Raw genomic sequence first — 56,231 nt, 5'->3', positions numbered from 1 at the left:
CGAGCCGGATCGCGGGCGCGTCGTTGGCGCCGTCGCCGGTCATCGCGACAGTGCGGTCCTGGCGCTGCAACGCCTGGATGATCCGTACCTTGTGCGCGGGCGTGCAGCGTGCCACCACGTCGGTGGCCATCAGACGCTCGGCGAGCGCCGCGTCGTCCAGCCGGTCCAGGTCGGTGGCGGTGACCACGCGCTGGCCGCCGTCGTCCGGGCTGATCGCGGCGGCGATCGCCTCGGCGGTGGCCGGGTGGTCGCCAGTGATCATGACGGTGTGCACGCCCGCCGCCCGGATCCGGGCCACCGCCGGCCGCGCGCTCTCCCGCACCCCGTCGGCGAGCGTCAGGAAACCCACGAAGACCAGCCCGTCGACCTGCTCGTCGGTGACCTGCTCGGTGGAGACCGGGCACTCGGCCACAGCGAGGATGCGATGTCCGGCACCGGCCCGACCGGCCAGCATGGCTTGCACCTCCTCGCGTCCGGCCGCGTCCAACGGACGGTCACCCTGGGCGGTGCGCCGGGTCGCGCAGCGCGGCAGCACCGACTCGGGGGCGCCCTTCACGCTCAGCAGCAGCCCGTCGGCGGCCCGCCCGACGAAGGCGCTGTAGCCCCGGGACGGCTCGAACGGCAGTCCGGCCGTGGCGGTCCAGCCCGCCGCACCGGTCCGCTCGTCCACCCCGGCGGCGTCCGCGCCGTGGCGTACCGTGCGGTCGGTCTGCTGCGGCAGCTCGTCCGGGTCGTCAGCGGCCGGGGTGGCCCGCACCGCGGCGGCCAGCGTCGACCGGAGCGGCTCGTCGAGTTCGTCCGGCGCGGCGTACCGGCCGTCGCCCGTACCCACTCCCGCCAGCAGCAACTTCCCCTCGGTGAGCGTGCCGGTCTTGTCGAAGCAGAGCACGTCGACCCGGCCCAGCGCCTCGATGGTCCGGGGGTTGCGGACCAGGGCGCCGTGCTCGGCCAGCCGCCGCGCCGCCGCCAGCTGCGCGGCGCTGACCAGGAACGGCAAACCCTCCGGCACCGACGCCACGGCCAGGTTCGCGGCGGTCGCCGCCGTTTCGGCGAGGGGTACGCCCCGCAGCAGCCCCGCGCCGGCGACAGCGATCGCCGAGGCGGCCGCAAGCGGTACGGCGCTGCTGGTCATCTTGCCGAGCCGTGCCTCCACGCCACTGGCCGGCGGGGCCTGCCGGGCCATGGCGAGGCTCCGCCCGGCCTCGGTCTCCGCTCCGGTGGCCACCACCACGGCGGTGCCGAGCCCGGCGGCCACCGTGGTGCCCTCGAACAGCATCGAGTGCCGCTCGGCGATGGCCGCCGCCACCACCGGTTCCGGGCTTTTCGCCACCGGCAGCGACTCGCCGGTCAGTGACGACTCGTCCGCCTCCAGCCCGTCGCTCGTCAGCACCCGGCAGTCGGCCGGTACGGCGTCCCCCGAACTGACGGTGATCACGTCGCCGCGTACCAGCTCCTCGGCGGGCACCACCCGCTCCGCGCCGTCGCGCAGCACCCGGGCGGTGACCGCCGAGCGGGACAGCAGCTCGGCCAGGGACCGTTCGGTGTTGCGCTGGTGCACGGCGCCGACCAGCGCGGATCCGCCCACCACGCCGCCGACCAGCGCGGCGTCGACGAGCGAGCCGAACGCGGCGGAGAGCGCCGCCCCGGCGGCCAGCACCGGGGTCAGCGGGTTTGACAGTTCGTCGACGAACGAGCGGAGCAGCCCGGCCGGCCCGTGCTCGTCGCCGCCCTCCACGCGCCGGCGTCGGCCCGCCTCCTCCTCGGTCAGCCCGGCCGGACCGGTGTCGAGCTGGTCCAGGACGGTCTGCGCCGGCATGAGGTGCCAGGCGGTGAGCGCGGGCATCGGGGCGCCGGTACGGTCCGGCAGCCGGTGTGCCCGGAACACGCCGTGCGCGAACGCGAGCGCCGCGGCACCGTTCACGGCGGCGAGCGTCCGGCCGGGCAGGCGCCGGCGGTCGGCGGTGAACGCGCCGAGCGCGCCGAGCCCGCTGCCGGCCATGGCGATCCGGATGTTCTGCTCGGTCATCCGGCGGGCCACCCCGGCGGCGTCGACGAGCAGGGTGGGTACCCGCAGGTCGTCGCCGACGAGCAGGTGCGCGCCCCACGGCGGCAGGTCGTCCGGGCCGTGCACGCCGAGCCCGCAGTCGGACGCGGCGAGCGCCGATCGCTCACCGGAGACCACCATCACCATCGCGCCCTCGCGTTGCAGGTCGCGCACCGCGTCGGCGAGCCGGGCCCCACCGGGCACGAGCAGGTCCGCGAAGTCGTACCGGCCGTCGTCCGCGCCGCCGACCACGAGCCGCAGGCCCGCCTGCCGGGCGGCCGACGTCAGCGCGTCCACGCCGGGCGCGGGCTCCGGTTCGACCCGCAGGACGGCGGCGAGCCGGCCGTTCTCGGCCAGCCCGAGCAGCTGTCCGCCTTCGGCGCGCAGCCGGGCGCTGTCCGGGGTGTCCCCGGGATCGTCGGCACCGAGGCGGTCCAGCGGGCCGATCCGCCAGTCGTCGGCGGCGCGTACCGCGTCCGGTTCGGCCGGGTCGAACAACGCGAACGCCCGGGCGGCGACGTGCCCGGTGTCGGCGTCGGCCAGCGGCGCGAGATCGGCCAGGACGCCCCGGTCCGAGCCGAGCACCGCCGCGTCGAGCACCACCGTGTCGATCCGGTCCAGATTCCGCAGCACGGTGCGGTCCATCGCGATCACACCGCGTCGGGCGAGCATCAGGCCGAGCTGTGCGCCGTACCCCTCGCGCCCGGAACCGGGCGCCTTGGGCAGCGAGGACAGCGCCAGCGCGGCGGCGCGCTTCGGCCCCAGCACCGGCAGCGCCGCCGCCCCGGCGACCGCGCCGGCCGGTAGCACCCGGTTGGCGTAGCGCTCGGGCTGCCCGTCCGGCACCGGACAGGGCCGCTCGCCGTCCGGCACCCGGGCGATCGCGTGCTCGGGAGCACCGGTCAGGCGCGGCTCGGCCCGCCGCCATGCGGTCAGTTGAGCGGTGCCCTCGCCCCACTGCACGATCCGATGCGCGCCGTCGAGCACGATCCCGGCCCAGCCGCCGGTGAGGCCCTGCACCACCGCCTCGGCCAGCGGGAACAACACCTCGGCGCGCGGGTCGGCGCGGATGCCCAGTCCGGCCAGCGCGTGCAGCTTCGGGTGCAGGTCGACAGCGCTCAGCAGTCCGGCCACCTCGGCGGGAATCGGGGTCAGCGGCAGCACCCGGGTGGCCGCGGAGATGCCCAGCCCGAGCACGTCGGACAGCAGCGCGCCCAACGTCCGCGCCGTGCGCGGACCGTCCTCGGGCGGCTGCGGGGGATCGACGTCGGGGTCCGGCTCGTACGGGCAGGTCCGCTCGACGCGCGCCACGGTGGCGATCAGGTCGCGCAGCTTCGGCGCCGGCTCCCCGGTCGCGACCACCACCCGGCCGGACGGCGCGTTCACCCGCGCCCAGTCCACCCCCGGCATCGACTCCAGCGCCGCCTCGACCTGGTGGGCGAGCCGGTCCCCGCCGTCCTGGCAGACGCCGTGCACCTCGATGTGGTGGCGGCCGTCCTGGGACGACCACACCCGGCGGCTGGTCAGCCCGGTGAGCCGGGCCAGCCGGGCCGCGGCCGCACCGACGCTGCCCGCCACCTCGCCGACCCGGGCCGGCACGGCGTCAGTGGGCAGGGCCGACCCGACGGTACGCGCGACGCGCGCGGCGGTCTCCGGCACGACAGTAGGTGACAGCAGGAGACCGGCGAACCGTCCCAGCGTCATCTCGCCTCCCGGTCTCGTCCCGGCGGCCCGACTTCCCGGGGCGGCGTCCGTTATGCCACCCCGACGGCAGAAGTTTCCGGCGTCGCCCCCGCCGCTCCCGCCGGACGAGACGCGCGACACAGTTGACCTCAACCGGGGGTGAGGTCCGAGGCTGAACGCCATGACCAGCACCACCGCCGTACCGGCTGATCCACCTGTCGACCTGTGGTCGCCGCGCCTGCGGGCGATGACGGTGGGCAGTGTCGCCCTGGTGTCCCTGCTCGCGTTCGAAGCGCTGGCGGTGGGCACCGCCATGCCGACAGTGGCGCGCAGTCTCGACGGGCTCGGCCTGTACGCGCTGGCGTTCGGCGGTTCGTTCGCCTCCGGCGTGGTGGCGATGGTCGCCTCCGGCATCTGGTGCGACGCGCGCGGGCCGCGCCCGGCTATGTGGCACGGTGTGGTCTGGTTCGTCGCCGGGCTGGTGGTGGCGGGCACCGCGACGACCATGGAGGTGCTGGTCGTCGGGCGGGTGGTGCAGGGCTTCGGCTCTGGACTGGTCTCGGTGGCGCTCTACGTGGTCGTGGGTCAGGCGTACCCGGAGCAGTTGCGCCGGCGGATCTTCGCCGCGTTCGCCGCGGCCTGGGTGGTGCCGTCGCTCGTCGGCCCGGCGCTGGCCGGACTGATCGTGGAACACCTGGGCTGGCGGTGGGTGTTCCTCGCGGTGCCGGCGGTGGCGATCGCGGCGGCGCTGCTGGTCCAGCCAGGGCTGCGGGCACTGACCGCCACCGTGGCGACCCGGCCGCCCGCGGGCGCCCTGGCCCGGATCGGCTGGGCCTGCGGGGCGGGGGCGAGCGCCGCACTGCTGCACTACGGGGGGCAGCAGCGCGGCGCGCTCGCCGCCGGTCTGATCGCCGCGGCGCTGGCCGGGTTGCTGGTCTGCGTACCGCACCTGCTGCCGGCCGGGTTCCTGCGCGCGGCACGGGGACTGCCGACGGTCATCGGCCTGCGCGCGCTGGCCTCGGCGGCGTTCGTCGCTGCCGAGGTGGTGATACCGCTGATGCTGTCCCGGGAACGCGGCTTCTCGCCCACCGGTGCCGGTCTGGTGCTGACCGTCGGGGCGCTGTCCTGGTCGGTGGGCTCGTGGATCCAGGGGCGGATCGGCTCACCCCGCTCGGCGGCGACCCTGCCCCGGGCCGGGCTGGCCTGCATCACGATCGGTACGGCGGGCGTGGCGTCGGCGCTGGTGCCCGGACTGCCGGTGCTGCCGGCCGTGCTCTGCTGGGCGGTGGCCGGGCTGGGCATGGGCCTGCTCTATCCGTCGCTGTCGGTGCTCACCCTGGAGCAGTCCGCCCCGGCCGAGCAGGGCCGCAACAGCTCCGCGCTGCAACTGGGCGACTCGCTCGCCGCCGCCACCGTGCTGGCGCTCACCGGCGCGGTCCTGGCCGCCGGTGCGTCCCCCGGCCCGGCCGGCTTCGCGACCACGCTGGCCGTGGCCGCCGCCTGCGGCCTGCTCGGTCTGCTGCTGGCCGGCCGAGTGGTGCCCAGCCCGGCCACCTGAACCGGTCGGCTCTGCCGTCCGTCACCCATGGTGTCCTTCTCGTGCCGCAGGATCGGTGGGTGCGTGGAGTGGCGTTGCCCGGCCCGACGGCGCGAAGCCGCCGCGACGCGGGCGCAGCCGGCGGGGAACGAACCGCACGGCGGGTGCGGTGTGAGCGGGAGGAATGGCGATGCGGGTACTGGTGACCGGGGCGACCGGGCGGCTCGGACGGGTGGCGGTGCCGCGGCTGCGGGACGAGGGCTTCACGCTGCGGGCGGTCAGCCGCCGGTCGCGTACCGGGGACGGGGTCGACTGGGTGGCCGCGGACCTGGCCACCGGCGCCGGGCTGGCGGAGGCGGTCGCCGGGGTGGACGCCGTGCTGCACCTGGCCTCGTCGCCGAACCGGCGTACGCACGACATCGACGTCCTCGGCACCCGCCGGCTGGCAGTGGCCGCCGGTCACGCCGGAGTTCGTCACCTGGTCTTCGTCTCGATCGTCGGCGTCGACCGGGTGCCGCTCGGCTACTACCGGCACAAGCTCGCGGCCGAGCAGGTGGTGGCCGCCGGACCGGTGCCGTGGAGCGTGTTGCGGGCGACCCAGTTCCCGCAGTTCCTGGAGGGCCTGCTCGGCGGTGCGAGCCGCCTCGGGCCGGTGATCGGGGACCGGGCGGTGCTCGCCCAGCCGGTCGACCCCGCCGAGGTGGCGGACCGGCTCGCGGTCCTGCTGCTCGCCGGGCCGTCGAACCGGGTTGAGGACTTCGGCGGACCGGAGGTGTTGCGCTTCGACGAGGCGGCCCGTGCCTGGCTGGCGGCGCGCCGGGTGCGCCGTCCGCTGCTGCCGATCCGGATCCCCGGCCGGCTCGGGCGCGAGCTGCGCGCTGGCGGTCTCACCACGACCGCCACGCCGACCGGTGCCCGGACCTGGGCCGACCATCTCGCTGACACGTACGGGGGAACCGGCGGAAGATGAGAACGGGTCGGGTCCGCACCGGCCTACGGTGATCGCATGCTGGTCTTCGTCACCACAGTGATCCTCTACGTCTTCGGTTTCGTCTTCCTGTACGGCGTGATCCGGGTCGGCGTCCGGCACGGCATCGAGGACGCCGAGGCGAACCGCCCCGAGGCGCTGCGCCGCCGGCAGCTCACCACCACCGAGGGCCGGGACTTCGCCCAGGAGAACGCGTTCCTCACCAATCCCAACTGAAGGACGAGGGTGGTGGAGGACCTGGCCAGACCGGCCCAGGTCCTCATCCGCATCGATCTTGTTCCACGTGAAACATCAGGCCGCCGCTTCGTGTCGCGTCACCTCGCGCAGCGCGGCGAGCAGCGTCTCCGGCTCCTGCGCGCCGGTGACCGCGTACTTTCCGGCCAGCACGAACGTCGGCACGCTGGAGACACCGAGCTGGTGGGCGGTGCGCAGGTCAGCGGCCACCTCCCGGCGGCCCAGGTTCGACTCCAGGTACTGCCGCGCCTCGGTCTCGTCCAGCCCGGCCTCGCCGGCCAGCGTGACGAGCGCGTCGATCGAGCCGACGTCGACGCCGTCGTGGAAGTGCGCCCGGTAGAGCCGCTCGACCATCTCGGCGGAGCGCCCGTGCTCGGTGGCGAGACGCACCAGCCGGTGCGCGTCGAACGTGTTCGCGGCCACCGCGCGGTCGAACCGCAGATCCAGGCCCGCGCCCGCGGCGACGCCCGTGACGTGCGCGGCCATGCCCTCGGCCTTGTCCCGCCCACCGAACTTGTCGCCGAGCGCCTCCAGCAGCGGCTTCGGCTCGGTGACCGGCGTCGGGTCGAGCTGGAACGGCCGGAACCGGACCGTCACCTCGCCGTCGTACGACTCCAGTGCCTGTTCCAGCCGGCGCTTGCCGATCCAGCACCAGGGGCAGACCACGTCGGCGTAGATCTCGATGTCCATGACCAGCGACAACCCTCCGGTCAGGAGATCTGTTCCCGGACCTGGCGCTTGAGCCGGGCCAGGATGGCGGTGCCGCCGCGTACCCGCAGTGGACTGATCGCCTGCGCCAGGCCCATCCGCTGGTAGAGGTCGTCGGGTACGGCGAGCACCTCCTCGGCGCTCGCCCCGGCCAGCCCGTCGGCGAGGATGCCGGCGAACGCCCGCGTGGTGGGCGCCTCCGGCGGGCAGTCGAAGACGGTGCTCACGGTCTTGTCCGTGTTCACCTCGGCGCGCAGGAAGAACGCGGTCTGGCACTCGGGGACCTGCTCCAGCTCCTCCCGGTTCACACCCTCGGGCAGGGGCGGGATCACGTCCGCGAACTCCAGCAGCATCTCCAGGACGACGTCGCGGGGCGCGGCGGCGAACTCGTCGACGATCTCGGCCAGCTTGGTCGGCATCTCGGGCATGGGTCGAGGCTATCCGCCGTCGGGTCTCGCCACCCGGCGGTGCCGAGCGGGGCCCCGCCGCGCGTGCGGGGCCCGCGCTCACACGTTCGGCGCGGCCTCGCTGATGTCGCTGAGCGCCGACCGGGGGTCGAGCTGCATGGCGAGGTCACCGAGGGAGACGATGCCGACGAGCTTGCGGTCGCTGTCGCACACGAGCACCCGGCGGATGTTGCGCTCGCGCATCAGCGCTGCCGCCTCGTTCGCCGTGCAGTGCTGCTCGATCATCACCACCTCACGGGTGATGATCGAGCCGATGGTGGTGGTGCCGGGGTCGGCGCGTTCGGCCACCGCCCGGACCACGATGTCGCGGTCGGTCAGCATGCCGGCCAGGGTGGCACCGTCGGTGACCACCACGTCGCCGATGTCCGACTCCTTCATCACCCGGGCCGCCTCGTCCAGCGGGGTCTCCGCCGAGAGATAGATCACCTGCCTGGTCATCACGTCACTGACGCGGTACATGAGAGCCTCCGAAAGCTTCGATCGATCCGTCTGCGGTACCCGGTGGCGCTCCCGCTACACCCCGTTGCGGCGCGTCGCGCCCACCTCGTCGCGCAGGCGCTCCACGACGGCCTCCGCCGGCAGTTCGGTGCGCTCGCCGGTGGCCCGGTCACGCAGTTCCACGTACCCGTCGGCCAGGCGGCGGCCGACCACGACGGCGCGCGGGATGCCGATCAGCTCGGCGTCGGTGAACTTCACCCCGGCGGACACGTGGGTGCGGTCGTCGACCAGCACGCGCAGGCCGGCGGCGGCGAGGCGCCCGCCGAGGTCGAGCGCCGCGTCGAGCTGCGGCCCTTTCCCGGCGGCGATCAGGTGTACGTCGCACGGCGCGACAGTGGCCGGCCAGACCAGCCCGCGGTCGTCGTGGTGCTGCTCGGCCACCGCGGCGACCGCCCGGGACACGCCGATGCCGTAGCACCCCATGGTGGGCCGGACCGGCTTGCCCTCGGGGCCGAGCACGTCGACCGCGAACGCGTCGGTGTACCGGCGTCCGAGCTGGAAGATGTGCCCGACCTCGATGCCCCGCCGGATGGTCAGCTCGCCGTCGGCGCAGGCCGGGCAGGGGTCGCCGGGCCGCACCTCGGCGGCCTCGATCGTGCCGTCTGGGACGAAGTCGCGCCCGCACACCACGTCGGTGGCGTGCCGGCCCGGCTCGTTCGCCCCGGTCAGCCACCCGGTGCCGGGCACGACGCGCGGGTCGACCAGGTAGCGGATGCCGTGCTCGGCCAGGACCTGCGGCCCGATGTAGCCGCGGACCAGTTCGGGGTGCGCGTCCCAGTCCTCGAAGACCGCCACTGTGGCCGGGGCGAGCACCGCCTCGACCCGCTTGAGGTCCACCTCGCGGTCGCCCGGCAGGCCGATCACCAGCGGCTCGCCCTGTTCGGCACCGGGCCGGCGGACGGTGAGGACCACGTTCTTCAACGTGTCGGCGGCGGTCCAGCCGGCGCGCCCGCCCAGCTTGCGGGCCTCGGCCAGCTCGACCAGGGCGGTGATGGTGGGTGTCTCCGGGGTGTCGTGCACCTCGGCGGGCGGGTGCGCGTCGGGGTCACCGGCGGTCGGGGCGCGGGTCACCACCGCCTCGGTGTTCGCCGCGTAGTCGCAGGCGGTGCAGCCGACGAACGTGTCCTCGCCGACCGGCGTGGCGGCCAGGAACTCCTCCGACGCGGACCCACCCATGGCGCCGGACATCGCGCGGACGGTGGTGAAGTCCAGCCCGAGCCGGGTGAAGACGCGTTCGTAGGCGGCCCGGTGCCGGTCGTACGCCGCCCGGAGCCCGGCGTCGTCCAGGTCGAACGAGTAGGCGTCCTTCATCAGGAACTCGCGCCCGCGCAGCAGACCGGCGCGGGGACGCGCCTCGTCGCGGAACTTGGTCTGGATCTGGAACAGCGTCACCGGGAAGTCCCGGTACGAGGTGAACAGGTCCTTCACCAGCAGCGCGGCCAGCTCCTCGTGGGTCGGCGCGAGCAGGTGGTCGGCACCCCTGCGGTCGGCGAGCGTGAAGATGTCGTCCCCGTACTCGGTCCACCGCCCGCTGGTCCGGTAGGGCTCGGCCGGGAGCAGCGCCGGGAAGTGCACCTCCTGGTCGCCGATCGCTGTCATCTCGTCCCGGACGATCGCGGTGATCCGGTCCAGCACGAGCTTGCCCAGCGGCAGCCAGGTGTAGCCGCCCGGCGCGGCCCGGCGGACGTATCCGGCGCGCAGCAGCAGCCGGTGGCTCGGCACCTCCGCGTCGGCCGGGTCCTCGCGCAGGGTCCGGAGCAGCAGGGTCGACGTGCGCAGCAGCATTGCCGCAGCGTACGGCGAGCGCTTGTGCCCGTGCGATCCCTTTCCGCCCTCGTGGCGGGTGAGGTTGTCGCAGGGGCGGGGTAGGAATGCGGCATGGGTGAGCGACCACTGTTGAAGCTGACGAGCTTCGTGCTCGACGCGCCGTCCGCACAGGACCTGGCCGCGTTCTACGAGCGGCTGCTCGGCTGGTCCCGCCGCGAGGACGAATCCGACTGGGTGGTGCTGACCCCGCCGGACGGCGGCCACTGGCTGGCGTTCCAGGACGAGCCGGCCTACGTGCGCCCGGTGTGGCCCGCCGGCCCCGGCGACCCGCCGATGATGACCCACCTGGACATCAAGGTCGACGACCTGGAGGCCGCCTCGGCGTACGCGGTGTCGGTGGGTGCGACACTGGCCGACTTCCAGCCGCAGGACGACGTCCGGGTGCACCTCGACCCGGCCGGTCACCCGTTCTGCCTCTACCTGTGACGGGTGACCGGCTCCCGCGCCCGGCTAGCTGACCTTCCTGCGGTAGATCGCGGTCGCGGCGGCGTAGGCGGCCAGGAGCAGGCCGGCGTACCAGGCGAGCGCGATCCAGACGTCGTGGCCGACGGTTGCTGCGCGAAGATCGCGCGGAGAGTGTTCAGGATCGACGTCACCGGCTGGTTGTCGGCGAACCACGCGACATCGCGGGATCGCGCGTCGGCGCGGTCACGTGGGCTTCTCCCCGCTGTCGCCGGCGGCGTCGATCGCCTTGCGGAGGCGCGCGCGCTCCTTGTTCAACCACTGCCTGCCGGAGTACGCGGACACGAACGTCTCGGCGAACTCGACCGGGTCGTCGCCGACGATGGCGCGGACGGGCGTGTTGTCGGCGGCCGCACGCTCCCAGAGGTCGGCGAAGTCGCCGAGCATCGTGACGAGCGTGTTCCCGTCGACGATGCCGCCCTGGTACGTGAGGTACCGCTGGAGGGCCATGGCTGCGCTCCGGTGGGGCTCCGGCAGGGCCTCCATGCGGGCCATGTGCTGCTTGTACTGCTTCTTCTGGTCGAGCGACCCGACGAGCGTCTCGATCCACTTCGCGGCCATGCTCATGCTCCTTCGTTCTGCGGGTTGTCGTTGTCACGAAGGTGGTCGATGCGCTCCGCGAGGACGTCCCACGTCCCCCAGAACTCGGCGAGTTGCTCCCGCCCCTTCGTGTTGATCGAATACACCTTCCGCGGGGGCCCCTTCTCGGAGGGAACCTTCTCCACGTCCACGAACCCGCGCTGCTCGATGCGGACGAGCAGCGCGTAGACGGTGCCTTCCGCGATGTCCGAGAAACCGCGGTCGCGCAGCCAGGTGGTGATCTCGTAGCCGTACGCGGATCGGCGGGCCAGGATCGCCAGGACGATTCCTTCGAGGGTGCCCTTCAGCATCTCGGTCATCTGATTGCCCATGCCCTCGTCTCCTCGCTACCAAGCGACGTTGAGTACCAGTAGAAAGTAACACTAGGTACCGGTACCTAGCAACACTTGATACCGCGGCTCTCGAAGAACCACGTCCTCTACGTTTGGCGGATGACCACCACTCCGTCGGCTCGCGCCGTGAGCCAGTACGCGACGGCCACAGGGAACCTCGCCGCCCGGATGGCGCTCCACTCGTACGGCACCAACCCGCAGGACTGGTTCGCCTGGCTCGGCGAGCGGCTGCCGCTGTCTGGCGACGTGCTGGAGGTGGGCGCCGGCACCGGCGAGCTGTGGCACCGGGTGAGCCATCGGGCCCGCCCCACGCTCACCGACTTCTCGCCCGCCATGTGCGCGCGGCTACGCGAGGTGCCCGGGGCGCAGGTGATGCGCTGCGACGCCGCGTACCTGCCGTTCGGCGACGGCACGGCCGACGCGGTGATCGCCAACAGCATGCTCTACCACCTGGACGACCCGGCCGCCGCGCTGCGCGAGTTCGCCCGGGTGCTGCGCCCCGGCGGGCGGCTCGCGGTCGCCGTGAACGGCAGCGACCATCTCGCCGAACTGAACGCGCTCGGCCCGGTCATCGGGCGCCCCGACCTGGCCGTCCGGTTCCACGACTCGAACGACGTCACCGCCGAGGCGACACCCGCACGGGTCGCCGCCCACTTCGACGACGTGACGGTCGAGCGCTACCCGGACGAACTGGTGGTGCCCGCCGTCGAGCCGATCCTCGCCTACATCGCCAGCATGATCGGGCCGCTCACCGCCGAGCAGGAGGACGCCGCCCGCGTCGCGATCGAAGCCCGCATCGACGCCGAAGGCGCCTTCCGGGTACGCAAGCACACGGTGCTGATCAGCGCGGCGCGCGGCTCCCGCTGAGCCGGACGAAGGCACGCCAGGCGTCGGGCGTGAAGGTGAGCACCGGCCCGCCCGGGTCCTTGCTGTCCCGCACCCCGACCACCCCGGCCAGATTGTCCGCCACCTCGACACAGTCGCCCTGAGTGCCGCTGCGTGTGGACTTCCGCCAGATCGCTCCGGTCAGCTCCACGAGGTCATCACGTCCTTCATCAGCTCGACCGACTGCCGGCGCGGTAGTGCCTCGCTGCGGACACTCTCCCATCTGGACAGCAGGATAGCCACGTCCTCGTCCTTGTCGACCACGACGCCGCCGAGTTGGTTCTCCAGGTGACCGACCCAGCCGCCGTCTGTTCCCCGGGCCAGCGCGAACGGCCCGACCAGGCCGACATGCATGGTGACCGAGGTCGGCACGATGTGGATGTCGACGTGCGGGCGCTCGGCGCACTCGACGAGGTGCGCGATCTGCTCGGCCATGAGCCCGCGATAGCCTTCGTCGGCGCGGCGCAGGACGGACTCCTCGATGACGGCGATGTACTTCGGGCGATCCGGGTCGGAGAGGATCGACTGCCGGTCCAGCCGTACCCCGAGGCGCCGCTCCACCTCGTCATCGGTGATCAGGTCGTCCGTGCGGATCATCGCGCGGGCGTAGTTCTCGGTCTGGAGCAGTCCGGGCACCAGGGTCGGTTGGTAGGTGCGCAACTGCTGCGCCTGGCGTTCGGCTTCGAGCCAGGGGCGGAACCAGCTCGGCTGGCCGTCGCGCTCGGCGAGCTTGAGCAGCGACATCAACAGCCCGCCGGTGCCGAGCACCTCGTCGGCCCGGGCGAGGAAGAACCGGTCGAGCGGCCGGTGGCCCAACTCGACGGCCGACACCTGGGAGCCGGAGAAGTGCACGAGCCTCCCGAACTCCTCCTGGCTCAGCTCGGCCCGTACCCGCAGCCGGCGCAGTTGCGCGCGGATCAGCTCGGCGGTCGGTTCGTTCTCCACACGCCCTCCCCATTCCGCCGCCGCTCTCCCGGCCTCTCCCCGGACCTGCAGCGACGACTTCCGAGCGTAGTGGTGACATCACCAGACTGTCACGCATGAACCTTCCCGTACCGCGGCTCGGGCCGTACCCCGATCGGCCCCGCCCCTACCCGCCGGACCACCCGGCCCACCTGCCGATCCGGCCGCTGTGGCTCTGCCGCGCCTGCGGCGGGCCGTGGCCCTGCGCCCAGGCCCGCCTGCTGCTCAAGGTCGAGTACGCGGACCACCCGGTCGACCTGGCCGTCTACCTGTCCGGGCTCTACCACGAGGCCACCCACGACCTGTTCCGCCTCAACCCGCAGGACGGGCCGACCCCGCGCGAGCTGTTCGAGCGTTTCGTCGGCTGGGGCCCCTACCGGCGGAGCATCACCGATACGATGCCCGCGCCATGACAGCGACCGGGGACTTCGACCTGACGACTGATGAGCTGCGCGAGGTGGCGCGGTACGCGGTCCAGCACGCGGAGGACGTCCTCCCGGTCTACGAGCGGGCGGTTCCCGGTGACCCGCGTCCCCGGGCGGCTGTCGACGCGGCCTGGACATTCGCACGCGGCGCCGCCCGGACGAAGCTCCAGCGGGTCACGTCCCTCGACGCGCACCGCGCCGCCCGGTCCGCTCCCACCGAGGCCGCGCGCCTCGCCGCCCGGGCCGCCGGTGACGCCGCAGCCGCCGCCTACCTGCACCCGATCGCGAAGGCCACCCAGGTCGGCCACATCCTGCGGGCCGCCGCCAACGCCGCCCGCGTCGCCGAACTGGAGGCCGGCGGCGCCGAGACCGTCGGGGACTCGCAGGTGGACCGGTCCCGGCGGCTCGCCACGCCCGTGCTGGTCGACGTGCTCCGCCGCTATCCGCCGCTGACCGGCGGCGGCAGCCGGGTCGCCCGGCTGATGAGCACCCTCGACCACGACCTGCGCCACCGCGAGGGCGCGTCGTGATCCTGCCGAAGATCCGCGACCCCCGGTTCACCACCATCCGCCGGGGCGGCACGCTTACCGACGAGCACCACCGTCTGCTCGCGCTCTGGGCGGCCACCTGCGCCGAGCACGTCCTCGGCCTGTTCGAGGCGGTCCGGCCGGACGATCCGCGTCCGCGCGAGGCGATCGAGCACGCGCGGGCCTGGGTGCGGGGCGAGGTCAGGATGATGCAGGCGCGTGCGGCCGGTGGCCATGCCATGGGGGCGGCCCGGGACCTGCGCGGGGCGGCACGCAACGCCGCGTACGCCGCCGGTCAGGCCGCCGTCGTGGCCCACGTCGCCGCCCACGAACTCGGCGCCGCCGCGTACGCGATCAAGGCGGTACGCGCGGCGGCGCCCGCCGGTCTCGGCGAGGCGGCCGGGCGCGACGAGTGCCGGTGGCAGCGCGACCAGCTCCCGGCGGAGATCCGCGAGCTGGTCCTGGACGACCAGCGCCTGCGCAACGACATCTGCTGGTCGGTCTTCGACTGCTGACAACCGCCCGGTCCGTCGAGAACAGTCACCGGCGGCGGCAACCATGGCGTGGACGGCTGGCGTCTCGGAAGGCGTCACGCTGATGCACCACCTGACCCCAAGGATCGGCTCGTGTGGACCCTCTGCTGACTGAGTTCGACCTGTTCGTCCGGACTCGCACCCCCGCGTTACTGCGCTCCGCCTACCTGCTGACCGGCGACCAGCACCTGGCCGAAGATCTCGTCCAGTCCGCGCTCGCCCGTACCCACCGTGCCTGGAACCGGTTGCACGAGACCGGCAACGCGGAGGCGTACACCCGGAAGATCATGTACCACCTGCAGGTCTCCTGGTGGCGGCGCCGCCGGGTGGCCGAGTCGATGCCGGGCGACGTGCCCGAGCCGCGCGGAGGCGACTCGGGCCCCGACCACGCCCAGCAGACCACCCTCCGGCTGACCCTCCGGGCCGCGCTGGCCCGGCTGTCCGCCAAGCAACGGGCCGTCCTGGTCCTGCGGTTCTTCGAGGACCGCACCGAATGCGAGGCCGCCGAGCTGCTCGGCGTGACCGTTGGCACAGACGTCGAGACATCCGCCACGTCCGGCGTCCAGGGCCAGCGGGACCGGTCCGCGCGGTGACAGACTGTGCGACGCACTTCTACCGGGACGTCTGAGGGGGGCGCCGTGCGCTGGCGCAGCTACGTGGCGGTGGGTGACAGCTTCACCGAGGGCATGGACGACGCATATCCGGACGGCAGCTATCGAGGCTGGGCCGACCTGGTCGCCACCCGCCTCGCCGCCGAGGCCGGGCCCGGCTTCGGGTACGCCAACCTGGCCATCCGGGGCCGGCTGTTCCCGAACGTGGTGGCCGAGCAGGTGCCCGCCGCGCTGGCCATGAAGCCCGACCTGATCAGCTTCGCGGCCGGTGGCAACGACGTGCTGCGCCGCAGCTTCGACCCGGACTCGTTCGTCCCTCGCTTCGACTCGGTCGTGCAGCGGCTGCGGTCCGGCGGCAGCGACCTGGTGTTGTTCCGGTTCGCCGACGTGATGGCCCGGCTGCCCGGCCAGCGGCTCGTGGCCCCCCGCGTCGCGCTGCTCAACCGGGCGGTCGGCGAGGTGGCCGACCGGCACGGGGCGATCCTGGTCGACCTGTACGCCGACGACACCTACCTCAACCCGCTGCTCTGGAGCACCGACCGGCTGCACCTGTCGGCCGCCGGGCACCGCCGGGTCGCCGCCCAGGTGCTCACCGCGCTCGGCGTCGGCTGCGACGAGGATTGGCTGATGGTGCCGGCACACCCGGCGCCCAGCCCGTGGCTCGCCGCGCGCGCCGCCGACCTGCGCTGGGCCGGCCGGCACCTCGCACCGTGGATCAAGCGCCGGCTGACCGGGCGCTCCTCCGGCGACTTCGTCACCGCCAAGCGGCCGGTGCTCGGGCCGGTCGAGCGCGACTGAGCGTGCGTACCGTCCACGCCGCCGACCTGCTGCGGCTGACGCTCGACGACCCACCCCGCGCGGGGCTCGCCGTCGTGGTCGCCGGTGACCGGGTCGAGGCGGTCGTGCCGACGGCCGAGCTGCCCGGCGCGCACCCCGGGGTGCGGGTGCGGCGGTGGGCCGGCACGCTCGGGCCGGCGCTCGTGCACGACGGCCCGCTGCCCCCGGCGCCCACACCCCGCGAACGGGTGCACGCGCTGTTCCGGCTCGGCGTCGCCGCAGTGCTCGACGAGCACGTCACCGACCCCGCGTTGCGGTCCGCCGCGAACCGCAACGAGGTGGCGGTGCTGGCCGCCACCCGGCCGCCCGCGTTGGTGCCCGGCGGGCGCGCCGACCTCGCCGTGTTCGATCCGGACGGCTCGTGCCGGGCCACGGTGGTCGCCGGCCGCCTGGTGCACCGCCGCGCCTGACCGGCACCATGCCCCACTGATCCGGCGTACCTTGGGGATCATGCCTGTGCCGAGCGATCCGCATCCCCACCTCCAGTCGTACGCCGACCCGCAGCGCCTGGTCACCACCGAGTGGCTGGCCGAGCACCTGGGCGACAAAGGGCTCGTGGTGGTCGAGTCCGACGAGGACGTGCTCCTCTACGACACCGGCCACATCCCCGGCGCCGTCAAGGTCGACTGGCACACCGAACTCAACGACCAGATCACCCGCGACTACCTGGACGCCGCGAGCTTCGCCGAGCTGTGCGCGGCCAAGGGCATCGGGCGGGACGACACGGTCGTCTTCTACGGCGACAACTTCAACTGGTGGGCCGCGTACGCCCTCTGGGTCTTCTCCCTCTTCGGTCACGCCGACGTGCGGCTGCTCGACGGCGGCCGGCAGAAGTGGGTCGCCGAGGGGCGGGAGCTGACCCGGGACAGGGTGAACCGGCCCCGCGCCTCGTACCCGGTGCCGGAGCGCAACGACGCGCCGATCCGTGCGTACCGGGAGCAGGTCATGGCGCACGTGGCCGCAGGCCGGCCGCTGGTGGACGTGCGTTCGCCCGGCGAGTACACCGGCGAGATGCTGCACATGCCGGACTACCCGCAGGAGGGCGCGCTGCGCGGCGGGCACATCCCGGGCGCGGTGAGCAAACCGTGGAAGTCCGCCGCGAACGACGACGGCACGTTCAAGTCCGCCGACGAGCTGCGTGCCATCTACGCCGACCAGCTCGGGCTGAGCCCGTCCGACGACGTGGTCGCGTACTGCCGGATCGGCGAGCGGTCCAGCCACACCTGGTTCGTGCTGCACCACCTGCTCGGGTACCCGCAGGTGCGCAACTACGACGGCTCGTGGACCGAGTGGGGCAACCTGGTCCGGGCCCCCGTCGTGAAGGGCGACCAGCCCGGCGGTCTGACCCGCTGAGCGTCCCGGCCGGTCCCGCCGTCACCGCGGCGGGACCGGCCGGTTCCGCTCGTCTCCGCCGGTCCGGCGGCACGGTCAGCGGGCGGCTATCGACAGCCGGCCGGGGACGTCGCTCGCCACCCAGTCGACAGCGCCGGTCTCCGGTCGCCACCGGGCCAGCCCGGCGTCGTAGCGGAGCAGCAGGTCGCCGTCGGCGGTCCAGCCGTACACCTCGCAGCACCCCTTCGCCCGGTCCTCGCGGCCCAGGTCGAGCAGGCGGGTCACCGCCCCGGTACGGGCGTCCAGCACCGCCACGCCCTCGGCGCCGATCGTCGTGCCGGCGGCACCCGCGGTGGTGGTCCACCCCGCCTGGCCGATCCGGTCGCCGCGCTGCCAGCCCCGCCCGTAGACCTCGTTCACCTGGTGACCGGGGGGAAGCTTCCCGGCGGTCACCGGCCGCCGTTCCGGCGCGCCACCGGAGGCGGGGAACCGGCGCACGGCCAGACCGCCGTCCCCGGACCAGCCGCCGACCGTGAACAGGTCGCCGGCAGCCCGGGCCGGGTCCGGCACGACGAGCGTCCACGGGTCGACCGGGAGCTTCCTTGCCGATCCGGTGCGCCGGTCCAGCTCGTACGCGGTGTCGTCGTCCCCGACCAGCAGCCGGTCCCCGGCCCAGACGACGTGTTCCAGGTAACCGGCGAGCGGATAGCGGCGGACCCCGCCGTCGGTCAGGCCGACCACGACGACCTCACCGGTCTGGGCGAACGCGGCCGTGCGGCCGTCCGGGGACAGGCTGCCCGGCTTGAGCGCTGCGGCCTCGTTTCCCTCGGCGTCGCGGGTGGGCGCGAGCGTCACCACGTCGAGTTCCCGGACCATGCCGTCGGCACCCAGCACCCGGACCGGGCCGGCGTCGCCGGTGTCCGGGTCGACGGGCTGGTACAGCGCCAGCGCCCGGCTCACCGGACGGTCGGAGAGGCGGTAGGCGACCCGGTCGCCGAGCCGGCCCAGCGGGTCGCCCGCCTGTCCGAGCCGGTCCGGGGGCCGCTGCACCACAGGCGCGCTCGGTGCCGACGTCACACTCGGTCGGGGTGCGGCCGGGGGCGGGCCGGACCGGTGCAGCAGTGCCGTCGTACCGCCGCCGAGCAGGAACACGGCGACGGCCGCGGCACCGGCGGCCCGGCGGGCGCGGCGGACCCGCCCGGCCCGCTCCCATCCCGTCTCGGCCGGCCGGGTCGGCCGGATCTCCGCGGCGGTTCGGGTCAGCAGCCGGGTCAGCTCGGGCTCGTTCACGGGCTCGCCTCCATCCCGGTCACCAGGTCGTCTCCGGACGCGCCGGGGGCGGGTACGACGTCGCGCAGCCGGCGCAGCGCGTCGTGGCACTGGCTCTTGACGGTGCCGACTGTGACACCGAGCGCCTCGGCGGTGGCGACCTCGGTCAGGTCCTCGAAGTAGCGCAGCACCACGACGGCCCGCTGGCGTGGGGGCAGCCGGTCCAGCGCCGCGCGCACGGTGAGCCGCAGCGCGGCGTCGGTGTCGGTGCCGGGCCGGTCCGGCGGGTACGCGCTGAGCCACTCCCGCCGCCGGCGCCGCCACCAGGAGACCGCGTCGCGGTAGAGGATGGCGCGCACGTACGCGGCCGGGTCGCCGTCGCGCACCGAGGACCAGCGCAGTGCCAGCTTGAGCAGCGCGTCCTGGAGCAGGTCCTCGGCCTGGTGGCGGTTCCCGCAGATCAGGTACGCGGCGCGCAGCAGCCGGTGCTGGTGCGCCTCGACGAAGGCGAGGTAGTCCGCCCGCCCGTCGTCCGCGTTCCGCCCCATCCGGCACCTCCCTCCGTCACCCGCCAGACGCGCGGGACGGGGGCAAAGGTTGGGTCAGGTAGCGCTGAATCGTCGGGCCGGGTGCGCGGCCGGGCTGACCCGGCTCGCCGCCGCACCGCCGGCCGTGCGACCGCTGCGGAATCTGCTGCTCCAGGCGAGGGTCGCGGGTGAGCGTGGCGGCCAGCAGGGCCAGAGCCGGCGTACGCAGGGAGTCCCCCACCTGCGAGCAGACGGCGGCGGACCAGAGCTACCGGTAGTCGCGGCCCGGACGGCGGTGGTAGTCATGCCGGGAGACGGTGCGCCCTGCACCCGGTCGAGGGTCAAGCCGCCGGGGGACAACGGGACGGACACTGTCGGCGCTGACCGGTACGGTGAGCGCCGAAAATCCGAACCGGGAGCGCGATTGGACCGCACCTTCCAGGTGGACCTCCGTGGCGTGGTCGACCTGCTCAGTCATCACCTCTACGGCAGTCCGCGGGTCTACGTGCGCGAGCTGCTCCAGAACGCCGTCGACGCGATCACCGCTCGGCGGTCCGCCGAGCCGGAAGCCCCGGCGCGGGTCCGCGTCGAGCCGCCGGAGCTGACCGGCGACGGGACGCTGCGCGTGCACGACACCGGCATCGGCCTGACCGAGGCGCAGGTGCACGAGCTGCTCGCCACCATCGGCCGCAGCTCCAAGCGCGACGAGCTGGGCTTCTCCCGGCACGAGTTCCTCGGGCAGTTCGGCATCGGCCTGCTCTCCTGCTTCCTGGTCGCGGACGAGATCCGGGTGGTCACCCGGCACGGCGACGAGCCCACAGTGCTCTGGACGGGCTGGTCCGACGGGCGGTACGCGGTGCGGATCGCCGAGCCGGAACAGGCCCGGAACGAGCCCGGCACCACAGTGACGCTGGTGCCCCGGCGCGACGCCGACCAGTGGCTCGGTGTGCCCACCGTCACCGAGCTGGCCCGCCTCTACGGCGGCCTGCTGCCGGTAGACGTCCGGGTCGGTGACACGCCGACCACCTCCGGTCCGCCGCCGTGGCCGACCACGCCCGGTGCGCCCGCCGACCGGGCCGCCCTCCAGCGGTACGCCCAGGAGCTGCTCGGGTTCGTCCCCTTCGACGTGGTGCCGCTGTCGGTGCCCGAGGCGGGCCTGACCGGCGTGGCCTTCATCCTGCCCGCCGCGGTGAACCCGGCCGCCCGGGCCGGGCACCGGGTCTACCTCAAGCGGATGCTGCTCAGCGAGCACGCCGACGGGCTGCTGCCCGAGTGGGCCTTCTTCGCACACTGCGTGGTCGACGCCAGCGAGCTGCGCCCCACCGCCAGCCGGGAGGCGCTCTACGAGGACGCGCTGCTCACCTCCGTCCGGGAGGCGCTCGGCGACCAGATCCGCGGCTGGCTGGTCCGGCTCGCCAAGCACGATCCGCGCCGGCTCGGCGAGTTCCTCCAGGTGCACCACCTCGGGGTCAAGGCGCTCGCCATGCACGACGACGAGATGCTGCGGCTGGTCGACCAGTGGTGGCCGATGGACACCAACGTCGGCACGCTCACGCTCGCCGAGTTCCGGCAGCGGCACGGCGTGCTCCGGTACGCCGCCAGCCTGGACGAGTTCCGCCAGCTCGCCGCCGTGGCCGCCGCACAGGACCTGGCGGTGGTCAACGGCGGCTACACGTACGACACCGAGCTGATCGAGCGACTGCCCGCCGTGGACCGGTCGGTGCTGATCGAACGGCTGGAGCCGAGCGACCTCACCACCCGGTTCGAGATCCTCGACCCGGCGACCGAGCTGGCCCTGCGGCCGTTCCGCACCGCCGCGCAGCGGGCCCTGGAACGGCTCGGCTGCGAGGTCGTGATCCGGGCGTACGACCCGGTCTCGCTGCCGGCGCTCTACCTGGTGTCCCGCTCGGCCGCGTTCCACGACCAGCTCGCCGCCAGCCGGGACAGGGCCGACGAGCTGTGGGGCGGGGTGCTCGACGCGCTCGCCGCCTCCGCCCCGCCGGACCGCCCGCAACTGGTGCTCAACCACCGCAACCCGCTGGTCCGCCGGGTCACCACGCTCGCCGACCCGGAGCTGGTCGGGCTGGCCGTCGAGGCGCTCTACGGGCAGGCCCTGCTGCTCGGGCACCACCCGATCCGGGCGGCCGACGCCGCACTGCTGAACAGTTCCTTCCTCGGCCTGCTCGGCCGGGCCGTACCAGGAGAGACCCGTGACTGACGACGACCTCTGGCGGATGCACCACGAGATCGAATCCATGCCGTACGGCCCGGGGCAGATCGCCGCGCTGGAACAGCTGCTGCGCCGCGCCGACGCGGGCGACGACCGGCACCTCGCCTTCGCCGCCCGGGTCACCGGCACCACCGCGTACGTCTACGGCGGCGAGCCGGCGAAGTCCTTCGTCACGTTCTCCTGGTGCCTGGCCGAGTACGACAAGGATCCGCAGCCCTACCACCAGCGCTACACGCACCAGCTGCTCTGGTTCTTCAAGTACATGGTCAACGCCATGGTGAAGTTCCCGGAGCTGCCGCTGGACCGGACGTACGCGGTGCTCGACGACATGGAACGGCGCTACCGGGAGTCCGGTCACTCGCTCCAGGCCGTCCACAAGCACCGCTACCTGGTGGCCGCGCACGTGGGCGACGAGGAGGCGGCGGAGCAGTGGTACCGCAAGTGGATGACCACCCCCCGCGACGCGTTGTCCGACTGCGCCGGCTGCGACCCGACCACCCAGGTCGCGCACCTGGTGCGGCACGGCCGGCACGAGGAGGCGGTGGCGCTGGCCGAGCCGGTGCTCGCCGGCCGGCTGACCTGCAACGAGCAGCCACAGGGGATCCTCACCGCGCTGCTCACGCCCTACCGTGAGACCGGCCGCACCGACGCGGCGCGGGACGCGCACCGGGAGGCGTACCGGCGGATGCGCGGCAACCTCGCCGACCTGTGGGACATCGGCGAGCACATCGAGTTCTGCACCGTGACCGGCAACGAGGCCCGCGCGCTGGAACTGGTCGAGCGGCACCTGGACTGGCTGGACCGGGCACCCACCCCGGCCGCCGCGATGCACTTCGCGGCCGCCGCCTCGGCGGCGCTGCGCCAGGTGCCGGCCGAGCTGACGGTGCACCGCCGCGCCTCCGGCGAGCGGCCGGCCGCCGACGCGCCGGCCGGTGCGCTCGCCGACGAACTGGCCGGTACGGCGACCGCGCTGGCCGAGCGCTTCGACGCGCGCAACGGCACCACGCACCAGTCCGGGCTGATCGCCCGCAAGCTGTCGGCCGGGCCGGTCGGCGAGCACCTGCCGCTCTCCGCGAGTCTGCGCCGTCCGCCGGTCCCGGCGCCACGGACCGGCGCGGACGCTCCGGTGGCTTCCACGCAGCCGGTCACCGTGCCGGCCGACGCCGGTGCCGACGAACTGCTCGCGCTGGCCGAGGAGTGCTGGCGTACCAACCGCCGGGACGGCCTGGTCGCCGCGTTGCGCGCGTACGACGAGCGGTTCGGCGACGCCGACCTGCCCGCGACCACCCGGGCCTGGCGGCTGGAACTGCGGGCCGGTGAACTGTCCCAGGACGACGACGGCGTGCCGGTGGCGATCGCTGTCAACCGGGAGGCGCTGGCCGCGTGGCGGGAGGTGCCGGACCCGCTGCGCGCCCAGGTGGTGGCCGGGCGGCTCGGTGTGCTGCTCAGCATGGTCGAGGAGAGCGCGGACGAAGGGCTGGCCCTGGCGCGGGAGTCGGCCGGTTACCTGACCGAGCACGGTGGGCCGCGTGACCGGGCGGCAGGCTGGGACCGGCTCGCCCTGGCCCACGTGCACCGCGAGCAGTGGGCGGAGGCGCTCGACGCGCTCGACCGGGCCGAGGCGGAGGCGGGCGCCGATCCGTGGCTGGCGGGCCGGGTCGCGCTGCACCGCACGCACGTGCTGGAGCAGTTGGAGCGGGCCGAGGAGTTCCGGGACGCGGCGGCGCGGTCCCGCCGGCTGGCGGGCGAGCTGGGCGACGCCGAGATGCTCACCGGCGCCTGCCTCGCGTACGCCCGCGCCACAGACGATCCGGCCGACGCGGTGGCCGCGTGCGGGGAGGCGCTGTCGGTCGCTCCGGCCGGCGCCCACCTGCCGCTGCGGGTGACCCGGGGCCGGGCGCTGATGGCCGCCGACCGGTCCGGCGAGGCGGTGGAGGATCTGGCCGAGGCGGTCACCCTCTGCGTCGAGCAGGGGCTGGAGGGCGATGCGCTGCTGCGGTGGGAGCTGGCCGAGGCGTACCGGGCGGCCGGGCGGCTCGCGGAGGCCGCCGAGGTGGCCGAGGAGGCGGTGCTCGGGCTCGACCGGGCGGGCGCGCAGGCCGAGGCGGACCGGTGCCGGCACATGCTGTCCGGCATCTACGCGGGTCTCGGCGAGACGGATCTGGCGCTGACGGTGCTCGACACGTTGGCCGACAACCTGGACGGGCCGGACAATCTCCCCCACCGGGCGCAGGTGCTGGAGGAGTCCGGTGGCCTGCTCTACGACGCCGACCGGGACGCCCTGGCGGCGCAGCGGTTCGCGGCGGCGGCGACCGCCTGGCGGCTGGCCGGCTACCAGGTGGACGAACTGCGGGCCCGGCGGCGGGAGCTGCTCGCCCTGCACTGGTCCGGTGACCTGCCGGCCGCGGTGGCGGCGATCGAGCGGGTGGACGAGGCGGCGGCCGCGCTCCCGGCCGGGGCCGAGGAGCCGCCGGTGGTGACGTACGAGCGGGCGATGGCCGCCGACGCGGTGGCCCGGGTGCTGATCGGGGAGGACCGTCTCACCGCCGCGTTGGACCGGGTGGACGGCGTGCCGGAGCGCCTGCGGTCGATCGAGGCGTTCGGCGAGGCGGCGCAGGTCGAGGTGCTGACCGGCGAGCTGCTGCTGCGCGACGGGCGGCCCGAGCAGGCCGAGGCGCTGTTGCGCCCGGTCCTCGGCGGGCTGCCCTCCGGTTCCCGCCCGGCCACGCAGGCCGCCTGGCTGCTGGCCCGCGCGCTCGACGAGCAGGGCCGGGACGCCGAGGCGGCGAAGGTCCGCGCCGACCACGGCATCGAGGAGAACTGACACGGCGGGCCGGGGCAACCGTTGGGTAACCGCGGCTGCCCCGGCTCGAACACGAGGTCTAGGCTGGTCCGGTGGCGGTGGAACAGCAGGCACGGGGGGCGGCGGGTGCGGCCCGGCGCCGGTCCCGGCGGGACGAGATCCTGGAGATCGCGGTCGGCCTCTTCGCGGCGCGCGGCTACCACGGTGTGTCGATGGACGACATCGGCGCGGCGGCCGGTGTCACCGGTCCGGCGCTCTACCACCACTTCGCGGGTAAGGAGGCGATGCTCGTCGCCGCCCTGATCCCGGTGAGCGAGGGGTTGCTCGCGGGCGGGCGGGAACGGGCCGCGGGTCACCCGGGCGATCCGCGCGGGGCACTGGAGTCGTTGATCGACTTCCACGTCGACTTCGCGCTGGCGAACCCGGCGGTGATCGCGTTGCACCTGCACGAGCTGGACCGCCTCCCGGACGAGCCGCGCCGCCGGATCCGCCGGCTCCAGCGGATGTACGTCGAGGAGTGGGTGACCGTGCTGACCGCGCTGCACGCCGGCCTGCCCGACGGCGCGGCCCGGGTGCTCGCCCACGCGGCGTTCGGCCTGATGAACTCGACGCCGTTCCTGGGCGGCGAGGTGGATCGCCGGCGCCGGGCCGAACTGCTGCGCGGCGCGACCCTCGCGGCCCTGCTCGCGCCCACCGACCCGACCTGACACGCCGCGCGCACCTTAACGCATGTTAAGAAGAGACCCCGGCTTTGCGTCGAGAAGGGGTCACGTCCGTGCAGAAGATGATCGAATCGTTGTTGGTCGCGAATCGGGGGGAGATCGCGCGGCGGATCATCCGTACCGGCAGGCGGCTCGGGATCCGGACGATCGCGGTGCACTCGGAGGCCGACGGCGCGTTACCGTTCGTGACCGAGGCCGACGAGGCGGTCTGCGTCGGCCCGGCGAACCCGGCGCAGAGCTACCGGAACGCCGAAGCGATCCTCGACGCCGCCCGTAGCACCGGTGCGCAGGCGATCCACCCCGGCTACGGCTTCCTGTCCGAGAACGCGGACTTCGCCCGTACCGTCGAAGGGGCCGGCCTGATCTGGGTCGGGCCCGGCGCCGACGCGATCACCGCGATGGGCGACAAGATCAACGCCCGGAACCTGATGGCGGCGGCCGGCGTGCCGGTCGCGCCCGGCACCACCGAACCGGCGAGCGACCTGGACGCGGCGGTCGCGGCCGCCGCGGAGATCGGCTACCCGGTGATGGTCAAGGCCGCCGCGGGCGGCGGCGGCATGGGCATGGGTGTGGCCGCGGACGAAGTTGCGCTGCGCACCGAGTACGACAAGGTCCGCGCGTTCGCCGAGCGGATGTTCGGCGACGGGTCGGTGCTGATCGAGCGGTACTTCCCCCGGGTGCGCCACGTCGAGGTGCAGATCCTCGGCCTGGCCGACGGCCGGGTGGTGGCGCTCGGCGAGCGGGAGTGCTCGGTGCAGCGACGCAACCAGAAGCTGGTCGAGGAGTCGCCGTCCCCGGCGGTCTCGCCCGAGCTGCGCGAGCGTTTCCTGGCCGCAGCGGTGCGCGCGGGCGAGGCGGTGAACTACCGCAACGCCGGCACTGTCGAGTGCCTGCTGGTCCCGCGTCAGCGGGATCTCAAGGGCGACAGCTCCGGCGTCGATGAGTTCTTCTTCCTGGAGATGAACACCCGGCTGCAGGTCGAGCACCCGGTCACCGAGTACGTCTACGGCGTCGACCTGGTCGAGGAGCAGCTGCGGGTGGCAGTCGGTCTGGCACCGACGTTCGACCCGGACGCGCTCACCCCGCGTGGTCACGCCATCGAGCTGCGGATCAACGCCGAGGACCCGAAGCGCTTCCTGCCCGGCCCGGGCGCGATCACCGCCTGGAACGAGCCGTCCGGCGCGGGCGTCCGCGTCGACTCCGGCTACGTCGCCGGCAACACCGTCACGCCGTTCTACGACAGCCTGATGGCCAAGCTGATCCTCACCGGGGACACCCGAGAGGAGGCGGTCCAGCGGGCGCGGGCGGCGGTCGCCCAGTTCGAGATCGCCGGCCCGAAGTGCAACCTGCCGTTCTTCGCCGAGCTGCTGGAGAACCAGGAGTTTCTCTCCGGCGACTACGACACCGGCATCGTCTCCCGGATGCATTGACCTTCGACCCAGTGAGGTGAATGTGATGGCGGAATTTCCGGACTCCGTGAGTATCCGTGAGGTCGGTCCCCGCGACGGCCTCCAGAACGAGGCGCCCATCCCCACCGACGCCAAGGTGCGGCTGCTCGACGCGCTGTCCCGGACCGGGGTGCGGCGCATCGAGGCCGTCTCCTTCGTCCACCCGAAGGCGATCCCGCAGATGGCCGACGCCGACGAGGTGTGGCAGCGGGCGGAGAAGGTCGGCGGGGTGCGCTACTCCGCCCTGGTGCCGAACACGCGTGGCGCGCAGCGGGCGCTGGCGGCCGGCTTCACCGAGATCGAGGTGGTGGTCTCGGCCAGCGACACGCACAACCGCCGCAACGTCAACCGGTCCACCGACGAGTCGCTCGACGACATCGCCGAGCTGATCGACCTGCTGCACGGCGCGGGCGCCACCGCCGAGGTGATCGTGGCGACCAGCTTCGGCTGCCCCTACGAGGGCGACGTGGACCCCCGCCGGGTCGCCGCGATCGTCGACCGCGTCGCCCGTGACGGCGCGGACCGCGTCGCCTTCGGCGACACCACGGGCATGGGTACGCCCCGGCGCGTCCGCGAGCTGGTGACCGTGGTGCGGGACCGGAACGCCCACCTGCCGATGTTGCTGCACTTCCACAACACCAGGGGCACCGCGCTGGCGAACATGCTCACCGCGATGGAGTTGGGCGTCACCGAGTTCGATGCCAGCGTCGGTGGCCTCGGCGGCTGCCCGTACGCCCCGGGTGCCAGCGGCAACCTGGCCACCGAGGAGGCGGTGCACATGCTGCACGACATGGGCATCGACACCGGCATCGACCTGGACGCCCTGATCGGGGCCGCGGAGCTGGCCGAGTCCCTGGTGGGCAAGAAGCTCCCGTCGGGAGTCCTCCGGGCCGGCCCCCGGACCCGCCTGACCCCTCTTCCGTCCTGACCCACGCGGTCTCCCGTTGATCACGGGAGTGGGCGGGTGGGGGTGCGAGTAGCGGGTCGCCGGACGGGCCGGCGGTGGGGTAGCCTAACGATCGTTCAGGTCGGTGTGGTGCAAGGGAGTCGGCGTGACGCTCGACGGTGAGGCTCTGGAGCAGCTACGCAAGCGCGCCCGCGCCGGCGGAGCGGACAAGTACCACGCGGCCAACGCCGCGAAGGGGAAGCTGTTCGCCCGCGAGCGCGTGGCGTACCTGGTCGACGAGGGCTCCTTCGTCGAGGACGGGCTCTACGCCAACGCCATGGCCGACGGGCTGCCCGCCGACGGCGTGGTCACCGGCACCGCGACCATCGACGGCCGCCAGGTCTGCCTGATGGCGAACGACTCCACGGTCAAGGCCGGCAGCTGGGGCGCGCGCACCGTCGAGAAGATCATCCGGATCATCGAGCGGGCGTACGCGAACGGCGTGCCGATGGTCTACCTGGTCGACTCGGCCGGTGCCCGGATCACCGACCAGGTCGACCTGTTCCCGGGCCGCCGCGGCGCCGGCAAGATCTTCTGGAACCAGGTCCGCGCCTCCGGGTCGATCCCGCAGGTCTGCGCGCTGTTCGGGCCGAGCGCGGCGGGCGGGGCGTACATCCCGGCGTTCTGCGACGTGGTCGCCATGGTGGACGGCAACGCCAGCATGTACCTCGGCTCCGACCGGATGGTCGAGATGGTCACCGGCGAGAAGACCACGCTGGAGGCGATGGGCGGCGCGAAGGTGCACTGCGCCGAGTCCGGCGTGGGGCACTTCCTCTGCAAGACCGAGAACGACGCGCTCGACGTGGTGCGGACGTACCTGTCCTACCTGCCGTCGAACTGGAAGCAGGACCCGCCGGCCGCCGAGGCGGTCGCCGCGCCGGCGAAGGCCGACCTGGCCGCGCTGGTGCCGGCCAGCGAGCGGCAGGCGTTCGACATGCGCCGGTACGTCAAGGGCCTGCTCGACGAGGGCAGTTTCTTCGAGATCCAGGCGCTGTGGGCGAAGGAGCTGACCATCGGGTTCGGCCGGCTGGGCGGCGAGGTCGTCGGCGTGGTCGGCAACAACTCGATGTTCAAGGGCGGCGTGCTCTTCGTCGACTCGGCCGACAAGGCGACCCGGTTCGTGCAGCTCTGCGACGCGTTCAACGTGCCGCTGCTGTTCCTCAGCGACGTGCCCGGCTTCATGGTCGGCAGCGCGGTGGAAAGGCAGGGGATCATCAGGCACGGTGCGAAAATGATCACGGCGATCTCCGAGGCGACCGTCCCCAAGATCTGTGTGGTGGTCCGAAAGGCGTACGGCGCGGGTCTGTACGCGATGGCCGGTCCCGGCTTCGAGCCGGACGCCACGATCGCGCTGCCCACCGCGAAGATCGCGGTGATGGGCGCGGAGGCCGCCGTCAACGCGGTCTACGCCAACAAGATCGCCGCCATCTCCGACGAGGCCGAGCGGGCCGCGTTCGTGGCCGCGAAGCGCGATGAGTACGAGCGCGACATCGACGTGGTCCGCCTCGCCAGCGAGCTGGTGGTGGACGCGATCGTCGAGCCGCACGAGCTGCGGGCCGAGCTGGTCCGCCGGTTCGCCGCCGCACGCGGGAAGAACCGGCACTTCTCCCACCGCCGACACGGCGTCACCCCCGTCTGACCCCGGTAAGGAAGGGCCCCCTCTTAACGCCTGGTGCATGTAAAGGGGCCCCTCCTAACGCTTCAGCCGCTCCCGGCGTCACGAGCGCCCGGCGGCCCGCCCTTTCCAGGAGGATCGACATGGACTTCCGGCTCGACGAGGAGCAGCAGGCGCTGCGGGAGAGCGTGCGGGAATTCGCCCGCGAGGTGGTCGCGCCCACCATCGCCGAGCACTACGAGCAGCACACCTTCCCGTACGAGATGGTCCGCCAGATGGGCAAGATGGGCCTGTTCGGCCTGCCCTTCGCGGAGGAGCACGGCGGCATGGGCGGCGACTACTTCGCGCTCTGCCTGGCGCTGGAGGAACTGGCCCGGGTCGACTCCAGCGTGGCGATCACGCTGGAGGCGGCGGTGTCGCTCGGCGCGATGCCGATCTACCGCTTCGGCACCGAGGAGCAGAAGGCGCAGTGGCTGCCGAAGCTGCTCAGCGGTGAGGCGCTGGCCGCTTTCGGGCTCACCGAGCCGGGCACCGGGTCGGACGCGGGCGGCACCCGGACGCGGGCGGTCCTGGACGGCGACGAGTGGGTGATCAACGGCTCGAAGGCGTTCATCACCAACTCCGGCACCGACATCACCGCTCTGGTCACCGTCACCGCCGTCACCGGCACGCGCCCGGACGGCGGCAAGGAGCTGTCCACGATCATCGTGCCGTCGGGTACGCCCGGCTTCACCGTCGCGCCCGGCTACTCGAAGGTCGGCTGGACCGCGTCGGACACCCACGAGCTGACGTTCGACGACTGCCGGGTGCCGGCGGCCAACCTGCTCGGCGAGCGCGGCCGGGGCTTCGCCCAGTTCCTGCGCATCCTGGACGAGGGCCGGATCGCCATCGCGGCGCTCGCCGTCGGCCTGGCCCAGGGCTGCGTGGACGAGTCGATCAAGTACGCCAAGGAGCGCCAGGCGTTCGGCCAGCCGATCGGCAACTACCAGGCCATCCAGTTCAAGATCGCGGACATGGAGATGAAGGCGCACACGGCCCGGCTGGCCTACTACGACGCGGCCGCCCGGATGCTCGCCGGTGAGCCGTTCAAGCGCCAGGCGGCCATCGCCAAGCTGCACGCCTCCACCGTCGCCGTGGACAACGCCCGCGAGGCGACGCAGATCCACGGCGGGTACGGCTTCATGAACGAGTACCCGGTGGCCCGCTTCTGGCGCGACTCGAAGATCCTGGAGATCGGCGAGGGCACCAGCGAGGTGCAGCGCATGATCATCGCGCGCGACCTCGGCATGTGAGGACACCCCGAACCACGCCCCTGTCGGATTTCGGCGGTGGACGGTCGGGTGGTTGACGATGAGCTGCGGAGCGTCGGAGTCCATCCGTAATCTTCGTGCCCATGACTCCGGATCATGACCGTGCGCGGGGCCCCGGCGGTCGTACCGGTCTGTCCGACCTGCTACGCGGGCACCGGCTCGCCGTCGGCCTGACCCAGGCGGAGCTGGCGGGCCGGGCCGGCGTGGGCGTACGGACGGTCCGCGATCTGGAACGGGGACGGGCCACCCGGCCCCAACGCACCACGGTCGACCTGCTGGCCGACGCGCTCGGCCTGAGCGGTGACGAGCGGCGGGAGTTCGTCGACACCGCCCGGCCCGCGGCACCCCGCCTTCCCGCCGCCCATGACGATCCGCCGGTGGCGCTGCCGCAGCCCGTACCGCTGGTCGGCCGCGAACGGGATGTGGCGGAGGTGTCCGGCCTGCTCGACGCGTACCCGGTGGTGAGCCTGGTGGGGCTCGCCGGGGTGGGCAAGACCGCGCTGGCGGTGACCGTCGCGCACGCGGTGACGGCCCACCACCCGGCGGGCGTCGCCGGGGTGCTCGTGGGCGAGGGCTCCGACCCCGCGGACGTGCTCGCCGCGTCGGCGTCGATGTTCGGCGTGCACCGGCTGGCCGACCTGACCTGCCGGATCGGCGACCGGCGGGCGCTGCTGCTCGTCGACGCCGTCGACCGGGCACCGGACGCGGTGGCCGAGGCGCTCCGCGTCCTGACCGTCGCCGTACCGACGCTGCGGGTGCTGGTGACCGGCCGCCGCCCGGTCGGCCTGGCCGGCGAGCTGGTCCGGCCGGTCGCGCCGCTGGACGTACCGCCGGCCGGCGCCGAGCCCGCCGACCGGACCGACCTGGACCGCTGGCCGGCGGCGGCGCTGTTCGCCGCCCGGTTCGCCCAGGCCCGCCGGGAACCACCGGCCCCGGCCCAGTTGCCGGCGCTCGCCGCGCTCGTGCGCCGGCTCGGCGGACTGCCGCTCGCCATCGAGCTGATGGCCGCACGGGGGCGCATCCTCGACGTCACCGAGCTGCTCGACCGCTACGGCGACCGCGTCCTGGACCTGACCGGCGTGCGCCCCGGTTGGGAGCCCGCCGACCCGTCCACCGGCACGGTGACGCTACGCGACGCGGTGGCGACCAGCTATCACCTGCTCGCCACCGCCGACCGGGCGGCGCTGCGGCGGCTGTCCGCGTTCCGTAACCGCTGGTCGGTCGAGTTGGCCGAGGAACTGCTCGCCGACGGCGGCCGGCGGTGGGACGCCGCGCCGATGCTGGACCGGCTGCGCGAACTGGGCCTGCTCAGCGTCCGGGGAACCGGCCCGTTCCGGTTCCGTCTGCTGGACGCGGTCCGTGACTTCGCCGCCGAGCAGGCCGACGCCGACGGCGAGGCCGACCGGATCCGGATGCGGCACGCCACGGTGATCGCCGGTCTGGTCCGTCGCACCGCGCCGGGGCTGGTGGGCGCACAGATGTCCGGCGCGGTGCACGTGCTCGACGAGGCGACGAGCGACATCACCGCTGCGCTGGCGTACGCCGCCGAGCACGCACCGGAGACCGCGCTGCTGCTCGCCGCCTCGCTGCCCCGATGGTGGCGGCTGCGCGGGCGGGACGTGTCCGGCCGGCGCCGGCTGCGGCGGCTGCTCGCCGATCCGCGTACCGCGGGTGCCCGGCCCACGCTGCGGGCCTGGGCCATGCTGGGCGCGGCCCGGCTGGCCGCCGAGCACGGGGCGGGCGCGGAGGAGCTGCCGGCGGTCCGGGCCGCCCTGGCCGTCTTCGCCGGGGCGGGCGACGTGACCGGCGAACTGTCCGCCCGGTCCGTGCTCTGCGCGCTGCTGCCCGGGCTCGGCGCGCACGACGAGGCCCGCGAGCAGGCCGAGGCCGCGCTGGCGTCGGCCACCCGGCACCACCGGGTACGCGAGATGGCCGTCGCCCAGGCGCACCTGACCTGGCACGACGTACGCGATGGGCGGCTGGCCGGCGCCCGGCGGCGGCTGGCCACCGTCGACCGCCTGGCGGCGCAGTGCGGTGACCAGCACCTGCGTGTGCTGGCGCGGGCCGATCAGGCCGAGCTGACCCGCCTGGAGGGCCGGTACGCCGAGGCGGTCGAGCAGGGACGCCGGGTGGCGGCCGCGCTCGCGGAGCTGGGTGATCCCGGGCGTCGGCGCCGGACGGTCGGCGCGGTCGGGTTGGCGCTCGCCCATGCCGGGCGCGCCGACGAGGCGCTGGCCACGGTCGCCGAGCTGTGGCCGTCGGGCGTGGTGCCGGGCCGGCGCCGGCCGCCGGCCGTGGAGATGCTCGACCCGCCCGGCCCGGGTGGGAACGCCCGCACCGAGGACGCGCTGCGTGGGTTGATCGAGGGGCACGTGGCGCTGCACCGGGGAGACCGGGAGCTGGCGGCGGAGTGGTTCGCCGCGGCTGCCGACGCGGCCGAGGGTGTCGCCGACCGGCGGGATCTGGTCGAGGCGCTCGTGGGGCTGGCGGTCAGTACCGCTGATCCGGCAGTGCTGGACCGGCTGGACGCGGCGCGGCAGGTCACCGGCGTCGGCCTGCTGCCGCAGGAGGAGGAGTTGCTGTTCTCCCTGTCGGCGCGACGGCGGCGGTGAGCGGCGCGGGGAGGTGGGGGCGCGGGGGTGGCGCGAGCGAAGTAGCCCCCTGGTGCTGCCCCTCGCTCCACGCTCGCGCCAGCACCCCCCGGTGCCCCCCGCTGCTGGAAGACTACCGAGGTCGGACGACCGATTCGGATGTGTGTGGACCGCTTTGCCCGGCCGTTCGGGCGATTCTGCCGGTCGTTCTGCCGGTGACCGGCGGGTAGTGCCGGACAGGTTGCGGACCGTCAGGCGGCGTCCTGGGCCGGCTCGGTGCTGCCGGCCGTGGCACCCGGATGGACCGCGTCGCGTACCCGGCGCAGCCCGTCCAGCAGCCCGTCGAGCTGTGCCGGGTCGAGCTGGCTGGTGAACCACTGCTCGATGATGCGCAGGTGGCCGGGAAGGACGTCGTCCAGCCGCCTGAGCCCGGCGGTGGTGACCACCGCGAAGGAACTGCGCCGGTCGGACGGGCAGGCGCGCCGGCAGACCAGCCGGTCGCGCTCCATCCGGTCCACCACGCGGGTCACGCCGCTGGTGGAGAGCGAGGTCTGCGCGGCCAGATCGGTCATCCGCAGCTGGTTGTTGGGGGAGCGGGCGAGCCGGGTCAGCACCTCGAACTCGACCGGGGAGAGGCCGTGCTCCTCGAACTGGGCGGCGAACCGGGCGGCGAGCCCGGCGTGCGCCTCGACGAGCAGGCCCACGGCAGTGATCCGGGGGTCGTCGAACACGTTCTGGTCCACGCCACCATCCTAGCAATACTTGACACGGGGAATATTGCCTCAACTATAGTTGCTCAGGCAGTCGTTGGGTTCCTAAACATTCTTCTCCGGAGGAGAGCATCATGACCAGCAGCACCGAGGCGACTACCCGCGACTGGGAGGGTCTCACCATCCCCACCCCCGGCACCTACGTGCTGGACGCCGCGCACAAGCGGGTCGGCTTCGTCGCGCGGCACATGATGGTCAGCAAGGTACGCGGTGAGTTCGCGGACGCCACCGCGAGCATCACCGTCACCGGCGACCCGATGCAGTCCTCGGTCACCGCCAGCATCCAGGCGGCCAGCATCAACACCGCCCAGGCCGACCGCGACGCGCACCTGCGCAGCCCGGAGTTCCTCGACGCGGAGCAGTACCCGACGCTGGAGTTCCGCAGCACCGCCGTGAAGTCCCGCGAGGGCAACGAGTTCGTGCTCGTCGGCGAGCTGACCATCAAGGGCGTGACCCGTCAGGTCGAACTCGAGGTGGAGTTCGAGGGCGTCGGCCGCAGCCCGTTCGGGCAGGACATCTTCGGCTTCTCCGCCTCCACCGAGATCGACCGGGAGGACTACGGTCTGACCTGGAACGTCGCGCTGGAGACCGGTGGCGTCCTGGTCGGCCGCAAGGTCAAGATCGAGATCGAGGGTGAGGCCATCCGCCAGGGCTGAGCCCGGCACCCGCCGCAGGGCCCGCGCCGTCTCGCCGACGGTGCGGGCCCTTCTCGGGTACGCCCCGGCGGTGCGAATCGTCACGCGAAGTTCTCCGCCCGCACGCGCTGGTGACGGCGGTGACGGGGTACAGGTGCAGACCTGCCGCCCGTCCAGCCGGGTGGCGGGGCGGGCGCACTTACGTCCACCACCTGAATGGTTCACAATGCGTTGCGGAACGGTACGGTTCCGTCGCACCGGCGCCGGGAGGACACATGGGCAGAGACGTCGAGCAGGGCGCCTTCTCCCGCGAGGATCGGGTCCGCTACCGGCAGAAGGTCCGGCGGTGCCTGGACGTCTTCGCGCTGATGCTCGACGACTTCGGCTTCGACGCCGACCGTCCGATGACCGGGCTGGAGATCGAGCTGAACCTGATCGACGCCGCCGCCGAACCGGCCATGCGCAACGATCAGATCCTGGCCGACATCGCCGACCCGCTGTTCCAGACCGAACTGGGGCAGTTCAACCTCGAACTGAACGCCTCACCCCGGCTGATCGAGGGCAGCGGCTTCGCCGACTACGAGCAGGACCTGCGCAGCAGCCTCAGCCGCGCCGACGAGCGGGCCGCCAAGTCCGATGCGACGATCATGATGGTCGGCATCCTGCCCACGCTCACCGAACGCCACCTGGTCGCCGACAACCTCTCCACCAACGAGCGGTACCGCGTCCTCAACGACCAGATCGTCGGCGCCCGCGGCGAGGACATCGAACTGGACATCAACGGTGTCGAACGGCTGCGGACGCACACCGACTCGATCGCGCCGGAGGCCGCCTGCACCAGCCTCCAGTTCCACCTCCAGGTCGCGCCGGACAGCTTCGCCGACTACTGGAACGCGTCCCAGGCGATCGCCGGCGTGCAGGTCGCCATCGGCGCCAACTCGCCGTTCCTCTACGGCCGGCAACTCTGGGCGGAGACCCGGATCGCGCTGTTCCAGCAGGCCACCGACACCCGCCCGGACGAGCTGAAGGCCCAGGGCGTACGCCCCCGGGTGTGGTTCGGTGAACGGTGGATCACCTCGATCTTCGACCTGTTCGAGGAGAACGTCCGCTACTTCCCGCCGCTGCTGCCCATCTGCGAGGAGGAGGACCCGGTCGAGGTGCTGCACGCCGGTGGCGTGCCCCAGCTCGGTGAGCTGCGGCTGCACAACGGCACCGTCTACCGCTGGAACCGGCCGGTCTACGACATCATGAACGACCGCCCGCACCTGCGGGTGGAGAACCGGGTGCTGCCCGCCGGCCCGACAGTGGTGGACATGCTCGCCAACGCCGCGTTCTACTTCGGGCTGGCCCGCGGCCTCGCCGAGTCGGACCGCCCGATCTGGAGCCAGTTGACGTTCAGCTCGGCGGAGGAGAACTTCCACGCCGCGGCCCGGCGCGGCATCGAGGCGGTCCTGCACTGGCCCCGGCTCGGGGACGTGCCGGTGACCACGCTCGTGCTGGACACGCTGCTGCCGGTGGCCGCGGAGGGCCTGGACCGGTTCGGTGTCGCCCCGGCCGAGCGGGACCGCCTGCTCGGCGTCATCGAGGGCCGCTGCCGTACCGGCCGCAACGGTGCGGTCTGGCAGACCGAGACGGTGTGGACGGCCGAGCGGAACCGGGGCCTGGACCGGGAGGCCGCGCTGCACCACATGGTCCAGCGGTACGCCGAGCTGCAGCGCGGCAACGAGCCGGTCCACACCTGGCCCGTCGACTGACCCTGCTCCCCTTCCCCGACTCCAAGATCGCGCATAGGGTCTCGGCGGGTCTGCTCAGCGGCCTCGACGGCGGGTGCTCTCGGTGGTCGGCGGGTCGGTCCGGCCTGACGGCGTGGCCGGGGAGTCCTGAGGTGCCGCCGCCGTTCCCTTCGAGTCCGGCTCCTCGATGTTCGACCCCTCGTCCCCCGGGCCAGCCGGTACGACCTGTGCGGATGCCTCGGGCTGCCGCTGAGGTGGCACGGCCTGGCCGCGGCGGCCGCCGGCGGACCGGGCGGCCCGGCCCCGGCCCGTCTCCGTCGCTCCGGATGCCGCACCCACTCCGTCCTCCACTGCCGCACCTCGGCGGGATCTGGCCGACGAGTCCGGCGCCGTCCCGGTCTTCGCGTCCGAGGGGGTCGATCCCGGCCGGCCCGCCGCCGGTCCGGTCGCCGTGTCCGAGGGGGTCGATCCCGGCCGGCCCGCCGCCGGCGCGCCCGAGGCAGCCGACGGCAACGAGGCCGACCGGCGCGTGTCTGACGTCGAGAGACCAGACGGCGACGGCCCGCCCGGTTCGGCCGGGTCAGCGGGGTTCGGGTCTGCGGGGTTCGGGACGGCCTCCCCGCTGATCGCGTCCGGCTCGCCGGTGCGCTGCCGTGGCAGCGTCACCCGCTCGGCGCTACGGCGCTCGGCACGCTGGGCCAGCGCGGCCATCACCATCGAGCCGCTGACGCCGGCGATCACCGCGTACGGGGCGATCAGGTGGGCCGACAACTGCTCCGCGGCGATTCCGGCGAGGCGCGGCACGGCCAACAGGTACGCCAGTGCGACGAGCAGCGGTCCGGCCGCCCCGGAGGCCGCGGCGCCCACCCGGATTTCCGGCGCGCGTGCGGCTCGCCGGGCCGCCACCAGGCCGATCACCACGGCGGAGAGCACCGACAGCAGCGCACCGGGCCAGTAGAAGTAGTCCCGGATCCAGAACGCGCCACGGTCCGCGCTGATCTGCCAGATGCCGAGCTGGGCGGTGGTCAGCCCACGGCCGGCGACCACCCCGTCGACCACCGAGACCACGGCGAGCAGCCAGAGCCAGCCGGTGGTGGCGATCAGGTTGGTGGCGGCGGCACGGGTGTGCAGTGCCCACACGGCGAGCAGCACGCCGAGCAGCAGCCCCGCGCCCGCGTACGCGGCGGCCACGGCCTGCGGCGCGGAGATGTCCGGCACCCGGGCCGCCCGCGCCGGAACCGCCACCAGCAGGACGGTGACGATCGCGCCGGCACCCGCGGCGAGCGCCAGGCCCAGGCGGGGCAGTGCGCGCCGCGGCTCGTCGTCGCTACCGCGCAGGCGCTGGGCGCAGACCGCACCGACGATGACCGATGTCGCCGCGATCCAGGTCGCCCAGGCGAGGCTCGCCACCCAGGACGCCTCGGCCCGTACCGCGCCGGCCGGGGCCCAGTTGATGATGCCCAGCCCGTACCCGAAACCGAGCTGTGCGGCGCCCGCCCCGGCGGCGACGCCGAGCGCGGCGGCTGTCGATCCTCCCCAGCCTCGTCTGACCATGCCGGGGAGCGTAACGTCCCGAGGTCGGCGCGGCGAGTCGTGACGGCGGGCCGTGACCGTTCCGCAGCAACGGATGCGCCTCACCGACCCCCGGCACCCCGGTGAAGCGTGGCACCACTGTCACCGTGGTTCGCCGAGCCCGCGCCGGCCCGGTGATCAAGGAGTTTGCGGTAACTCCCCGCGTCGGCGAGGACACAAACCCCTTGATCACTGTCGAAGAAGCCTCCCCCGGCAACCCAACAGGGCTCGGGGTCTGGGCGCTGACCTGCGGCGACAAGGCGTCCACGCCACCGACTCCCCGACGAGCGCGGCGCGCTGATCCCAGCCGGTGTCGCCGGGGACCGCTACGGTGGACGATCGAGGGCCGTGCGCCCCGTCCCGGTGGGGAAAGGACGTGCCATGAGCGACGACCGTCAGGAACCACCCGCCGGTGACGCGGACGCCACCCGGGCGCTGCCCCAGGATGCCGACGCCACCCGCGCGATGCCGCGGGACGCGTCCGGGAGGGACGCCGACCCGTCCCGAACGCTACCCCCCGAGCCGGACGCGGACGCCACCCGTGCGATGCCGCGTGGCGCTGCCGGGGAGGACGCGGACGCGACCCGTGCGATGCCGCGGAACGCGGGCGACGCCACCCGCCCGTTGCCCGGCGGACCGGCGGGACAGGGCGGGCAGAGCGGGCAGAGCGGGCAGAGCGGGCAGGGCGGACCGCGTCGTCCGCTCGACGCGACCGCCCCGCAGGAACCGGTGGGCGCCTGGTCCGGCCGGGCCGGGGTGCCGCCACCACGGCCGGCGGGCTATCCCGAGCCCGGCAGCGAGTGGTACGGCGACGAGCAGGCCGGGCGCCGCTGGTGGATGCCGATCCTGCTCGGCGTCCTGGCGCTGCTCCTGCTCGGGCTGATCGGGGTGGGGGTGTGGCTGGCACTGCGTGCCGCCGACCGGAACTCCGATCCGGGGCCGCCGGTTCCGAGCATCTCGGCCCAGACGAGCGCCGCCCCGACGACCGCCGCCCCGACCAGTGCCGCGCCGAGCGGTTCACCGCCGAGTACGCCGCCGGCCACGACCGCGCCGGTCGAGGTGCCGATGCCGCCGCTGGTGGGATTGCCGGAGGCGGCAGCCCGGGCGTCGCTCGACCGGCTGGACCTGGACTACCGGGTGCAGCGGCGGGCGTCGGACCGGCCGGCCGGTACGGTGATCTCCACCGATCCCGAGGCCGGTTATCCGGTGGGTGAGGACGACCGGGTCACCATCGTGGTGGCGGTACCCGCTCCGCCGACGAGCGGCCCGACCACCCCCGGATCCGCCCCGGCGACGACCACCACGCCCTGACGATCCCCAGCACGCCCTGGACTCACCACTGGCGTCTGCGGGTGCCGACCAGGCCCAGCCCGGCCAGCGAGATGGCGAGCCCGAGCAGCCCGGAGTAGAACAGTGACCGGCTGAGGTCGTCGGTCGTGTCGGTCGGCCGGTCGGCGAGCGCTCCCGCACCGCCCCCGGTGCCCGCGGCCGAGCCCTCCGCCGGGTCGTTGGCGGCCCAGCCGTCCTCCTCGTCCGACCCGTCGAAGCCGGCGGGATCGGACTCGGAGTCGGCGGAGCCGGAGCCGGAGCGGTCGGAGCCGGAGCCCAAGCCTGCGGAATCGGAGTCGGCCGTGCCGGACCCGGCGCCGTCGGACTCCGTCCGGCCGTCCTCGCCGGCCACGGTGATCTCCGGGGCCGGTACCGGTTCGGCGAGCTGGTGGGTGGCGGAGAAGGCGGGATGACGTACCGCGAGCGCGAGCGCGGTCGCGGTGACGAGGAAGAGGAACAGCCCGAGGGCATAGCCGATACGGGACCGGTGGTGCCGCCGCGCGGCGGGCAAGTTGACCATGACCATCCCAGGTTCAGGGTCCATGGCGCGCGGGGTGGAACGTGCCGGGGTGGGCGTACCGATTCTATGGCGACGGCACGCCCTCCCGACCGGGAATCGTGAGTTCAGCCGACCCGGACCGGGGTCCGGACCACCGGGCGGCGGGCCGTCCGCACGGTGTGCTGACGCGGAGCCGGCGCGGCCTGGAGCTGCCGCAACCCCTCCTGGAGTACGAAGATCGACCGCCGGTTGACCGCGTCCCCCGACGCGTTCAACTCGTAGCCGTCGAGCCAGAGCCAACCGTCGTAGGTCGGCCAGTCGAGTACCCGGATCACCCGGAACATGATCGGTCGGAGGAACTGGACACTCGCCGCGCGTGTCACGTGCAGTACGTCACCGGAGCGGGGAAGCACATGGGCTCCTGGGAAGGTCGGCCGGCTCTACCGGCGAGGATGAACGGGGGTCGGGTGCGGTCCGGTGACGGGGGATCTGCCTCGTGGACCGGTGGTCGGTGGGTCGGTGCTGGTCGGGCCGTACCCGCGGTGGCGGACCGCCACCCGACCATCACCCGGCTGCTTCCGGTTACCGCTCCCGCCGCCGCAGCCAAGCTGGCGTGCAGCGACGGGGTCTTCATTCCGGGGCAGGTAACGGGGCGCGGGACGGCTCCCCTCCGGCCGTCCCACGGACCGTGGTGTCGCCACGCCCGGAGATCAAGCGAAGACGGTGAGTAACCCGTGCCATACGGACAGACTGCATCAGGGACGTGCGACATGCAAGTTGCACGTCGAGTTTTGCTGATAGGTGAGTCGGACACGCAAACGGCGAAACTTGAAGCGTCAGGGATCGGAGCGGCACACTGGACGCCGGTTTCGCCCGTCGCGGCCGGTCGACGACCGGCACCACCCCCTGCCGCGAACGACACCCGCCGCCCGCCGGTCGCGCCCGCGGTGGGAGCGGAACCGGGGCGCGACCGACCGGAGGTAGCCGGGTGACTGTGAAGCGTGTTCCCGCAAGCCGATGGACGACGGCACCGTGAGCGCGAGGAGTGAGCCGGTCCGGCGAGCCCCGCAGTCGCGAACCGAGGTGTTGCCGTGAGCGAACGGCGTAGCCCCACCATCCGTCGGCGCCGGTTGGGGGCGGAACTCCGCCGGCAGCGGGAGGCGGCGGGCATCACCATCGAGGTCGTCGCCGAGCAGCTGGAATGCTCGGCGTCGAAGATCTCCCGGATCGAGACCGGCCACACCACGGCGACCCCGCGTGACGTACGCGACATGCTCCGCATCTACGGGGTGGTCGGCGCGGAGAGCGACGAACTGGTGCAGATCGCCCGGGAGGCCCGGCAGAAGGGCTGGTGGCATCCGTACAGCACGGTGCTCGTCGGCGCGTACGTCGGCCTGGAGGCGGCGGCCAGCTCCATCCGCGCGTACGAGCAGCAGGTGGTGCCGGGGCTGCTGGAGACCGAGGAGTACGCGAGCGCGATGATCCGGGCGGCCCGGCCGGACTTCACCGCCGAACAGGTCGACCAACGGGTGCGTGTCCGTCTGGGCCGTCAGTCGTTGTTGACGCAGGACGATCCGGTCGATCTGTGGGTGGTGCTCGATGAGGCGGTGCTGAGCCGGCCGGTTGGCGGCGACGCGGTGATGCGTGGTCAGCTCAAGCGGTTGGTGGAGGTGGCCGAACTGCCGAACGTGACAGTGCAGGTCCTGCCCTTCGAGGTGGGAGCGCACGCCGGCATGGACGGGACCTTCACGATCCTCAGCTTCCCCGAGCCGAGTGATCCCGATGTCGTGTACGCGGAGAACGCCACGGGTGGACTCTTCCTGGAGAAGAGTGACGAACTGCAGAAGTACAGCTTCATCTTCGATCACATTCGAGCAGCGGCCATGCGCCCGGAGGAGTCCGTCGCACACATCGCAAAACTGGCAGAGGAGCCACTGTGGAAATGGCGACCAAGGAGTTCCCCGTGGACCTGACGCAGGCGACGTGGTTCAAGAGCTCGAAGAGCGGGCCGAACTGCGACAACTGCGTCGAGGTCGCGTACGTGACCGGGGCGGTCGGAGTGCGGGACTCGAAGGACAAGACCGGCCCGGCCCTGGTCTTCGCTCCGGGTGACTGGCACGCCTTCGTCGCCCGCGCCCGAAACGGCGTGTTCGGCCGGAGCTGACCGGCACCGAGATGTGGTCCCGCCCGGCAGTGCCGCCGGGCGGGACCATTCGTACCCGCGCCGCGGCGGCCACCCGTCGCCAGTTCCGATCCGCCTCGTTGAACCGCACGGATCGGCAACCGAACAAGGCAGGCGAGACGGATGACGACGATCGGTTCAGAGAACCTCACCAGCGGCCCGGGCAAGCCCGAGCGGTTCGGTGGCAAGTACCGGGGTGCCCGCCGGGACACCGTCCTCACCGAGGTGGTCTCCGGTGACGGCGAGGACGCCCGCGAGGGTGGCGTCCCCGAGCAGGCCGCGGCGCCGCTGTCCCTGCCGTCGCTGGATCCCAACCCGCTGACCGAACCGTCCTTCCCGCCGAGCGGCTGGCCGGTCGAGCAGCAGGAGTCCCTGGTGGACCATCCACTGCTGCGCGGCCTGCTGATGGAACTGCCCCCGAAGGGCAGCGTGCCCCCGCCCGGCTGGCTGGACCGCTGGTTCGAGGCGACCCGCGCGATCCTGGAACTGCTATACGTGCAGGGCGCGAGCCGGTCGCGCTGACACCGCCTCGGCGGCCGGCATCGCCCGCTCGGCGAGCCGGTTGTGCCGCAGCGCGTGGCGTACTCCGATCGCGCACACGCCGAGCACCCCCACGGTGATCACCGGGCCGGCGACGCCCGGCGCGGCGAACAGGTCGACGCCGACGGCCGGCAGCACCGCCACGAGCACCGCGATCGCCGTCGCCTGGAGCGGCAACGCGATCAGCGGGTGCGCCGCCGCCGCGCGCAGCCCGTGCGGGGCGGGCGTGCCCGGCGCCGCCGCGAACGCGCCCGCACCGGACCGCAGCCGCCGGACCCGCCGTACCGTGCAGACCGCCACGACGGCCGCCGGAACCGCGGCGAGGCCGAGCGCGGAGGCGGCCCGGTCCACAGTGGTGTCGCCGGCGCTCTGCAGGCCCGCGGCGAGGACCGCCGCGGTGAGCGCGAGGCCGGTCAGCACCAGGGCGGACAACCATCCGGTACGCCGGCGCAGCGCCCGGGCGCGGTCCAGCCCGGGCAGGCTCTCGGCGACCATTCCGGCGGCGAGCCAGACGGCGGCGACGGGAAGCAGCAGGGCGAGACGGTCATCCATGGCCCCAAGCCTTGCCCGTTCCGGCGTCCGTCGAATCCGGGGCGGCACCCCGGTTCGTCCCGTACCCGGGCCCGTAGGGGTGGGGTGCGGCTCAGACGTCGAACGTGACGGGACGCCCGGTGGCCGGCGCCGGCGGGGTCGCCTTCCACAGGCCGGTCTTCTGGGCCGCGAGCCGGGCCAGGTAGGCCGGGTTGAGGATGACGTACCGGCGCCACAGGCGCTTGGGTTCCAGGCCGAGCCGCCAGAACCACTCCAGGCCGGCGCGCTGCATCCACGGCGGCGGGTTGCGCAGCAGGCCGGCGTGGTAGTCGAAGGCCGCGCCGACAGCCATCAGCGGCATGTCCAGCAGCGGGCGCATGGCGTACGCGAAGACCTCCTGGCGCGGGCAGCCCAGCCCGACCAGGACGAGGCGGGCGCCGCTGGCCCGGATCCGGTCGGCGATCTCGGCGTCCTCGCCCGGCGCGACGGCGCGGAACTTGGACGGCTCGACCCCGGCGATCTTCAGCGCTGGGAACTTGCGCTCCAGCGCCGGGACCAGCCGGGACAGCGTCTCCTCGGTGGAGCCGTAGAGGTAGACCGGCAGCCCTTCCTCGGCGAACCGGGCGAGCACGCGCAGGGTCAGCTCCGGCCCGTAGACACGGTCGGTGAGCCCGGCGCCGTGCAGCAGGTTGAGCGCCCAGCGCACCGGCTGCCCGTCCGGGGTGACCACGTCGAACGAGTTGAGCCGGGCGTTGTGCGCCGGGTCGAGCACGCCTGTCATCACGCCGTGCACGGCGAGCGCGGTGAGCGCCAGCGGGCGGCGGTCGTGCGCGGCCGCCACCACGGCCTCGGTGGCCCGGGCGTAGTCGGTCGCGTCGACCCCGACGCCGAGCACGTTGCGCTTGGTCCCGGTGGTCATGCCTTCGGTACCCACTTGTCGACGTTCGCCTCGTAGATCTCGCGGAGGATCATCGGCACGTCGTACGTGATCTTCCAGGACGGGTAGTGCTCCTCGAAGCGGGCCATGCTGCTGACGTACCACTGGTGGTCGCCGGTGCGGGCCTGCTCGACGTAGTTGATCCGGGCCTCCCGGCCGGTGATCTCCTGGGCGATCCGGAACGCCTCGATGTGCGAGGTGTTGGAGTGCCGGCCGCCGCCGAGGTTGTAGACCTGGGCCGAGCGCGGCTCGCGGAAGAACGCCTCGAACGCGGTCAGCACGTCGTGCGAGTGGATCGCGTCCCGGACCATCTTCCCCTTGTAGCCGAAGAGGTTGTACGTCCGGCCCTCCATCACGCACCGCATCAGGTACGCCAGGAAGCCGTGCAGCTCGGCGGCGGAGTGCGCCGGGCCGGTCAGCGTGCCGCCCCGGAAGCAGGCGGTCCGCATGTCGAAGTAGCGGCCGTACTCCTGGACCATCACGTCGGAGGCGACCTTCGAGGCGCCGAAGATCGAGTGCAGCGACTCGTCGATCGACATGTCCTCGGTGATGCCGTCGTACCAGCGGTGGTCCTCGGGCAGTTCGTACCGGGTCTCCAACTCGATCAGCGGGAGCGAGTTCGGCCGGTCGCCGTACACCTTGTTCGTGGAACAGTGGATGAACGGTGCGTCGATCGCGTGCCGCCTGGTGTTCTCCAGCACGTTGAGCGTGCCGCCGGCGTTCACGTCGAAGTCGGTGAACGGCTCCTTGGCGGCCCAGTCGTGGCTCGGCTGGGCGGCGCTGTGGACGACCACGGCGATGTCCTTGCCGTACCGCTTGAAGACCTGCTCCAGCCCGTCGCGGTCGCGGATGTCGACGGCGTGGTGGGTGTACGCGGAGCCGAGGTCGGCGGCGAGCCGGTCCAGGCTCCAGGCGGTCGAGCCGTCCTCGCCGAAGAAGTACCGCCGCATGTCGTTGTCGATGCCGACCACGTCGAGACCGAGTCCGGCGAAGTGCCGGGCCGCCTCGGAGCCGATCAGACCGCCGGAACCGGTCACCAACGCGACAGTCACACGCCACTCCTGGTCCGTGGGAGGCAGGGAAACCATCGGAGCATAGCGTGACGTCCGAAACGCCCCGATACGAAGCAAGGGCCCCGCTGTGTGCGGAGCCCTTGTTCTGGTGGGGATGGGGGGAGTTGAACCCCCACGTCCTTTCGGACACACGGACCTGAACCGTGCGCGTCTGCCATTCCGCCACATCCCCGTGGCACGACCCGGAACACCATATCGCATCCCGCGCCCGCCATCTGCGGCGGGTGCCGGGACATATTACGCTGTCCACTGGTCACGCCACGAACGATCACCGCTCGTGGCGGGCGAAACCTTAGCACGCTCGCGGGCCTGGTCACGAACGGGCCGACGGCAGCCGGCCGAGCGGCGTGTGAGCTGCGGAGGCGGTGTCCGGATACCATCATTGCCTCGGGACCCGAGGAGGAGCCGGTGAGCGTGCTGCAACGCTTCGAGAAGCGTCTGGAAGGCCTGGTCGAGGGGGCCTTCGCCAAGGTCTTCAAAGGGGTGGTCCACCCCGTGGAGATCCTCAACGCCATGCAGCGGGAGGCCGAGGCGCACAAGGCGATCCTGGCCGGTGGGCGAACGCTTGTGCCCAACCGCTACGTGATCGATCTCTCGCCCTACGACCACAGTCGGCTGGCGCCGTACGCCGCCGCGCTGGCCCAGGAGCTGGCCCAGTCGCAGGCCGAGTTCATCGGCGAGCAGGCGTGGACGGTCTACGGCGACGTGATCGTCGAGGTCGAACGCGGTGAGGGTCTGGACACCGGCATGTTCCGGGTCACCGCCGAGGTCTACACCGGCGGTGACGTCGCCCCGGTCTCCGCGCCCGGCGGTTACGACGCCGGCCCGGCGTACCCGGCGTACGACCAGGGCGGCGGCTACGGCCCCCCGCCCGGTCACGGCGGCGGCCGCAACGTGCGCCTGGTCTCCGGCGACGGCCGCACCTACCCGCTCCAGATGGGCTCGACCGTGATCGGCCGCGGCGACCAGGCCAACCTGCGCCTGCCCGACGTCGGCATCTCCCGGCGCCACGCCCGGCTGGACTTCGACGGCGGCCAGGTGGTGCTGACCGACCTGGGCTCCACCAACGGCACGATGGTCAACGGCCAGCGTGTCTCGGCGGTCGCCCTCAACCCCGGCGACATGATCCAGCTCGGCACCACGACGCTGACCTTCCGCGTGGACGGCTGATCCGCGTTGCCGGAACTCGTCATCACCGTCGCCCGGTTCGGGTTCCTGATCCTGCTGTGGATCTTCGTGTTCACGGTGGTCGGCGTGATCCGCCGGGACCTCTTCGCCGGCGCCCGGTCGGGCCGGCTCGTGGCCGCGCCGCGGGGGATCGGCGCGTCGACCGGGCAGTCTGGGAAGCCGGCGAAGGCCAAGCGCGGCCGGGCCGCCCACCAGCTCGTGGTCACCGCCGGTCAGCTCGCCGGCACCCGGATCACGCTCGGCGAGGCCCAGATCACCATCGGCCGGGCGGAGGACTCGACCCTGGTGATCACCGACGACTACGCGTCGGCGCGACACGCCCGGCTGGTGCCCCGCGACGGGCAGTGGTACGTCGAGGACCTCGGATCGACTAACGGCACCTATCTCGATCGCGCTAAGGTCACCGGACCAACCCCCGTCCCCCTCGGCGTGCCGATCCGGATCGGCCGCACTTCCCTCGAATTACGGCCATGACTCTGACCCTGCGCTACGCGGCCCACAGCGACCGCGGTCTGATCCGAGACGGCAATCAGGATTCCGTCTACGCCGGACCGCGGCTGCTCGCCGTGGCCGACGGCATGGGCGGCATGGCCGCCGGTGACGTCGCCAGCAACATCGTCATCGGTGCCATGGCGCCCCTCGACGAGGACGTCCCCGGTGACGCCCTGGTCGACGCGCTCCGCTCCGCCGTGGGCACCGCCAACCAGCAGCTCCGCGACACCGTGGACGCCAACCCGCAGCTGGAGGGGATGGGCACGACGCTCACCGCGACCCTCTTCTCCGGCAGCAAGCTCGGCATGGTCCACATCGGTGACTCGCGGGCCTATCTCCTGCGCAACGGCGAGTTCGCGCAGATCACCAAGGACGACACGTACGTCCAGATGCTCGTCGACGAGGGCCGGATCAGCGCGGAGGAGGCAAGCAGCCACCCCCAGCGCTCGCTGCTCACCCGGGCGCTCGACGGCCGCGACATCGACCCGGAGTACAGCGTCCGCCAGGTGCTGCCCGGCGACCGTTACCTGATCTGCTCCGACGGGCTGTCCGGCGTGGTCAGCGCGGAGACGATCGCGGACACCATGCGGGAGTACCCCGACCCGCAGCGGTGCGTGGAACGCCTGGTGCAGCTCGCGCTGCGCGGCGGCGGTCCGGACAACATCACCGTGATCATCGCCGACGCCACCGACCAGGACATCGTCGAGGCGTCCCCGATCGTCGGCGGCGCGGCCGCCCGCGACCGGGGCATGGCGACCTCGGCCGACGACTCCACCCCGGCGGCCCGCGCCTCGGCGCTGTCCGCCCCCCGGCCGCCCGCGCCGGAGGAGCCGGCGGACACCCGTGACGACGAGCCCGAGCGGCGTCGCCGCCGGCCGCTGCGTACCGTCGCGATGGTGCTGGCGCTCGCGGTGATCGTCGGTGGTGGCGTGTTCGGCGGCTGGACGTACACCCAGCGGCAGTACTACGTCGGCGCCACCGACGACGGCCAGCTCGCGGTCTTCCGTGGGGTGCCCGGCCAGGTCGCCGGGCTGGACCTGTCGAACGTGCACGCGCGCAGCGACGCCCGGCTCGACGACCTCACCCTCGCCGCCCAGGAGCGGGTGAAGCAGGGCATCCAGGCCCGCAACGAGCCGGACGCGGAGCGCCGGTTGGCGGAGTTGACCAGCGAGGACCCGGCGAACCCGAACCTCAAGCCGCGCTGCCCGCCCGATCCGTCGCCCGGTGTGACCAGCCCGAGCCCGGTGACGACGACGGGCGCGCTGAACCCCCAGGTCAGCGGCAGCCCGGTACCGTCCGCGCCGCCCGCCGGCTCACCGACCCCCGGCGCGCCGACGCCGACGTCGACCATCACGCCCGACGCCGTACCCTCCGACACCGTTCCGCCGGCCGACCCGGCGGGTTGCCGGTCGCCGGAGTGAGTGCCGGCTCGATCCCGAGGACGTATCCGTGACCGCAGCCGCCGTACCGGCCGCCTCGCCCGCTTCGACGGGCGAGCAGTCCGGCGTGCGCCTGGCCCGGTCCCGGCGTAACGCCGAGCTGTCCCTGCTCCTGCTCGCCATGGTGCTCGTGGCCGCGTACGCGGCGATGGTCGAGGCGAAGGCGCTGGACACGATCACGTCCGACTTCTGGATCCCGGCTGCCGCGCTGGGACTGGTCTTCCTCGGCCTGCACCTGGTGATCCGCTGGCTGGCGCCGTACGCCGATCCGGCGCTGCTGCCGGCGGTGGCGCTGCTCAACGGCATCGGCGTCGGCTTCCTGCGGCGGTACGACCTGGCCAAGGCCGCGCCCGCCGAACGGGAGGACCTGGCCATTTTCGCCGGCACCGGCGGCCGGCAGCTCGCCTGGACGCTGGCCGCCGTGGTGCTCGCCGCCGGGCTGCTGGCGGTCATGCGGGACCACCGTTCGCTGTCCCGGTACGCGTACACCCTGGGCCTGGCCGGCATCGTCCTGGTGATGATCCCGGCGATGCTGCCGTCGCGGTTCTCCGAGATCAACGGCGCCAAGCTCTGGATCATCGTGCCCGGGTTGGGGCAGATCCAGCCGGGTGAGTTCGCGAAGCTGGCCCTGCTCACGTTCTTCGCCTACTACCTGGTGCGTAAACGCGAGGTGCTCTCGCTCGCCAGCCGGCGGGTGCTCGGCATCGACTTCCCGCGCGGGCGCGACCTCGGCCCGGTGCTCGTGGTGTGGATCGTCAGCCTCCTGGTCCTGATCTTCGAGAAGGACCTGGGCACGTCGCTGCTCTACTTCGGCATGTTCGTGGTGACGCTCTACATCGCCACCGAGCGGGTCAGCTGGCTGCTGATCGGCCTGATCCTGTTCTTCGGCGGCGCCTACCTGGCGTACGTTCTGGGTAGCACCGTGGGTGGCCCGTTCGCCAACTTCTACGACCGGGCGCAGATCTGGCTGGACCCGTTCGCCGAGCCGTACGACAGGGGTTACCAGCTGGTGCAGGGCCTGCTCACGCTCGGCACCGGCGGCCTGTTCGGGGCCGGGCCGGGCGGAGGTCAGCCGACGCTGCTGCCCGAGGTGCAGACCGACTTCATCTTCGCCGGCATCGGTGAGGAGATCGGGCTGTTCGGTCTCTCCGCGCTGCTGGTGATCTACCTGCTGATCGTGGAGCGGGGCCTGCGCGCCGCGCTGGCGGTGCGGGACTCGTTCGGCAAGCTGCTCGCCGGCGGTCTGGCGTTCACGCTGGGCCTCCAGGTCTTCGTCATCGTCGGCGGCATCAGCAAGCTCATCCCGCTGACCGGTCAGACCACCCCGTTCCTGTCCGCCGGTGGCTCCTCGCTGATGGCGAACTGGCTGCTGATCGCCGTGCTGCTGCGGGTCTCCGACGGCGCCCGCCGTCCGGTGACCGGCGGTGGTGGCCCGGCGGCCCGGCCCGCCGGCGGCCCGCCCGAGCAGTTGCACGGCGCCCAGACGGAGGTGATCCGGCCGTGAACGCCCCCCTGCGCCGCGTCGGCGTTGTCGTGATCGTCCTGTTCGGACTGCTGTTCGCGAACCTGAACTGGATTCAGGCCTACAAGGCCGACGAGTACCGCAACAGCGACTACAACGGCCGCGTCCAGGTTGCCGAGTACGACCGCAAGCGCGGCAACATCGAGGTCGGCGGCACCGCGTACGCGCTCAGCAAGGAGACCGGCGGTGAGCTGAAGTACCAGCGCACCTACCCGGGTGGGGCGATGTACGCGCACGTGCTCGGCTGGAAGCCGGTCAACGGCAGCGCGAGCGGCATCGAGCGGCTGGAGAACGACTTCCTGGCCGGCACCAGCGACGCGCTCATCGCCAGCCGGATCAAGGACATGTTCACCGGTGACGAGACCGGTGGCGGCAACGTGCTGCTGACGCTCTCCAAGCGGGCCCAGGAGACGGCGTTCAAGCAGCTCAACGACAACGAGGTCGGCGCGACCAAGGGCGCGGCCATCGCGATCGATCCGCGTACCGGCGCGGTGCAGGCGCTGGTCTCGATGCCGAGCTTCGACCCGAACCCGCTGGCGAGTCACAACAGCACCGAGGCGGACCGGGCGTACAACACGCTGGAGAAGGACAAGGAGCGGCCGCTGGCGAACCGGGCGTTGTCCGAGACGCTGCCGCCGGGCTCCACCTTCAAGATCATCATGGCGGCGGCGGCGCTGGAGAACGGCGTCGGGCAGCAGACCCGCATCCCGGCCGGCTCCAGCTACACCGCGCCCGGCGCCGGTCAGCCGATTCGCAACGCCGCGCCGTCGATCTGCCCCGAGTCGCAGGTGACGCTGCGGGAGGCGGTCACCGAGTCCTGCAACACCGGCTTCGCCCAGCTCGGCGTGCGGCTCGGCGCCGACAAGGTCAAGGAGAAGGCGAAGCAGTTCGGCTTCGAGCAGGACGACCTCACCGTCGGCCAACTCGGCGAGGGTGGCCTCCCGGTGGCGGCCAGCCGCACCGGCGACATGCAGAACCCGGACGGCAGCACCGACCAGGCCGCGCTGGCGCAGTCGTCGATCGGCCAGAACAACGTGCGGATGACGCCGCTGCAGGGCGCGCTGATCGCCGCCGCGGTGGCCAACAACGACGGCAAGCAGATGCGTCCCTACCTCGTCAAGCAACTGCTCGGGCCGGACCGCACCACCGTCTACGACGCCGCCCAGCCGCGCGAGCTGCGCCGCCCGATCAGCGGTCAGGTCGCCGCCGACCTGCGCGACATGATGCAGAACGTGGTGAAGGAGGGCACCGGTCGCCGGGCCGCCATCGACGGCTTCGTCGTCGGCGGCAAGACCGGTACCGCCGAGTCCGGCCCGAACACCCCGGACCACGGCTGGTTCATCGGCTTCGCGCTGGACAAGGACGGCACGCCGCTCTCCGCGGTCTGCGTCGAGCTGGAGCAGGCGGGCAGCGGCGGCAGCGCCGAGGCGGCCCGCATCGCCGGCCGGATCATGGCGGCGGCGATCGCCGACTCCGGGAGGCGCTGACGTGCTCGGCCCGGGAGTGAAGCTCGGCAACCGCTACCGCCTCGACGAGCGGATCGCCAGCGGTGGCATGGGCGACGTGTGGCGCGGCACCGACCAGGTGCTGGGTCGTACCGTCGCGGTCAAGAGCCTGCTCCCGGCGCTGCTCGACGAACCCGGCTTCGCCGAGCGGTTCCGCGGCGAGGCCCGGACCATGGCCACCATCAACCACCCGGGCGTGGTCGACGTCTACGACTTCGGCAGCGACCAGCACATCGCGTTCCTGGTGATGGAGTACGTCGAGGGCGACGCGCTCTCGGCCACGCTCAGCCGGGTCGGGCGGCTGACCCCGGCCCGCACGATGGCGCTGCTGGCGCAGGCCGCCGACGCGTTGCACGCGGCGCACGAGAAGGGCATCGTGCACCGCGACGTGAAGCCCGGCAACCTGCTGGTCCGGCCGAACGGCACGCTCGTGCTCACCGACTTCGGCATCGCCCGCTCGGAGTTGGTCGGCCAGCTCACCGCCGCCGGCTCGGTGCTCGGCACCGCCTCGTACATTTCGCCGGAGCAGGCCACCGGCGCTGTCGCCACCCCCGCCTCGGACGTCTACGCGCTGGGCGTGGTCGCGTACCAGTGCCTGGCCGGCCGCCGTCCGTTCGAAGGGGACAACCCCCTCGAAATCGCCATGAAGCACGTACGGGACGCGCCCCGGCCGCTTCCGGCCGACATCCCGCCGCAGGTCCGGGCGATCGTCGATCGGGCCATGGCGAAGGATCCGGCCGCCCGCTGGCCGAGCGCCGCCGCGCTGGCGAGCATCGCCCGGCAGGCCAAACTCGCGCTCTCGCAGGCGGCCCGCTCCGGACGCCCGATCTCCGGCGTACCCGCCTCGCCGGCCGCACCGGTCGCGCGGGCGCAGGTGCCGACGGCCGCTCCGCGCCCGCAGCCGCCGGCCGCGGCCCCGCGCCCGCAGCCCCGGCCACCCGTGTCGCCGGCCCGCCCGCCGGTCGCGGCACCGCGCCCGGCCGTGATCGCGCATCCCGCCCCGCAGCCCCGCCCACCGGTGGCACCGCGCGGCGCGGCCCCCGTACCGCAGCCACGCCCCGTGCCCCCGCACACCCCCCTGGGGTACGCGCGACCACCCGCCGCCGCTGCGCCCCGGCGCTCCCGGTCCGGGCTGTGGACGACGGCGATCGTGGTGGCCGTACTGGTCATCCTCTGCTCGGGCGTGATTTCGTTCCTGTACCGGAAATACGGTGGTACCGCAGCCGCTCCGGCGAGTGTGAGCGTTACCTCCGGCGCGGTGCAGGCGTACGGAGGCGACTATCCGGTCCGCACGTCGTACCGTCGTGAGGTACGCCTCCTGTCGGCCGGCGGCGGTACGACGACGAGCGAAGGACGAGAGACGCGATGACAGCGCAGGCCCGCCTGCTCGGTGGCAGGTATCAGGTCGGCGAGCTGCTGGGCTACGGCGGCATGGCCGAGGTGCACCGCGGCCGTGACCTCCGGCTCGGGCGGGATGTCGCGATCAAGATGCTCCGTGCCGATCTGGCCCGGGATGCCACCTTCCAGATGCGGTTCCGCCGGGAGGCGCAGAACGCCGCCTCGCTCAACCACCCGGCCATCGTCGCCGTCTACGACACCGGCGAGGAGACCGGCCCCACGGGCGAGACCCTGCCGTTCATCGTCATGGAGTTCGTCAACGGCCGGACCCTCAAGGAGGTCCTCGGCGTCGAGGGGCGACTCCAGCCGCGGCGGGCGCTAGAGATCTGCGCCGACATGTGCGCGGCGCTGGAGTTCAGCCACCGGCACGGGATCATCCACCGGGACATCAAGCCCGGGAACGTGATGCTCACCCAGACCGGCCAGGTCAAGGTGATGGACTTCGGCATCGCCCGGGCGCTGGCCAGCGGCGCCACCACGATGACGCAGACCAGCGCGGTCATCGGCACCGCGCAATACCTCTCGCCCGAGCAGGCGCGCGGCGAGGCGGTCGACGCCCGCTCCGACGTCTACGCGGCCGGCTGCGTGCTGTTCGAGCTGCTCTGCGGCCACCCGCCGTTCGTCGGGGACAGCCCGGTCAGCGTCGCGTACCAGCACGTACGGGAACAGCCGCCGACGCCGAGCACGATCAACCCGGATGTCAACCCCGCCGTCGACGCCATCGTGCTCAAGGCGTTGTCGAAGAACCCGCTCAACCGCTACCAGAGCGCCGGTGAGATGCGGGCGGACCTGCTCCGTGCCGCCGCCGGGCGGCCGGTGCTCGCCACCCCGGTGATGCCGGCTGAGGAGACCATGCCGATGGGCGCCGCCGCGGGCGGCTACCACCAGGCGCAGCAGACCCAGATGATGGGCCCGCAGACCCGCCAGCAGCCGGTGGCGCGGGTCGGTGACCCGGGCAAGCGCAAGAGTTCGTCCTGGGTCATCGCTTCGTTCGCCGCACTCGGCGTGCTCGCGGTGATCGCGCTCGGCACCGCGCTCTGGCTCAACCAGGCGGGCAACGAGAAGGTGTCGGTGCCGCAGTTGGTGGGCCGTACGCAGGCCGAGGCGCAGGCGGCGCTCACCCAGGCCGGGCTGCGGTTCACAGACGGTGACCCGGTGCAGAACACCACGTGCGAGAAGGGCTCGGTGGTCGACCAGAGCCCGTCCTTCGGCCAGCGGGTGGAGAAGAACACCGAGGTCACCGTCAACGTCTGCACCGGCCCGGGCCAGGTGAACATCCCCACCGGCCTGAAGGGCAGCACCGTGGGTGCCGCGCAGACGCGCCTGCAGGAGCAGAATCTCGTTCCCGTGGTGGAGGAAGTGAACGACAGCGCGCCGAAGGACCAGGTCGTCGACGTCTCGCCGAAGGAGGGCAGCGCGGTCGCCGAGGGCAGCAAGGTGACGCTCAAGGTCTCCAGGGGCAACGTCAGCGAGGTGCCGAACGTCCGCGGCTACACCGAGGACCAGGCGACGCAGCGGCTCGAGGAGGCCGGCTACGAGGTCCGGGTCGAGGAGGGGAACGAGGTCGACCCGTCCGACGCGGGCAAGGTCAGCAGCCAGTCGCCCCGCGCCGGAACCAGCTTGGCCAAGGGCGAGCGGGTGACCATCGAGGTCGACGTGCCGCGCGAGGAGGAGGAGCCGACCAGCCCGACACCGAGCGCCACCCCCAGCCCGTCCCCGAGCACACCGGGCGACGATGGCGGCGGCAACGGCGGCGGCAGTGGCTTCCCGTTCCCGCCGGTGGCCCCGACCCGTACCGACCGCTGACGCCGCTGGCCGCCGCGCCCATTTCTCCGTCGATCATGAAGTTGGCGGCAGTGGACGCCCGATTTGTCCCCGCAAACTTCATGATCAGTCGGCGCAAGGGCGGGGCGGGGGTGCGGGGCGGGGGGTCAGGCCGGGGTGAAGGCGGCTCGGCGGCGGGCGTCCACCTCGGCGGTCAGCTCCGGGGCGCGCTCCAGCGCCGCCGGGAAGCCGCAGGCGGCCAGCCAGTTCGCCAGCATCAGGTGACCGCCCTCGGTCAGCACCGACTCGGGGTGGAACTGCACGCCCTCGATCGGCAGCGTGCGGTGCCGCATCGCCATCACCACGCCGGAGGCGGTCCGGCCGGTGACCTCCAGCTCGTCGGGAAGCGTCTCGGGCAGGACGGCCAGCGAGTGGTAGCGGGTGGCGGTGAACGGATCGGGCAGCCCGGCGAGCACGCCCACACCGTCGTGGCGTACCTCCGAGGTCTTGCCGTGCAGCAGTTCCGGCGCGCGGGCGACAGTCGCGCCGAACGCCTCGCCGATCGCCTGGTGACCGAGGCAGACACCGAAGATCGGAAGCTTGCCGGCGTACTCGCGGATCACGTCCAGGCAGATGCCGGCCCGGTCCGGGCTGCCGGGGCCGGGCGACAGCAGGACACCGGCGGCACCGGCCCGGCCCACGTCGGCGACGTCGATCTCGTCGTTGCGCCGCACCTCGCAGTCCGCGCCGAGCTGGCCCAGGTACTGCACGAGGTTGAAGACGAACGAGTCGTAGTTGTCGATCACCAGTACGCGCATCGGTGTCACCTGTTCGGGGTGGAGGGTGGGGCGTTGTTCGTCTCGGTGCTGTACGGCAGCTCCTCCTCGCCGGGCAGCCCGGTCGGTTCGGTGATCCCACCGTCACCCGGCACGCCGGAGTCCTGGGTGACCTGCACGTCGTCGAAGGGCAGGAGCGGTTCGGCCCACGGGAAGACCACGAGCCAGAGCAGCGCGACGGTGGCGGTGGCCAGCATCAGCGAGCCGATCAGCTTGCCGGGCAGCCCGAACGGCAGTTTCCGCCAGATCCACGAGTACACGGTTCACGTCTCCAGTTCGGCCGGGCGGCCCGCCGACTTGGCCTGGACGTCGTCCAGCCGGGCATGGATGATCAGCCGCTCGTAGTTGTCGAACTTCGGGTTGCAGGTGGTGAGCGTGAGCAGCTTCTCGGTGGGCTTCCGGCCTGGCTTGCCCGGCACCGGCGCGACCACCTCGACCTGGGACGGCTTGACGATCCGCTGCTGGTAGACCCGGTAGACGAGCCACTCGGTTTTGGTCTCGACCACTATGGCGTCGCCGGACTTCATCTCGTCCAGCCGCCAGAACGTGGAGCGGATCCGGTGGCCGGCGACGGAGAAGTTGCCCACCTCGCCGGGCATGGCGCTGTCCGGATAGCGGCCGGGGGCGTACCGGATGTCCTCCGGGCTGACCCCCTCGACCACGACCCAGTGCTTGTCGAACTTGGGGATGTAGAGGCCGGCGACCGGCCTCCCCTTGGCCGGTGGCTTCGGCTTCACCGTCGGAGCGGTGGTCGGGCCGACAGTCGGGTCCGCGGCCGCGCTCCACTCCTGGGCGAGCTGGCTGTTCAGGTCGCTCTGGTGGGCCTCGACGATGACCGCCTTGCCCCAGATCTCGTACCCGGCGAAGAGGAGCACCACCAGGCCGAAGGTGATCAGCAGCTCGCCGGTGCCCCGCACGACGGTGCGCAGCCGGGAGCCGACGGTCGGGCGGGTCAGCTCGGAGTAGACGCTGCGGTATCCCTCGCCGGTCTGCTCGGGTCGCAACTGCACCACCCGCTCGCCGCGCCGGGGGCGGGGCGGCTCGGCGGGCGGCTCCGCGCCGCCGTCGCCGGTGTCCGGCGCCGGGGGCACCGCGCCCATCAGCCCGGTGGCGTCCATCCGGGGGTCCGCAGGCGGGCGGTTGACGGCGGGCAGCACCGCCGTGGCTCCGGGATCGACGGGAGGCGTCCGGTCCGCGCCGGCCGGCCCGCCGAGAGGGGGTACGCCGGGCGGCCGTCCCTCACCCCCTGCCGGGCGGCTACCGTCCTCCGGCGGGCGTCCGCCGGTCTCCCACGGGCGGGCGCCGGTCTGCGGCGGCTGTCCACCGCGACCA

General features: G+C 73.1%; 53 protein-coding genes, 1 tRNA gene and 1 pseudogene (2 of these 55 only partly in view). 33 read left to right on the top strand and 22 right to left on the bottom strand.

Annotated elements, in window-relative coordinates; genetic code table 11:
* Positions 1-3,748, bottom strand: partial view of a cation-translocating P-type ATPase gene (locus tag GA0070215_RS03615; protein ID WP_091041730.1) — the 5' portion only. 767 nt of this gene lie to the left of the window's left edge; the window shows 3,748 of its 4,515 coding nt (coding positions 1-3,748); its start codon is at positions 3,746-3,748; its stop codon lies beyond the left edge, outside the window.
* A gap of 160 nt (positions 3,749-3,908) precedes the next feature.
* On the opposite strand from GA0070215_RS03615, the gene GA0070215_RS03610 reads away from it, so the two are divergent.
* The 3 genes from GA0070215_RS03610 (at position 3,909) to GA0070215_RS03600 (ending at position 6,468) form a co-directional block, all read left to right on the top strand.
* Positions 3,909-5,285, top strand: a complete 1,377-nt coding sequence (locus GA0070215_RS03610) for an MFS transporter (protein WP_018785619.1) — start codon at positions 3,909-3,911, stop codon at positions 5,283-5,285.
* 169 nt (positions 5,286-5,454) lie between these two features.
* Positions 5,455-6,234 carry an SDR family oxidoreductase gene (locus GA0070215_RS29465; protein WP_091042126.1) on the top strand — a complete coding sequence of 260 codons (780 nt, stop codon included), beginning with the start codon at positions 5,455-5,457 and terminating at the stop codon, positions 6,232-6,234.
* A 36-nt stretch (positions 6,235-6,270) separates the two neighbouring features.
* On the top strand, positions 6,271-6,468 hold the full coding sequence (locus tag GA0070215_RS03600; protein ID WP_018785617.1) for a hypothetical protein: 198 nt from the start codon (positions 6,271-6,273) through the stop codon (positions 6,466-6,468).
* 75 nt (positions 6,469-6,543) lie between these two features.
* Here the strand turns inward: GA0070215_RS03600 and GA0070215_RS03595 are convergent, their stop codons facing one another.
* The 4 genes from GA0070215_RS03595 to GA0070215_RS03580 form a co-directional block, all read right to left on the bottom strand.
* Positions 6,544-7,176, bottom strand: a complete 633-nt coding sequence (locus GA0070215_RS03595; protein WP_091041726.1) for a DsbA family oxidoreductase — start codon at positions 7,174-7,176, stop codon at positions 6,544-6,546.
* A 20-nt stretch (positions 7,177-7,196) separates the two neighbouring features.
* Positions 7,197-7,622 carry a SufE family protein gene (locus GA0070215_RS03590; protein ID WP_091041723.1) on the bottom strand — a complete coding sequence of 142 codons (426 nt, stop codon included), beginning with the start codon at positions 7,620-7,622 and terminating at the stop codon, positions 7,197-7,199.
* A gap of 78 nt (positions 7,623-7,700) precedes the next feature.
* Complete coding sequence (locus GA0070215_RS03585; protein WP_018785614.1) at positions 7,701-8,120, bottom strand: CBS domain-containing protein; 420 nt, start codon at positions 8,118-8,120, stop codon at positions 7,701-7,703.
* A 54-nt stretch (positions 8,121-8,174) separates the two neighbouring features.
* The gene (locus GA0070215_RS03580) at positions 8,175-9,944 is read right to left on the bottom strand and encodes a proline--tRNA ligase (protein WP_091041719.1); all 1,770 of its coding nucleotides are present in this window, start codon (positions 9,942-9,944) and stop codon (positions 8,175-8,177) included.
* Positions 9,945-10,037: 93 nt separating this feature from the next.
* Here GA0070215_RS03580 and GA0070215_RS03575 point away from each other — a divergent pair, with 93 nt between their 5' ends.
* Positions 10,038-10,412, top strand: coding sequence for a VOC family protein (locus GA0070215_RS03575; RefSeq protein WP_091041713.1), 375 nt, complete (start codon positions 10,038-10,040; stop codon positions 10,410-10,412).
* A gap of 222 nt (positions 10,413-10,634) precedes the next feature.
* Here GA0070215_RS03575 and GA0070215_RS03565 read toward each other — a convergent pair whose 3' ends face one another.
* Both GA0070215_RS03565 and GA0070215_RS03560 read right to left on the bottom strand, forming a co-directional pair.
* On the bottom strand, positions 10,635-11,009 hold the full coding sequence (locus GA0070215_RS03565) for a DUF1048 domain-containing protein (RefSeq protein WP_091041709.1): 375 nt from the start codon (positions 11,007-11,009) through the stop codon (positions 10,635-10,637).
* A gap of 2 nt (positions 11,010-11,011) precedes the next feature.
* Positions 11,012-11,359, bottom strand: a complete 348-nt coding sequence (locus GA0070215_RS03560; protein WP_091041704.1) for a PadR family transcriptional regulator — start codon at positions 11,357-11,359, stop codon at positions 11,012-11,014.
* A 120-nt stretch (positions 11,360-11,479) separates the two neighbouring features.
* Here GA0070215_RS03560 and GA0070215_RS03555 point away from each other — a divergent pair, with 120 nt between their 5' ends.
* Positions 11,480-12,247: a class I SAM-dependent methyltransferase gene (locus GA0070215_RS03555; RefSeq protein ID WP_091041700.1), complete on the top strand. Its 768-nt coding sequence runs from the start codon at positions 11,480-11,482 to the stop codon at positions 12,245-12,247.
* Here the strand turns inward: GA0070215_RS03555 and GA0070215_RS03550 are convergent.
* Both GA0070215_RS03550 and GA0070215_RS03545 read right to left on the bottom strand, forming a co-directional pair.
* A complete protein-coding gene (locus GA0070215_RS03550) occupies positions 12,222-12,416 on the bottom strand; it encodes a DUF397 domain-containing protein (RefSeq protein ID WP_018785607.1) in 195 nt (64 codons plus the stop codon). The genes GA0070215_RS03555 and GA0070215_RS03550 overlap by 26 nt on opposite strands.
* Positions 12,407-13,210, bottom strand: a complete 804-nt coding sequence (locus tag GA0070215_RS03545; RefSeq protein WP_018785606.1) for a helix-turn-helix domain-containing protein — start codon at positions 13,208-13,210, stop codon at positions 12,407-12,409. The genes GA0070215_RS03550 and GA0070215_RS03545 overlap by 10 nt, the downstream gene beginning before the upstream one ends.
* Before the next feature lie 95 nt (positions 13,211-13,305).
* Between GA0070215_RS03545 and GA0070215_RS03540 the strand changes: the two genes are divergently transcribed.
* The 7 genes from GA0070215_RS03540 to GA0070215_RS03510 all read left to right on the top strand — a co-directional run bounded on the left by GA0070215_RS03540 (position 13,306) and on the right by GA0070215_RS03510 (position 17,514).
* Positions 13,306-13,641, top strand: coding sequence for a hypothetical protein (locus GA0070215_RS03540; RefSeq protein ID WP_018785605.1), 336 nt, complete (start codon positions 13,306-13,308; stop codon positions 13,639-13,641).
* Complete coding sequence (locus GA0070215_RS03535; protein WP_091041696.1) at positions 13,638-14,183, top strand: putative immunity protein; 546 nt, start codon at positions 13,638-13,640, stop codon at positions 14,181-14,183. The genes GA0070215_RS03540 and GA0070215_RS03535 overlap by 4 nt, the downstream gene beginning before the upstream one ends.
* Positions 14,180-14,695 (top strand): putative immunity protein, encoded by a 516-nt coding sequence (locus tag GA0070215_RS03530; protein WP_091041693.1) that lies wholly within the window; start codon positions 14,180-14,182, stop codon positions 14,693-14,695. The genes GA0070215_RS03535 and GA0070215_RS03530 overlap by 4 nt, the downstream gene beginning before the upstream one ends.
* Before the next feature lie 113 nt (positions 14,696-14,808).
* On the top strand, positions 14,809-15,306 hold the full coding sequence (locus tag GA0070215_RS03525; protein ID WP_091041689.1) for a SigE family RNA polymerase sigma factor: 498 nt from the start codon (positions 14,809-14,811) through the stop codon (positions 15,304-15,306).
* Between the two features lie 45 nt (positions 15,307-15,351).
* Positions 15,352-16,122: an SGNH/GDSL hydrolase family protein gene (locus tag GA0070215_RS03520; RefSeq protein WP_091041686.1), complete on the top strand. Its 771-nt coding sequence runs from the start codon at positions 15,352-15,354 to the stop codon at positions 16,120-16,122.
* A 2-nt stretch (positions 16,123-16,124) separates the two neighbouring features.
* A complete protein-coding gene (locus GA0070215_RS03515; protein ID WP_091041683.1) occupies positions 16,125-16,571 on the top strand; it encodes a hypothetical protein in 447 nt (148 codons plus the stop codon).
* Between the two features lie 40 nt (positions 16,572-16,611).
* Entirely contained in the window at positions 16,612-17,514 is a 903-nt protein-coding gene (locus GA0070215_RS03510) for a sulfurtransferase (protein ID WP_091041680.1), read from the top strand.
* Between the two features lie 75 nt (positions 17,515-17,589).
* Here the strand turns inward: GA0070215_RS03510 and GA0070215_RS03505 are convergent, their stop codons facing one another.
* Both GA0070215_RS03505 and GA0070215_RS03500 read right to left on the bottom strand, forming a co-directional pair.
* Positions 17,590-18,783, bottom strand: a complete 1,194-nt coding sequence (locus GA0070215_RS03505; RefSeq protein WP_091041678.1) for a hypothetical protein — start codon at positions 18,781-18,783, stop codon at positions 17,590-17,592.
* On the bottom strand, positions 18,780-19,310 hold the full coding sequence (locus GA0070215_RS03500) for a SigE family RNA polymerase sigma factor (RefSeq protein WP_091041675.1): 531 nt from the start codon (positions 19,308-19,310) through the stop codon (positions 18,780-18,782). Before GA0070215_RS03500 ends, GA0070215_RS03505 begins: the two co-directional genes overlap by 4 nt.
* Positions 19,311-19,713: 403 nt before the next feature.
* Here GA0070215_RS03500 and GA0070215_RS03495 point away from each other — a divergent pair, with 403 nt between their 5' ends.
* From GA0070215_RS03495 to GA0070215_RS03460, 8 genes are all read left to right on the top strand, one after another.
* On the top strand, positions 19,714-21,507 hold the full coding sequence (locus GA0070215_RS03495; protein WP_091041673.1) for an HSP90 family protein: 1,794 nt from the start codon (positions 19,714-19,716) through the stop codon (positions 21,505-21,507).
* The gene (locus tag GA0070215_RS03490) at positions 21,500-24,343 is read left to right on the top strand and encodes a hypothetical protein (RefSeq protein ID WP_091041670.1); all 2,844 of its coding nucleotides are present in this window, start codon (positions 21,500-21,502) and stop codon (positions 24,341-24,343) included. The genes GA0070215_RS03495 and GA0070215_RS03490 overlap by 8 nt, the downstream gene beginning before the upstream one ends.
* 71 nt (positions 24,344-24,414) lie before the next feature.
* Positions 24,415-25,029, top strand: coding sequence for a TetR/AcrR family transcriptional regulator (locus GA0070215_RS03485; protein WP_018785593.1), 615 nt, complete (start codon positions 24,415-24,417; stop codon positions 25,027-25,029).
* 77 nt (positions 25,030-25,106) lie between these two features.
* Positions 25,107-26,474 carry an acetyl-CoA carboxylase biotin carboxylase subunit gene (locus GA0070215_RS03480; protein WP_091042123.1) on the top strand — a complete coding sequence of 456 codons (1,368 nt, stop codon included), beginning with the start codon at positions 25,107-25,109 and terminating at the stop codon, positions 26,472-26,474.
* A gap of 25 nt (positions 26,475-26,499) precedes the next feature.
* The gene (locus GA0070215_RS03475; RefSeq protein ID WP_091041667.1) at positions 26,500-27,420 is read left to right on the top strand and encodes a hydroxymethylglutaryl-CoA lyase; all 921 of its coding nucleotides are present in this window, start codon (positions 26,500-26,502) and stop codon (positions 27,418-27,420) included.
* A gap of 124 nt (positions 27,421-27,544) precedes the next feature.
* Positions 27,545-29,077: an acyl-CoA carboxylase subunit beta gene (locus GA0070215_RS03470; RefSeq protein WP_091041663.1), complete on the top strand. Its 1,533-nt coding sequence runs from the start codon at positions 27,545-27,547 to the stop codon at positions 29,075-29,077.
* Between the two features lie 119 nt (positions 29,078-29,196).
* Positions 29,197-30,345 (top strand): acyl-CoA dehydrogenase family protein, encoded by a 1,149-nt coding sequence (locus tag GA0070215_RS03465; RefSeq protein ID WP_091041660.1) that lies wholly within the window; start codon positions 29,197-29,199, stop codon positions 30,343-30,345.
* A gap of 101 nt (positions 30,346-30,446) precedes the next feature.
* Positions 30,447-32,975, top strand: coding sequence for an ATP-binding protein (locus GA0070215_RS03460; RefSeq protein ID WP_091042120.1), 2,529 nt, complete (start codon positions 30,447-30,449; stop codon positions 32,973-32,975).
* Positions 32,976-33,205: 230 nt separating this feature from the next.
* Here the strand turns inward: GA0070215_RS03460 and GA0070215_RS03455 are convergent, their stop codons facing one another.
* The gene (locus GA0070215_RS03455; RefSeq protein ID WP_018785587.1) at positions 33,206-33,697 is read right to left on the bottom strand and encodes a MarR family winged helix-turn-helix transcriptional regulator; all 492 of its coding nucleotides are present in this window, start codon (positions 33,695-33,697) and stop codon (positions 33,206-33,208) included.
* 101 nt (positions 33,698-33,798) lie between these two features.
* Here GA0070215_RS03455 and GA0070215_RS03450 point away from each other — a divergent pair, with 101 nt between their 5' ends.
* A complete protein-coding gene (locus GA0070215_RS03450) occupies positions 33,799-34,380 on the top strand; it encodes a YceI family protein (RefSeq protein WP_018785586.1) in 582 nt (193 codons plus the stop codon).
* Positions 34,381-34,634: 254 nt separating this feature from the next.
* Entirely contained in the window at positions 34,635-36,113 is a 1,479-nt protein-coding gene (locus GA0070215_RS03445; protein ID WP_018785585.1) for a glutamate-cysteine ligase family protein, read from the top strand.
* A 483-nt stretch (positions 36,114-36,596) separates the two neighbouring features.
* Here the strand turns inward: GA0070215_RS03445 and GA0070215_RS29635 are convergent.
* Positions 36,597-37,646 (bottom strand): annotated as a pseudogene (locus tag GA0070215_RS29635) (hypothetical protein); the annotation flags it as partial.
* Between the two features lie 399 nt (positions 37,647-38,045).
* Between GA0070215_RS29635 and GA0070215_RS03435 the strand changes: the two are divergent.
* Positions 38,046-38,975 carry a PASTA domain-containing protein gene (locus tag GA0070215_RS03435; RefSeq protein ID WP_091041655.1) on the top strand — a complete coding sequence of 310 codons (930 nt, stop codon included), beginning with the start codon at positions 38,046-38,048 and terminating at the stop codon, positions 38,973-38,975.
* Positions 38,976-38,997: 22 nt separating this feature from the next.
* On the opposite strand, the gene GA0070215_RS03430 is transcribed toward GA0070215_RS03435, so the two are convergent.
* A complete protein-coding gene (locus tag GA0070215_RS03430) occupies positions 38,998-39,519 on the bottom strand; it encodes a hypothetical protein (protein WP_091041652.1) in 522 nt (173 codons plus the stop codon).
* Positions 39,520-39,617: 98 nt separating this feature from the next.
* Complete coding sequence (locus GA0070215_RS03425) at positions 39,618-39,905, bottom strand: hypothetical protein (protein ID WP_091041650.1); 288 nt, start codon at positions 39,903-39,905, stop codon at positions 39,618-39,620.
* 678 nt (positions 39,906-40,583) lie between these two features.
* On the opposite strand from GA0070215_RS03425, the gene GA0070215_RS03420 reads away from it, so the two are divergent.
* The 3 genes from GA0070215_RS03420 (at position 40,584) to GA0070215_RS03410 (ending at position 42,196) form a co-directional block, all read left to right on the top strand.
* Complete coding sequence (locus tag GA0070215_RS03420) at positions 40,584-41,465, top strand: helix-turn-helix domain-containing protein (RefSeq protein ID WP_026267914.1); 882 nt, start codon at positions 40,584-40,586, stop codon at positions 41,463-41,465.
* Positions 41,435-41,656, top strand: a complete 222-nt coding sequence (locus GA0070215_RS03415; RefSeq protein ID WP_013283299.1) for a DUF397 domain-containing protein — start codon at positions 41,435-41,437, stop codon at positions 41,654-41,656. Before GA0070215_RS03420 ends, GA0070215_RS03415 begins: the two co-directional genes overlap by 31 nt.
* 141 nt (positions 41,657-41,797) lie before the next feature.
* The gene (locus tag GA0070215_RS03410) at positions 41,798-42,196 is read left to right on the top strand and encodes a hypothetical protein (RefSeq protein WP_018785579.1); all 399 of its coding nucleotides are present in this window, start codon (positions 41,798-41,800) and stop codon (positions 42,194-42,196) included.
* Here GA0070215_RS03410 and GA0070215_RS03405 read toward each other — a convergent pair.
* The 4 genes from GA0070215_RS03405 to GA0070215_RS03390 form a co-directional block, all read right to left on the bottom strand.
* Positions 42,164-42,766 (bottom strand): hypothetical protein, encoded by a 603-nt coding sequence (locus GA0070215_RS03405; protein ID WP_091041646.1) that lies wholly within the window; start codon positions 42,764-42,766, stop codon positions 42,164-42,166. The two genes, GA0070215_RS03410 and GA0070215_RS03405, sit on opposite strands and share 33 nt — an antisense overlap.
* A gap of 91 nt (positions 42,767-42,857) precedes the next feature.
* Positions 42,858-43,664 carry a WecB/TagA/CpsF family glycosyltransferase gene (locus tag GA0070215_RS03400; RefSeq protein WP_018785577.1) on the bottom strand — a complete coding sequence of 269 codons (807 nt, stop codon included), beginning with the start codon at positions 43,662-43,664 and terminating at the stop codon, positions 42,858-42,860.
* Entirely contained in the window at positions 43,661-44,770 is a 1,110-nt protein-coding gene (locus tag GA0070215_RS03395) for an NAD-dependent epimerase/dehydratase family protein (RefSeq protein ID WP_208600277.1), read from the bottom strand. The genes GA0070215_RS03400 and GA0070215_RS03395 overlap by 4 nt, the downstream gene beginning before the upstream one ends.
* A 71-nt stretch (positions 44,771-44,841) precedes the next feature.
* A tRNA-Leu gene (locus GA0070215_RS03390) sits at positions 44,842-44,927 on the bottom strand.
* A 209-nt stretch (positions 44,928-45,136) separates the two neighbouring features.
* On the opposite strand from GA0070215_RS03390, the gene GA0070215_RS03385 reads away from it, so the two are divergent.
* The 7 genes from GA0070215_RS03385 to pknB all read left to right on the top strand — a co-directional run bounded on the left by GA0070215_RS03385 (position 45,137) and on the right by pknB (position 54,105).
* Positions 45,137-45,925, top strand: coding sequence for an FhaA domain-containing protein (locus tag GA0070215_RS03385; RefSeq protein WP_026267912.1), 789 nt, complete (start codon positions 45,137-45,139; stop codon positions 45,923-45,925).
* A 6-nt stretch (positions 45,926-45,931) separates the two neighbouring features.
* Entirely contained in the window at positions 45,932-46,417 is a 486-nt protein-coding gene (locus GA0070215_RS03380; protein ID WP_018785575.1) for an FHA domain-containing protein FhaB/FipA, read from the top strand.
* Positions 46,414-47,856 carry a PP2C family protein-serine/threonine phosphatase gene (locus GA0070215_RS03375; RefSeq protein WP_018785574.1) on the top strand — a complete coding sequence of 481 codons (1,443 nt, stop codon included), beginning with the start codon at positions 46,414-46,416 and terminating at the stop codon, positions 47,854-47,856. Before GA0070215_RS03380 ends, GA0070215_RS03375 begins: the two co-directional genes overlap by 4 nt.
* 85 nt (positions 47,857-47,941) lie before the next feature.
* Positions 47,942-49,378: an FtsW/RodA/SpoVE family cell cycle protein gene (locus GA0070215_RS03370; RefSeq protein ID WP_377469233.1), complete on the top strand. Its 1,437-nt coding sequence runs from the start codon at positions 47,942-47,944 to the stop codon at positions 49,376-49,378.
* Entirely contained in the window at positions 49,375-50,883 is a 1,509-nt protein-coding gene (locus GA0070215_RS03365; RefSeq protein WP_091041638.1) for a peptidoglycan D,D-transpeptidase FtsI family protein, read from the top strand. Before GA0070215_RS03370 ends, GA0070215_RS03365 begins: the two co-directional genes overlap by 4 nt.
* A 1-nt stretch (position 50,884) precedes the next feature.
* The gene (locus GA0070215_RS03360) at positions 50,885-52,270 is read left to right on the top strand and encodes a serine/threonine-protein kinase (protein ID WP_091041634.1); all 1,386 of its coding nucleotides are present in this window, start codon (positions 50,885-50,887) and stop codon (positions 52,268-52,270) included.
* Complete coding sequence (gene pknB, locus GA0070215_RS03355) at positions 52,267-54,105, top strand: Stk1 family PASTA domain-containing Ser/Thr kinase (protein ID WP_018785570.1); 1,839 nt, start codon at positions 52,267-52,269, stop codon at positions 54,103-54,105. Before GA0070215_RS03360 ends, pknB begins: the two co-directional genes overlap by 4 nt.
* Before the next feature lie 125 nt (positions 54,106-54,230).
* On the opposite strand, the gene GA0070215_RS03350 is transcribed toward pknB, so the two are convergent.
* The 3 genes in view from GA0070215_RS03350 to GA0070215_RS28830 are tightly spaced (at most 5 nt apart) and all read right to left on the bottom strand, a layout consistent with a single transcriptional unit that may run on beyond the window.
* Complete coding sequence (locus GA0070215_RS03350; RefSeq protein ID WP_018785569.1) at positions 54,231-54,881, bottom strand: aminodeoxychorismate/anthranilate synthase component II; 651 nt, start codon at positions 54,879-54,881, stop codon at positions 54,231-54,233.
* 5 nt (positions 54,882-54,886) lie between these two features.
* Positions 54,887-55,159 (bottom strand): hypothetical protein, encoded by a 273-nt coding sequence (locus GA0070215_RS03345; protein ID WP_018785568.1) that lies wholly within the window; start codon positions 55,157-55,159, stop codon positions 54,887-54,889.
* 3 nt (positions 55,160-55,162) lie between these two features.
* Positions 55,163-56,231, bottom strand: the 3' portion of a protein-coding gene (locus GA0070215_RS28830) for a class E sortase (protein ID WP_167361472.1). It continues 581 nt past the right edge of the window; 1,069 of the gene's 1,650 nt are visible here — the last part of the coding sequence; the start codon falls outside the window, past its right edge; it ends in the stop codon at positions 55,163-55,165.

Source organism: Micromonospora marina (genome assembly GCF_900091565.1).
GTDB classification, from domain to species: Bacteria; Actinomycetota; Actinomycetes; order Mycobacteriales; family Micromonosporaceae; genus Micromonospora; species Micromonospora marina.
This window is presented reverse-complemented; position numbering and strand designations above follow the sequence as displayed.

Excerpts from the sequence above, each read along its gene's own strand:
- GA0070215_RS03595 (WP_091041726.1), bottom strand. The coding sequence starts at position 7,176 with ATGGACATCGAGATCTACGCCGACGTGGTCTGCCCCTGGTGCTGGATC.
- GA0070215_RS03460 (WP_091042120.1), top strand. The coding sequence starts at position 30,447 with ATGACTCCGGATCATGACCGTGCGCGGGGCCCCGGCGGTCGTACCGGT.
- GA0070215_RS03475 (WP_091041667.1), top strand. The coding sequence starts at position 26,500 with ATGGCGGAATTTCCGGACTCCGTGAGTATCCGTGAGGTCGGTCCCCGC.
- GA0070215_RS03540 (WP_018785605.1), top strand. The coding sequence starts at position 13,306 with ATGAACCTTCCCGTACCGCGGCTCGGGCCGTACCCCGATCGGCCCCGC.
- GA0070215_RS03375 (WP_018785574.1), top strand. The coding sequence starts at position 46,414 with ATGACTCTGACCCTGCGCTACGCGGCCCACAGCGACCGCGGTCTGATC.
- GA0070215_RS03405 (WP_091041646.1), bottom strand. The coding sequence starts at position 42,766 with ATGGATGACCGTCTCGCCCTGCTGCTTCCCGTCGCCGCCGTCTGGCTC.
- GA0070215_RS03610 (WP_018785619.1), top strand. The coding sequence starts at position 3,909 with ATGACCAGCACCACCGCCGTACCGGCTGATCCACCTGTCGACCTGTGG.
- GA0070215_RS03555 (WP_091041700.1), top strand. The coding sequence starts at position 11,480 with ATGACCACCACTCCGTCGGCTCGCGCCGTGAGCCAGTACGCGACGGCC.
- GA0070215_RS03395 (WP_208600277.1), bottom strand. The coding sequence starts at position 44,770 with ATGGTTTCCCTGCCTCCCACGGACCAGGAGTGGCGTGTGACTGTCGCG.
- GA0070215_RS03535 (WP_091041696.1), top strand. The coding sequence starts at position 13,638 with ATGACAGCGACCGGGGACTTCGACCTGACGACTGATGAGCTGCGCGAG.
- GA0070215_RS03600 (WP_018785617.1), top strand. The coding sequence starts at position 6,271 with ATGCTGGTCTTCGTCACCACAGTGATCCTCTACGTCTTCGGTTTCGTC.
- pknB (WP_018785570.1), top strand. The coding sequence starts at position 52,267 with ATGACAGCGCAGGCCCGCCTGCTCGGTGGCAGGTATCAGGTCGGCGAG.
- GA0070215_RS03590 (WP_091041723.1), bottom strand. The coding sequence starts at position 7,622 with ATGCCCGAGATGCCGACCAAGCTGGCCGAGATCGTCGACGAGTTCGCC.
- GA0070215_RS03430 (WP_091041652.1), bottom strand. The coding sequence starts at position 39,519 with ATGGTCATGGTCAACTTGCCCGCCGCGCGGCGGCACCACCGGTCCCGT.
- GA0070215_RS03580 (WP_091041719.1), bottom strand. The coding sequence starts at position 9,944 with ATGCTGCTGCGCACGTCGACCCTGCTGCTCCGGACCCTGCGCGAGGAC.
- GA0070215_RS03465 (WP_091041660.1), top strand. The coding sequence starts at position 29,197 with ATGGACTTCCGGCTCGACGAGGAGCAGCAGGCGCTGCGGGAGAGCGTG.
- GA0070215_RS03585 (WP_018785614.1), bottom strand. The coding sequence starts at position 8,120 with ATGTACCGCGTCAGTGACGTGATGACCAGGCAGGTGATCTATCTCTCG.
- GA0070215_RS03565 (WP_091041709.1), bottom strand. The coding sequence starts at position 11,009 with ATGGCCGCGAAGTGGATCGAGACGCTCGTCGGGTCGCTCGACCAGAAG.
- GA0070215_RS03450 (WP_018785586.1), top strand. The coding sequence starts at position 33,799 with ATGACCAGCAGCACCGAGGCGACTACCCGCGACTGGGAGGGTCTCACC.
- GA0070215_RS03410 (WP_018785579.1), top strand. The coding sequence starts at position 41,798 with ATGACGACGATCGGTTCAGAGAACCTCACCAGCGGCCCGGGCAAGCCC.
- GA0070215_RS03500 (WP_091041675.1), bottom strand. The coding sequence starts at position 19,310 with ATGGGGCGGAACGCGGACGACGGGCGGGCGGACTACCTCGCCTTCGTC.
- GA0070215_RS29465 (WP_091042126.1), top strand. The coding sequence starts at position 5,455 with ATGCGGGTACTGGTGACCGGGGCGACCGGGCGGCTCGGACGGGTGGCG.
- GA0070215_RS03415 (WP_013283299.1), top strand. The coding sequence starts at position 41,435 with ATGGCGACCAAGGAGTTCCCCGTGGACCTGACGCAGGCGACGTGGTTC.
- GA0070215_RS03560 (WP_091041704.1), bottom strand. The coding sequence starts at position 11,359 with ATGGGCAATCAGATGACCGAGATGCTGAAGGGCACCCTCGAAGGAATC.
- GA0070215_RS03350 (WP_018785569.1), bottom strand. The coding sequence starts at position 54,881 with ATGCGCGTACTGGTGATCGACAACTACGACTCGTTCGTCTTCAACCTC.
- GA0070215_RS03575 (WP_091041713.1), top strand. The coding sequence starts at position 10,038 with ATGGGTGAGCGACCACTGTTGAAGCTGACGAGCTTCGTGCTCGACGCG.
- GA0070215_RS03445 (WP_018785585.1), top strand. The coding sequence starts at position 34,635 with ATGGGCAGAGACGTCGAGCAGGGCGCCTTCTCCCGCGAGGATCGGGTC.
- GA0070215_RS03510 (WP_091041680.1), top strand. The coding sequence starts at position 16,612 with ATGCCTGTGCCGAGCGATCCGCATCCCCACCTCCAGTCGTACGCCGAC.
- GA0070215_RS03480 (WP_091042123.1), top strand. The coding sequence starts at position 25,107 with ATGATCGAATCGTTGTTGGTCGCGAATCGGGGGGAGATCGCGCGGCGG.
- GA0070215_RS03435 (WP_091041655.1), top strand. The coding sequence starts at position 38,046 with ATGAGCGACGACCGTCAGGAACCACCCGCCGGTGACGCGGACGCCACC.
- GA0070215_RS03400 (WP_018785577.1), bottom strand. The coding sequence starts at position 43,664 with ATGACCACCGGGACCAAGCGCAACGTGCTCGGCGTCGGGGTCGACGCG.